35 protein-coding genes are annotated in these 42,364 nt (G+C 68.8%); 2 read left to right on the top strand and 33 right to left on the bottom strand.

Annotated features, from left to right (window positions below; genetic code table 11):
• Nucleotides 1-121: 121 nt before the first annotated feature.
• Together AAH991_RS36290 and AAH991_RS36285 are read right to left on the bottom strand one after the other, a co-directional pair.
• On the bottom strand, nucleotides 122-364 hold the full coding sequence (locus AAH991_RS36290) for a hypothetical protein (protein WP_346230475.1): 243 nt from the start codon (nucleotides 362-364) through the stop codon (nucleotides 122-124).
• A 410-nt stretch (nucleotides 365-774) separates the two neighbouring features.
• Nucleotides 775-933: a hypothetical protein gene (locus AAH991_RS36285; protein ID WP_346230474.1), complete on the bottom strand. Its 159-nt coding sequence runs from the start codon at nucleotides 931-933 to the stop codon at nucleotides 775-777.
• A gap of 404 nt (nucleotides 934-1,337) precedes the next feature.
• Between AAH991_RS36285 and AAH991_RS36280 the strand changes: the two genes are divergently transcribed.
• A complete protein-coding gene (locus AAH991_RS36280) occupies nucleotides 1,338-2,270 on the top strand; it encodes a hypothetical protein (protein WP_346230473.1) in 933 nt (310 codons plus the stop codon).
• Between the two features lie 150 nt (nucleotides 2,271-2,420).
• Here the strand turns inward: AAH991_RS36280 and AAH991_RS36275 are convergent, their stop codons facing one another.
• The 25 genes from AAH991_RS36275 to AAH991_RS40585 all read right to left on the bottom strand — a co-directional run bounded on the left by AAH991_RS36275 (nucleotide 2,421) and on the right by AAH991_RS40585 (nucleotide 32,555).
• Complete coding sequence (locus AAH991_RS36275; protein WP_346230472.1) at nucleotides 2,421-2,978, bottom strand: phosphate-starvation-inducible PsiE family protein; 558 nt, start codon at nucleotides 2,976-2,978, stop codon at nucleotides 2,421-2,423.
• Nucleotides 2,975-5,143, bottom strand: a complete 2,169-nt coding sequence (locus AAH991_RS36270; RefSeq protein ID WP_346230471.1) for an amylo-alpha-1,6-glucosidase — start codon at nucleotides 5,141-5,143, stop codon at nucleotides 2,975-2,977. The genes AAH991_RS36275 and AAH991_RS36270 overlap by 4 nt, the downstream gene beginning before the upstream one ends.
• A gap of 50 nt (nucleotides 5,144-5,193) precedes the next feature.
• On the bottom strand, nucleotides 5,194-7,194 hold the full coding sequence (locus AAH991_RS36265; RefSeq protein ID WP_346230470.1) for an erythromycin esterase family protein: 2,001 nt from the start codon (nucleotides 7,192-7,194) through the stop codon (nucleotides 5,194-5,196).
• A 69-nt stretch (nucleotides 7,195-7,263) separates the two neighbouring features.
• A complete protein-coding gene (locus AAH991_RS36260) occupies nucleotides 7,264-9,171 on the bottom strand; it encodes an APC family permease (protein WP_346230469.1) in 1,908 nt (635 codons plus the stop codon).
• Between the two features lie 16 nt (nucleotides 9,172-9,187).
• Complete coding sequence (locus tag AAH991_RS36255) at nucleotides 9,188-10,309, bottom strand: Gfo/Idh/MocA family protein (protein WP_346230468.1); 1,122 nt, start codon at nucleotides 10,307-10,309, stop codon at nucleotides 9,188-9,190.
• A 26-nt stretch (nucleotides 10,310-10,335) separates the two neighbouring features.
• On the bottom strand, nucleotides 10,336-10,542 hold the full coding sequence (locus AAH991_RS36250) for a DUF7167 family protein (RefSeq protein ID WP_346230467.1): 207 nt from the start codon (nucleotides 10,540-10,542) through the stop codon (nucleotides 10,336-10,338).
• A 3-nt stretch (nucleotides 10,543-10,545) separates the two neighbouring features.
• A complete protein-coding gene (locus tag AAH991_RS36245; RefSeq protein ID WP_346230466.1) occupies nucleotides 10,546-11,013 on the bottom strand; it encodes an ester cyclase in 468 nt (155 codons plus the stop codon).
• 61 nt (nucleotides 11,014-11,074) lie between these two features.
• The gene (locus tag AAH991_RS36240; RefSeq protein WP_346230465.1) at nucleotides 11,075-12,226 is read right to left on the bottom strand and encodes a glutathione-independent formaldehyde dehydrogenase; all 1,152 of its coding nucleotides are present in this window, start codon (nucleotides 12,224-12,226) and stop codon (nucleotides 11,075-11,077) included.
• Between the two features lie 13 nt (nucleotides 12,227-12,239).
• Nucleotides 12,240-12,692 carry a DUF1931 family protein gene (locus AAH991_RS36235; protein ID WP_346230464.1) on the bottom strand — a complete coding sequence of 151 codons (453 nt, stop codon included), beginning with the start codon at nucleotides 12,690-12,692 and terminating at the stop codon, nucleotides 12,240-12,242.
• A gap of 32 nt (nucleotides 12,693-12,724) precedes the next feature.
• Entirely contained in the window at nucleotides 12,725-14,395 is a 1,671-nt protein-coding gene (locus tag AAH991_RS36230; protein WP_346230463.1) for an FAD-dependent oxidoreductase, read from the bottom strand.
• Complete coding sequence (gene trxA / locus AAH991_RS36225) at nucleotides 14,379-14,822, bottom strand: thioredoxin (RefSeq protein WP_346230462.1); 444 nt, start codon at nucleotides 14,820-14,822, stop codon at nucleotides 14,379-14,381. Before trxA ends, AAH991_RS36230 begins: the two co-directional genes overlap by 17 nt.
• A gap of 3 nt (nucleotides 14,823-14,825) precedes the next feature.
• Nucleotides 14,826-17,444 (bottom strand): ATP-dependent chaperone ClpB, encoded by a 2,619-nt coding sequence (gene clpB / locus AAH991_RS36220; RefSeq protein ID WP_346230461.1) that lies wholly within the window; start codon nucleotides 17,442-17,444, stop codon nucleotides 14,826-14,828.
• Nucleotides 17,435-17,761, bottom strand: coding sequence for a chaperone modulator CbpM (locus AAH991_RS36215; RefSeq protein WP_346230460.1), 327 nt, complete (start codon nucleotides 17,759-17,761; stop codon nucleotides 17,435-17,437). The genes clpB and AAH991_RS36215 overlap by 10 nt, the downstream gene beginning before the upstream one ends.
• Entirely contained in the window at nucleotides 17,758-18,747 is a 990-nt protein-coding gene (locus AAH991_RS36210; protein WP_346230459.1) for a DnaJ C-terminal domain-containing protein, read from the bottom strand. Before AAH991_RS36210 ends, AAH991_RS36215 begins: the two co-directional genes overlap by 4 nt.
• Nucleotides 18,747-19,241 (bottom strand): nucleotide exchange factor GrpE, encoded by a 495-nt coding sequence (locus tag AAH991_RS36205; protein WP_346230458.1) that lies wholly within the window; start codon nucleotides 19,239-19,241, stop codon nucleotides 18,747-18,749. The genes AAH991_RS36210 and AAH991_RS36205 overlap by 1 nt, the downstream gene beginning before the upstream one ends.
• A gap of 13 nt (nucleotides 19,242-19,254) precedes the next feature.
• Nucleotides 19,255-21,165, bottom strand: a complete 1,911-nt coding sequence (dnaK, locus tag AAH991_RS36200; RefSeq protein ID WP_346230457.1) for a molecular chaperone DnaK — start codon at nucleotides 21,163-21,165, stop codon at nucleotides 19,255-19,257.
• A gap of 22 nt (nucleotides 21,166-21,187) precedes the next feature.
• Nucleotides 21,188-21,655, bottom strand: coding sequence for a general stress protein (locus AAH991_RS36195; protein WP_346230456.1), 468 nt, complete (start codon nucleotides 21,653-21,655; stop codon nucleotides 21,188-21,190).
• Nucleotides 21,656-21,991: 336 nt separating this feature from the next.
• A complete protein-coding gene (locus AAH991_RS36190) occupies nucleotides 21,992-23,194 on the bottom strand; it encodes a glycosyltransferase family 4 protein (RefSeq protein WP_346230455.1) in 1,203 nt (400 codons plus the stop codon).
• A gap of 1,126 nt (nucleotides 23,195-24,320) precedes the next feature.
• Complete coding sequence (locus AAH991_RS36185) at nucleotides 24,321-24,614, bottom strand: DUF2795 domain-containing protein (RefSeq protein ID WP_346230454.1); 294 nt, start codon at nucleotides 24,612-24,614, stop codon at nucleotides 24,321-24,323.
• A gap of 103 nt (nucleotides 24,615-24,717) precedes the next feature.
• On the bottom strand, nucleotides 24,718-25,041 hold the full coding sequence (locus tag AAH991_RS40590; RefSeq protein WP_428834076.1) for an IS3 family transposase: 324 nt from the start codon (nucleotides 25,039-25,041) through the stop codon (nucleotides 24,718-24,720).
• A 556-nt stretch (nucleotides 25,042-25,597) separates the two neighbouring features.
• Complete coding sequence (locus AAH991_RS36175; protein WP_346230453.1) at nucleotides 25,598-27,859, bottom strand: DEAD/DEAH box helicase; 2,262 nt, start codon at nucleotides 27,857-27,859, stop codon at nucleotides 25,598-25,600.
• Entirely contained in the window at nucleotides 27,828-29,180 is a 1,353-nt protein-coding gene (locus AAH991_RS36170; RefSeq protein WP_346230452.1) for an ATP-binding protein, read from the bottom strand. Before AAH991_RS36170 ends, AAH991_RS36175 begins: the two co-directional genes overlap by 32 nt.
• A complete protein-coding gene (locus tag AAH991_RS36165; protein WP_346230451.1) occupies nucleotides 29,177-31,405 on the bottom strand; it encodes a tellurite resistance TerB family protein in 2,229 nt (742 codons plus the stop codon). The genes AAH991_RS36170 and AAH991_RS36165 overlap by 4 nt, the downstream gene beginning before the upstream one ends.
• Nucleotides 31,406-31,765: 360 nt before the next feature.
• A complete protein-coding gene (locus AAH991_RS36160) occupies nucleotides 31,766-32,242 on the bottom strand; it encodes a DUF6461 domain-containing protein (RefSeq protein WP_346230450.1) in 477 nt (158 codons plus the stop codon).
• Nucleotides 32,187-32,555 (bottom strand): Lsr2 family DNA-binding protein, encoded by a 369-nt coding sequence (locus AAH991_RS40585; protein WP_428834075.1) that lies wholly within the window; start codon nucleotides 32,553-32,555, stop codon nucleotides 32,187-32,189. The genes AAH991_RS36160 and AAH991_RS40585 overlap by 56 nt, the downstream gene beginning before the upstream one ends.
• Before the next feature lie 615 nt (nucleotides 32,556-33,170).
• Between AAH991_RS40585 and AAH991_RS36155 the strand changes: the two genes are divergently transcribed.
• Entirely contained in the window at nucleotides 33,171-34,502 is a 1,332-nt protein-coding gene (locus tag AAH991_RS36155; RefSeq protein WP_346230449.1) for a tyrosine-type recombinase/integrase, read from the top strand.
• A 347-nt stretch (nucleotides 34,503-34,849) separates the two neighbouring features.
• On the opposite strand, the gene AAH991_RS36150 is transcribed toward AAH991_RS36155, so the two are convergent.
• From AAH991_RS36150 to AAH991_RS36125, 6 genes are all read right to left on the bottom strand, one after another.
• Nucleotides 34,850-36,949 (bottom strand): alpha-amylase family glycosyl hydrolase, encoded by a 2,100-nt coding sequence (locus tag AAH991_RS36150; RefSeq protein ID WP_346230448.1) that lies wholly within the window; start codon nucleotides 36,947-36,949, stop codon nucleotides 34,850-34,852.
• Nucleotides 36,950-37,021: 72 nt separating this feature from the next.
• Complete coding sequence (locus AAH991_RS36145; RefSeq protein WP_346230447.1) at nucleotides 37,022-38,038, bottom strand: LacI family DNA-binding transcriptional regulator; 1,017 nt, start codon at nucleotides 38,036-38,038, stop codon at nucleotides 37,022-37,024.
• A 7-nt stretch (nucleotides 38,039-38,045) separates the two neighbouring features.
• Nucleotides 38,046-39,389, bottom strand: a complete 1,344-nt coding sequence (locus AAH991_RS36140) for a glycoside hydrolase family 13 protein (protein ID WP_346230446.1) — start codon at nucleotides 39,387-39,389, stop codon at nucleotides 38,046-38,048.
• A 3-nt stretch (nucleotides 39,390-39,392) separates the two neighbouring features.
• Complete coding sequence (locus AAH991_RS36135) at nucleotides 39,393-40,130, bottom strand: carbohydrate ABC transporter permease (RefSeq protein WP_346230445.1); 738 nt, start codon at nucleotides 40,128-40,130, stop codon at nucleotides 39,393-39,395.
• Nucleotides 40,131-40,231: 101 nt separating this feature from the next.
• Nucleotides 40,232-41,149 carry a carbohydrate ABC transporter permease gene (locus AAH991_RS36130; RefSeq protein ID WP_346230444.1) on the bottom strand — a complete coding sequence of 306 codons (918 nt, stop codon included), beginning with the start codon at nucleotides 41,147-41,149 and terminating at the stop codon, nucleotides 40,232-40,234.
• A partial coding sequence (locus tag AAH991_RS36125) for an ABC transporter substrate-binding protein (RefSeq protein ID WP_346230443.1) occupies nucleotides 41,146-42,364 on the bottom strand: 1,219 nt, incomplete at its 5' end. The genes AAH991_RS36125 and AAH991_RS36130, both read right to left, overlap by 4 nt.

Below are 42,364 nucleotides of genomic sequence, written 5' to 3'. Positions count from 1 at the left end.
TGAAGCCCAACGCCATTCAGACGCCCTGCCCACCGGTCGGCAAGTACAGCCTGGCGCAGTCAGGCGGCGCACCACGGGCGTAGCCGTCGGAGTTGGCGGCGTAGACGTCGTCGAGGTTGAGTCAGCAGGTGCCGTCCTTGGCCAGCACCCGCCGAGCCTCCGCGAACGTGCTGCGGAGGTTCTCCACATAGTCGTTCGGCGTGGGCTCCTGGCCGTACTCCTCCGGGCAGTGGTCGCGCAGCCCATAGCAGGGCGGGCTGGTCACCAGGCAGTCCACGGGACGGTCGGGCATCTCGGAGAGCACCTCGCATGCGTCGCCGAGGTGCAGGGTGGCGTGGTCGTCTCGCCAGTGCGGAACCCTCATTGCGCCTCCCCCTGCACGGAGAGAGCCCTCATGAAAGGGGGCCCGCCCGGCCGAGGCCGGCTGGCGGTGGACCTGAAGCCAGGTCGTGCTCGTTACTTCCATTTCTGTTCCGGGGCAAAACTCAGATACGCGCTTCGAGTGGAGCAGCGGCCTCCGGCACCGCTCCGGCGTGAGCTGTTACCCCTGGTTAGAGCGCCTCCGTACCTCTGGCGTCGCTCTGGCGCGCGCCTCTCGAAATGCCGCACCACCAAACGCCAGAGGCGCGCCAGAAGCAGTCGGAGATTGGCGCCGGAGCCGTGCCAGAGGCCTCTCCTACAACCGGGTTCGACGAAGCGAAATCCCTCTCGCCGTGGAGAACCCGATGAGCACGAATCCATCCGACAGTGCCGGCCAGGGCCGGCCAGGACCGGTCACCCCTGGACATCGCCGAGCGCGCCTTCCGAACGCTCGCCTGCGCGCCCAGCAGCCTCGCCGTCGACGGCAGGGAGGTCGGGCACGGCCTTCCCCGCCGGCCAATGTCGCTGATCGAGCTGCGGGATGTGCTGATCCACCCCCTTCAGCTCGACCACCGCCTGGGATGCGGTCCGTGCCTTCATCGAGGCGGCCCAGGCACTGGCGCCTTTCCCGCTCGTCGCTTGACCCTCGCAGCTAGTTATATTCGCTGAGCACAAGGCTGTGACGCCTGTTCCTGAGATATTTGCGAGTTTTTCTTTACATTGTAGATCATTTGCTATCAATCGTTGCGGCCAGCCGGTTTGAACACTTGGCGACCACACTGGCTCCGGAGCCTCGGAAAGGGCGGCAGCCTGCGGCAACGGGAGGCAGCGGGGTGTCGGCAACTGACGACTCCTCCGAGCAACAAACGAGAAACAGAAAAGCCGTGATCACTCTTTCGTGATCACGGCTTCGACCTGCCAGAACAGTGTCGGGACGGCGGGATTTGCGGTGGACCGTACGGAAAGGCTGGGGTGAAGTGGCTCCGCGCCGTGACGGCGGCGTTGAAGCACTGCTCGACGATCTTGCCCGTCGGCGTGCCGAGGCCCGGTGGGACGTCGCGATCTGCCTGACCGACCTGCCGCTGCACACCGAGCGGATGCCACTGGTGGCGCAGACGTCCACCCGGCGCCGAGTCGCGACGGTATCCTTGCCCGCGCTGGGGCTGCGCCAACTGCGAGCGCTTCGCGCGGCCGTTCCGGGTCTCGTGGGCCAGCTCATCGCTGACGCTTCCCAGGAGCGGGTGCCACCGCACGGCCGGGCACCGGCGGAGCTGACCGGCCAGGTTGCCGCCATTCACCGGGTGGTTGGCGAGGCCGATGCCGGGGAACTGGGCTACGTCGCCTCGGGGCTGATCGGCCGGATTCGGCTGCTGACTGGAATGGTCCGGGCCAACCGCCCGGGGCGCGCCCTGCTGGGCCTGTCCAAACTGCTGGCTGGCGCCTTTGGCACGGCCGCGTTCGCACTCACCACCAACACCATTTGGGAGATGGGCGATGCGCTCGGCGGACTCCGCCTCACCGTGATCATGCTTCTCGGGCTGGTGGCCTGGCTGATCGTTGGCCACGACCTGTGGGAGAAACCGGATCGGGAGACACCGGCTGAGCTGGCCCGGCTGTTCAACCTGGGCACGGTCCTCACCCTAACCCTGGCCGCCGCGGTGTCCTATCTGGTGCTGTTCGTCGGAACGATACTCGTCGCGGCGCTGCTGATCGACACATCCATGCTGGAACGGAACCTGCATCGGCCGGTCGATTTCACCGCCTATTTGAACCTGGCCTGGATCATCAGCTCGCTGGCCACCGTCGGTGGCACGATCGGTTCTGGGCTGGAGGACGAGGAGACGGTGCGGGCCGCCGCTTACGGCTACCATCCCGAACCCAGCGGCTGGCGGGACGAGCAGGACGCGTGATTGAGGCGGCCGAGTCCTGACCCCTGGCAAACCGGCCAAACCCTGATCCAGCGTAAGGAGCGCCATACCCCCCGGCGAAATCCGGACGGGCGGATGCCCCGCCTCACCGAGCAGGAAAAGCCGGCCCGCCCTGGCCGGCCCGGCGCACTCTTACCCGGCCTCATCGCCCTGAACAGGACCGAGCTTCGGATCAGGGTTCTGCTGAACCTTCCACTGTGACCACCGCGCCAGGGCCAGTGCGGTAGTGAGCAGGACAGCCACCCCCGCGTAGACCGCCATCTCGGTGAACTGCTCACGGCTCTCCGCCGCCGTCATCGACACGGTCAGCCGCACCACCACCGACATGATGTGCCGTACGACGGCGATGATGCCGACGATGATGAACGGCTCGAGCCGCAGCCGGCCGCCCTCCAGATGGGTCAGGACGGTGGCGAAGATCTCCAGGACGATGAGGACGAGGAGGAGGTCCTCGATGACGACGACGACCTTCTCCGTCCACCCCACGCCGCCGCGCACCACCATGGCGAACAACATGATGACGATGCCGCCCGCGATCGCCAGCAGCACTGCCGACACCACATAGAGAATCACGCGTTCGGCCGCGGCGAGCACCTTCAGCAGCCGCACGTCCAGATTGTTGCGCGCGTACCGGATGACCGATGGGTGGTCCCCGAACCGCGGGTCCCGCGCGGGCGGGTCGTCGTTCACGGCTCGCTCGAGAACTGGTCGTGGTGGCCGACGAGCGTGCTGACCGATGGGCGGGGCGCGCAGTGCACCTCGATCTCCGGGGGCAGTCCGCTCAACTTGGTCTCGCCGCTACCCCACACCACGAGGTTGACTCGGCCACCGGCCAGCGGTAACCCGGTGATCCTCAGCTCGCCGAACTCCTCCGGCAGCACCGGGGCCACCCACAGCCGGCCGTACGGGATCCAGGGGTCGAAGCGCAGCAGTGCTCGCGTGATCTGGACGGGGCTCGCCGCCGCCCACGCCTGGGGGGAGCACGACGTGGGATAGGGCACCGGGACGGGGAACTCCTTCCTGTCGAACCCGCAGAAGAGCTCAGGGAGCCGCCCGCCGAACGCCTCCGCCGCGTCCAGCAGGCCCATGGCCACCCGCTGTGCCTCGGCGACGAACCCGTAGCGCATCAGGCCCGACACGATCAGGGCGTTGTCGTGCGGCCACACCGATCCGTTGTGGTAGCTCATCGGGTTGTAGGCACCCATCGACGAGGCGATTGTGCGGACGCCGAACCCGGTGAACATCTCCTCCGACAGTAGGTGCCAGGCCACGTACTCGGCCTTGTCCTCGTCCGCGATGCCGGTCCACAGGCAGTGGCCCATGTTGGAGGCCACGCTGTCGATCGGCCTGCCCTCGCGGTCCAGTCCGACCGCGTAACAGCCCCGCTCCGGAAGCCAGAAGAGCTCGTTGAACATGCGGCGGAGGGAGCACGCCCGCTCGGTGTAGCAGCGCTCGGTCTCGTGGTCGCCCGCCTCGTGCGCGAAGTGGCTGCGCGCGATGTAGGCGGCGTAGACGTAGCCCTGCGCCTCTGCCAGGGCGATGGGCGCGCGGGCCAGGGTTCCGTCGGCGAAGTTCACCCCGTCGAAGGAGTCCTTCCAGCCCTGGTTGACCAGGCCCTTGTCGGTCTTGCGGCGGTACCAGAGCAACCCCTCGATCGGGCCCGCGCGCTCGCCGTACTCCCCGATCCACGACAGCGCCGCGTCGGCGTGCGGCATGAGCTCCTCCACGGCCTCGCGATGGATGCCCCAGCGGCGCAGCTCGGCGAGGAGGACGACGTACAGCGGGGTGGCGTCGACCGAGCCGTAGTAGCAGGCACCGCCGTGGGGGGAGACGCCCGACCGCGCGCCGAACCGCAGCTCGTGCGGGATCTTCCCGGGCTCCTCCTCCGACAGCGGGTCGACCTTCGTGCCCTGGAGCCTGGCCAGGCGGCGCAGCGTGCCGAGCGCCGGCGACTGGTCGAGCGGCAGCGCCATCCATGAGGTCAGCAGTGAGTCGCGGCCGAACAGCGTCATGAACCACGGCGCACCGGCGGCGATCGTGGGCGGCTCGTCCGGGGGCCCGGGCTCGTACAGTCGCAGCGACCCCAGGTCCTCCTTCGACCGCCGGAGCGTCCTGGCCAGCCCGGGATGGTCCGTGACCACGTACGGGCCGTGCCGCTGCCAGGCCGCCAGGCGCACCGCGGGCCCGGCGCGCTCGACGGGATGGCGCGTGGAGAACCACGCCTGCGACTCCTCACCGTCGATGATCGGATTCACCTGGAGGGTCGCCCTCCACTCCCCCCGGGCCGGCACGGCCACGCGGAAGCCGAGCAGCCCGGGAACGGCCAGCGCGTCGGCGGTCCTGATCATGGCGCCACGCGCGCGGCTCAGCGAGTAGACACGCAGGCTCGTCCCCTCGGGCACCAGGTCGACGTCGGGGACGTGCCGAACACGGTTGATCTTCACCTCGAACAGGTCGGCGATGTCGGAGCCGATGTGGACGTCCACCACGCAGCCGGCCGACTCGTCGGAAAGGTTGCGCAGCAGCAGGTCCTCACGCAGGCCGCCACCGACGTACCGGTCCCGCACCACCATCAGGGTGCTCTCCGCGCGCCCCGGCCTCGGCTGCGTCCGGCCGAGGAACGCGGCGTGGTACGGCTCGCCCGCCAGCACCTGGAGCGGCTCGATCGGCGCGTCGTCCACCCGCAGTTCCCAGCGGGACAGCAGCCGGGTGTCGGCGTGGTAGACGCCCTGGGGCCCGCCGGGCCGGATGTCGCCGTTCCAGGAGGAGACGCAGAACGAGCTCCCCTCGACGAGCGTTACGGTGCCGGCGCCCAGGGCGGCCGGCTGCCCCTCGAACGTCCATGCGTTCGCCATACGATCCATCCCCCGAACGGTGGGCCTGCTGGAACCCTGCTGTCCGGGTCTCAGACCGCCACCGGGTAGGTCTCCGGGACCTCTCCGCGCTCCCACCGGGCCATACGCTCCAGGGGCTCCAGCGCGCCGGTCTCGTCGATGTGGATCACCGCGTCGAACTGGTCGGACAGCCGGGTCTGGAAGTAGTGGCTCTGCCGTTCCGTGTCCGGGCGGTAGACGACGCCGATGGCGCGTTCAAGCAGCGCCCTGCGCAGCAGGTCCGCCGCCCGGACCGAGTGAACGAAGTCGAGCAGGAACTCCTTGTACCCGGCCTCGTGGAACAGCTCCTCGACCGAGCCGGGCAGCGCCGGGCGCACGTTCTTCCGCTCGGCCGGGCGGCCCCAGTCGCCGGCCGCCGTGACGGTGCCGGTGTAGGTGGTGAAGCCGACGAGCCGGCAGTCATCCGGATTGTGCTCGCGCACCAGCCGGCCGAGGTTGAGCTCGCCGCGCGCGCCCATCTCCGTCGCCCGCGCGTCGCCGAGGTGGGAGTTGTGCGCCCACACCACGATCCTCGCCGGCTCGCCGCGCTGCCAGCCGAGGTGCTCGGCCAGCGCGAACAGGGTGTCGGCCATGTGCCGGTCGCGCAGGTTCCACGACGACACCCGGCCGCCGAACATCGTGCGGTAGTACCGCTCGGCGGCGGCCACGACCGCCGCGTTCCGCTCGGCGTGGAAGAACTCGTCCTCGCCGAGCAGCCCCTGCGCCCGCTGGTAGCGCAGCGCGTTGCGCTGGAGGTCGACGAGCTGGTCGACCACCCGCCGCTCGCACGACTCCCCCGCGCCGAAGGCGGCGGCGAAGCCGTACGCCTGCCCGTCGTCGCCGTCGCTGTGGTCGAAGCAGGCGTACCGGTCGCGGGCCCGTTCCGCCGCGCCCGGGTCCACCTTCTCCAGGTAGGCGACGACCTCATCGGCCGAGCGGTGCAGGCTGTAGAGGTCGAGCCCGTAGAAACCGGCCCGCGCCCGCTCGTCCAGCCGCTCGTTGTGCTCGCGCAGCCACCCGAGGAAGTCGAGGACGTCCGCGTTGCGCCACATCCACGTGGGGAAACGCGCGAAGCCGCGCAGCGCCTCCTCCGCGGTCGCGTCGTCGCCGCGGCCGCGGACGTACCGGTTCACCCGGTACGCGTCGGGCCAGTCGGCCTCCACGGCCACGGCGACGAAGCCCTTCTCCTCAATCAGCCGCCGCGTCATGCGGGCGCGCGCCGCGTAGAACTCGTGGGTGCCGTGCGACGCCTCGCCGATCAGCACGAACCGCGCGTCGCCCACGATGTGGAACAACACCTCGTCCGGGGGCGCGCCGTCGCGCGTATGCACGAGCTCCGAGCGCAGGATCGCGAGGTCGGTGCGGGCGGGCGGGGCCCACGCCCGCGCCGAGGCCGCCGCGCGGAGCAACTCGCGCACCTCCTCGTCGGCGGTCTGCGCGAAGTTCCAGTACAACTCCCCCACCGAGAAGAACGGGGTCGGAGTGGTCGCGCAGACGACCTCGTCCACCAGGGCGGACAGGTCTTCGCAGGTGGACTCCGGCACGGCGGGCACGGCGACCACGATCTCGGCCGGCTCCCGCTGCCGCACCGCTCGGATCGCCGCACGCATGCTCGCCCCGGTCGCCAGCCCGTCGTCGACCAGAATCACGATCTTGCCGCGCAGTTCGGGTGTGGGGAGTTCTCCCCGGTAGGCGCGCTCCCATCTCGCCAGCTCGCGGGCCTCCCGCTGAGCGACCTCCCTGATCGTCTCGGACGGTATGGCGAGCGCGCGCGTGACGTCCTCATTGAGCACCACTACTCCGCCACCGGCGATCGCCCCCATGGCGAGCTCCTCGCGGCCGGGCGTGCCGAGCTTGCGCACCAGGAACACGTCGAGCGGATGACCCAGCGCCGTCGCCACCTCGTACGCCACGGGCACACCGCCGCGCGGCAGGCCCAGGACGACGACGTCGGGCAGCCCACGGTAGTGGCCGAGGAGTCCCGCGAGCACCCGGCCCGCGTCCCGGCGATCCGAAAACAGGCGATCCGTCATGAGCTTCGCCTCCCCGGTCGCGCAGCCGATACCCCCATCGGGGTGGCGCAAACGCGGAAGCCTGCCGGCCTATCCGACATGCACCCGGGGACGGCGCTCGGGATCCGGCTCGGCCTCCCGCAGGATCTCGCGGGTCATCGCCGGGACGTCGCCTACTCCGAACACCAGGTAACGAAGCATCGCGGCGACGGGATTCTCCTCTGCCCAGTGGAAGTAGATGTGCGGCAGCTTGCGGAAGCGGTTCCGGATGTAGAGCAGCAGGGCGGCCAGCGCGTTCGGGATCGAGGAGCTCTCCAGCCGGAGGATCCGGTGCCCGTATCGCTCCTCGCCCCGGACGCGCAGCTCCGTCAGGAACTCCGACGCGTCCGGGACGGTGGCCTCCACGAACAGCACCGGCGTGGCGGGATCCAGCCGGTGGTTGCGCCACTGCTCACGCAGCTTCTCCTCGTACTCCGCCCGGTCGCGCCGCTGCGGCTCGTTGGCGATCAGGTGGACCTCGTCGCCGGGCACCTCGTGGAGGAACCGCTCCGCCAGGGGGTCGAGGACCACGCGGGTGACCCGCAGTTCGGTGGACCGGGTCGCTCGGGAGATCAGCGAGGTGACCACGATGGCCGCGATGAAGAACGACGCAATCTTGACACCGTCCGGCCGCTCGATCACGTTCGCCACCAGCGTGTACGTCAAGACGAGGGCGATGGCCGCGTACGCCGCCGTCGCCGCGCGCCTGCGACGCCGGTGGACCGAGACCGTGACCGCGACGGCCGCCGAGAGGATCAGCACGAGGACTCCGGTGGCGTACGCTCCACCCTGCGCCGTCACGCTCGCCCGGAAGATCACGGTGATGGCGAACGCGACGGCCGTGAAGACCAGGACAAGCGGCCGGACCGCCCGCGTCCAGTCGGGGGCCATGCCGTACCGGGGAAGGTAGCGGGGAACCAGGTTGAGCAGGCCTGCCATCGCGGAAGCGCCCGCGAACCACAGGATCGCGATCGTGCTCGCGTCGTACAGCGTGCCGAACCCGTTTCCAAGATAGGCGTGAGCCAGGTACGCCAGGGCCCGACCGTTGGCCCTGCCGCCCTCCCGGAACTCCCGCAGCGGGATCAGCACGCTCGTGACGAAGCTGCTGGTGATCAGGAAGACGCTCATGACCAGGGCCACCGTCGTCAGCAGCCTTTTGGCTCCCCTGATCTGTCCCGCCAGGTCCCCCTTGATCAACGGCATGACGGCCACCCCGGTCTCGAACCCGGACAGGCCGAGGGCGAGCTTGGGCATGACGAGCAGGGACAGCAGCACCATCGACGCCGGCCCGCCGTGCGAAGACAGCAGGGCCTGCTTCCAGTCCACGACCAGGACGGGCCGGTCGCCGACATGGAGCAGGGCCACCGTCACCACCACAACGTTGAGTGACAGGTAGACGCCCACGATGACGACGGCGAGGCCGATCGCCTCGCTGAAGCCCAGCAGGAACACGGCGCCGAGCAGCGCCAGCAGGCCGAGCGTCACGGCCAGCTGGTGCCCCTGGAGGGCACGCGGTACGAAGGGGTTCTCCAGAATGTGCGCTGTCGCGTCGGCCGCCGACAGCGTCATCGTGATCACGAAATCGGTGGCCGCGAACCCGAGCAGCACCAGGACGAACAGCTTGCCCCACCACCTCGGGGCGAGCCGCTCCAGCATCGCGACCGAGCCCTGGCCGTGCGGGCTCTCCACCGCGACCCGCCGGTAGACCGGCAGCGCGCCGAACAGCGTCAACGCGACGAGGAACACCGTCGCGACGGGCGACAGCAGGCCCGCCGCCAGCGCGGCGATCCCCGGCTGGTAGCCCAGCGTGGAGAAGTAGTCGAGACCGGTGAGGCACATGACCCGCCACCAGGCATGCCGCCTGTGCGGCGCCTCCACCACGTGGGGCCCGGCGGGCATCACGTCCTCGTGCTGAAGCCCCTCCAGGAGCCAGGAGCGGACGCTGTCCCTGGTCGCCATACCGCCCACACTCGCCCTACTCCACGCATTCGCCGCCGACGGGGAGCCCCGTCTGCTCGGCGTGGCGGCGGATGATCCGCTGCGCGGTGACAATGTCCTTCAACGCCCCGTCGAGCCCGGTGAGCGGTGGTTCGTCCTGAGTGGCAAACCGGTGGAAGGCCACCAGTTGCCGCTCGTACGCCTCCGCGACGTCTCGGTAGGCGACCGTGCGCTCGGCCGTGCCGGTCCGCGACAGGACGGTGAGGCTCGTCGGGGCGTTCAGCAGGTAGTGGGTCGGGAAGCACAGTTCCAGCGAGCCGTGGTCGTGGTGCACGGCGATCGTCTCCCGGTAGACGGGGTAGTCCGGCAGGTGGTGCCAGCACAGGCCGTACCTGCCGCGCGCGGGGTCCGGCAGTCTCCCGCTCACCTCGACCGAGGGCGGGAAGACGTCGTCCGGCCAGACGGACACATGGTCCACGGTCGCGGGCGAGCCGACCAGCAGCCGCATGACGGACAGCTCGTGCCGGACGTCGCCGAGCAAGACCTGGGAGTAGAGGCGCCGCAGCCGTTCCGGGACCGTTCCCAGAGCCTGGGTGATCGCCTCGTTGTCGGCTTCCAGGTAGGGGGCGAGCCGCTCGGACGCCGGCCTCGACACCCGAGCTCTGGCGAACAGGAGCTGCGACTCCTCGGAGGGGTGCAGGACGGTGGCGTCCAGACGGCGCACGGCCCTGGCGCCGCCGGCCTCGCCGAGCGTCGACAGCAGGCGCTGCGTGGCCGGATCGTACTGCTTCACATAACCCACCATCAGCCGCGCGTCGCCGGGGATGCCGCGAAGCTCGGCCCGGCTGTAGGCGAGCGGCTTCTCGCACAGCACCCAGCAGCCGCAGGCGAGGGCCGCCTTCACGAGCGGCCCGTGAGAACCGGGCGTGAGGACGATCAGCGCGTCGAACCCGCCCGCCTCCACCATGGCCGTGGCGCGGTCGTAGGATCTGACGCCCAACTCCCGGCCGAGCGTCTCTGCGTGGTCGCCGTCCAGGTCGCACACGGCGGACACCTGGAAGATGTCCCGCCGCTTGGCGAGCAGCGGGAGGTACACGACCTGGGCCGCCACGCCCAACCCCACGAGAGCCACCTTCAGCGCGCCCACGCTCTCACCCACTCCCACGACGGGCCGTCGCCCGGCCGCTATCCCTCCTGGATCTCCCTCCAACCGGCGCTGGAGTTCGCGCACACGAGCGCGTCGACGCGGTCGGCCAGGTACGCGTCGCGCTGGCCCGCGCTCATCGCGTCCCAGTCGGCCCGCAGAACCCGGGTCTCCTCGCTGACGACGTCGTGCCTGCACTGGAAGAACAGCTCGACCGTCACCATGTCGCCCATGTCCTCTGACGGCACCGCTCAGTCCTCCGCTCGCCGCTCACACGGCGACAGCTGCTCGTCGAAGACGAGGCGCCCGCCGAGCTGGGTGTAGAGCTCCAGCTGGTCGAAATACATCCGGCGACTGATGATCTTGTCGTTGCCCACCGAACAGGTACTGGTGCCTCGGATGGCGACATGGCGGCCGGTTCGTTCCAGTACCTGGCCCCCGGGCAGTAGGAAGGGCCCGGTGTGGGTGCCGGTGAGCAGCCATTCGGTCACCGCCGGATCGGTGCCCAGGACGGTGTGCCAGACCGTCATGCGCATGTCGGGGAAGCCCCTGAACAGGTCTTCGTAGTAGCAGGCGATCTGCTCATGCCCCTCCGCGACGCCCGCCGGGGTCACCAGGACCGCGTCCTGACTGTGACACTGGATCACCTCGTCCAGATCGTGCCTGTTGAAGGCGTCGTGCAGCCTCTGCTTGAGCCAGCGGGCGTCCGGCATGCGCATGGCGCGTCCCCCTCACTGCCACAGCGGTCGGACCGCGAGGCCCGCGGCCGCCACGAGAGGGTCAGCCGATGCCGGCGGGATGCAGGACAACCTTGGTCCATCCGGCATCCCGCTGGTCGAAGTGCTCGTAGCCGCCGGGCGCGTCGTCCAGATCCAGCTCGTGTGAGACGACCCACGACGGCCGGGCCTTCCCCTCGTGGATGAGGGTGCAGAGCTGCCGGTTGTAGTTCTTGACGTTGCACTGACCGTTGCCCATGGTCTGGCCCTTGAACCAGAACATCCCGTAGTCGAAGGCGATCTCGCCCTGCTTGTAGAGGTCGTCGGGGCTGCCGGGATCCATAGGGATGAACACGCCCACGACCCCGATCGTCCCGGCGAACCTCACCGACTTGACGAGGTTGTTCAGCGTCATGTTGGGATGCTCGTGTCCCTGGGGGTCGTGTGCCTGGAAGCCCACGCACTCGCAGCCCCGGTCGGCGCCCCTGCCATGCGTGAGCTCCATGACCTGGTCGACCGGCGACGTCTTGGAGTCGTCGATCGGGATCGCCCCGATCTCCTCGGCCTTGGCCAGCCGGTCCGGGTGGCGGTCCACGACCATCACCATGCCCGCGCTCTTGAACGTCGCGGAGTAGGCGGCCATCAGGCCGACCGGCCCTGCCCCGTAGATCACGACCGAGTCGCCGGCCTGCACACAGGCGAGCTGGGTCGCGTGCCAGCCGGTGGGCCAGATGTCGGCCAGCATGACGTAGTCGGTCTGCCTCTCCCGCGCGTCGTCCGGCAGGACCAGGCAGTTGAAGTCGCCGAACGGCACGCGCAGCAGCTCGGCCTGGCCGCCGTTGTACGGGCCCATGTCCGCGAAGCCGTAAGCGGCCCCGTCCACCCCCGGCTCCGGGTTGGTGGTGAGGCAGAAGGCGGTCAGGCCTCTCTCGCAGTTGGCGCAGAAGCCGCACGCGACGTTGAACGGCACGCAGACCATGTCGCCGACGCGGACGCGTACTACTCCCGGCCCCACCTCGACCACCTCGCCGAGGTTCTCGTGGCCGAGGACACGGCCCGGCTCCAGGTCGGTCCGGCCTTCGTACATATGCAGGTCGGAGCCGCAGATGTTGGTCGTGGTGACACGGACCAGGACGTCGGTGGGCATCTCTATCCGCGCGTCCGGCACGTCCTTGACGCCCACCTGCCGGGGTCCCTCGTATACGACTGCCTTCATGATGTCCTCGCTTCTAGAGCAGCAGCTCGAAAAGGCGGATCACGCGTTCCCACTGCTCGGTCCTCGGATTCTTCAGGCCGGGATCGAGGATGGTGAACGTGCGCGCCAGCGCCAGCGACAGCCCGCCGACGATCTCGGGCAGCCGTTCCCTCACCTCCTCGCCGATGGACAGGTCGAGCGGAGGCAACGCCGCGAGCTGCTCCAGGATGGGCTTCAGCTCGATGTCCTCGTCGAGGTCGCGGAACCGGTGGATGCTCTCCTGGAGGCCCTTGGTGATGGGCAGGTCCCAGGGCTCGATGATGTCCCGGACGTTCGCCTTCGCGTGGGCCTCGCCGATCACCAGCAGGTCGTGCAGCTTCTGGTTCACGAAGTCGCTGTAGCGCCGGAGATCCTCCTTGTCGACGTCGAGGCCCGCCGCCGTCCTGAAGAACCGCTCGAACCTCGGCACCGCCATCACTTCTGCCATCGCCAGTCCCCTTCCTCCCCCGCGTGGGCGGCTCAGCCCCTCGGCTGAAGGTGTTCGTGCACGAGGCGCACGGCCATCGCGCCCTCGCCGACGGCCGACGCGACCCGTTTGATCGATCCGTTCCGCACGTCGCCGGCCGCGAACACCCCCGCCCTGCTGGTCTCCAGCGGGAACGGCCGGCCCGCGGAGTCCGGCACGCCCTTCCTGCCGGAACGAGCGGCGTCCAGCCCGGTGAAGATGTATCCCCGGGAGTCGAGTGCGACCTCGTCGGCCAGCCATCGGGTGTACGGCTCCGCACCGATGAAGACGAACATCGCGCGGGCCTCGACGGTGAACCGCTCCCCCGTGACGTTGTGCTCGACGACGACCGCATCGAGCGTCTCCCGCCCGACCAGCCGCCGGACCTCGGTGTTCGTCATCACCTGAATGCCGGGGTGCTGTTCGATCTCGACCGCCAGGTAGCGGGACATGTTCCTGGTCAGCTCGCCGTCGCGTACGAGCAGGCGGACGGAGGAGACGCGGTGGGCGAGGAACAGCGCGGCCTGGCCGGCCGAGTTGCCCCCGCCCACGACGACGACCGGGTCCCGGCTGCACATCTGCGCCTCGAACGCGGTGGCCGCGTAGTAGACGCTGGTCGCCTCGAACCTCTCCAGGTCCGGCACGTCAAGCCTCCGGTAGCGGACGCCTGTCACGATGAGCAGCGTGCGCGCGTGGACCGTCGTGCCCTCCTTCAGGGTGACGAGGTGATGGCCTTCGTGCTCTCGCAGCGTGCACGCCTCCGCCGGGACGCAGAGCTCCGCGCCGAACTTGCGGGCCTGGATCATCGCCCGCTCGGCCAGCTCGCCACCGGAGATCCCGGCGGGAAAGCCCAGATAGTTCTCGATCCGCGACGAGGTGCCCGCCTGGCCGCCCAGGGCGACGCTGTCGAGGACGACCGTGGCGAGCCCCTCGGAGGCGCCGTAGACCGCGGCGGCCAGGCCGGCCGGCCCGGCTCCGACGATGAGCAGGTCGCACACCGTCTCCCGCGCGCTGGGCGCCGGGAGGCCGATCGCCCTGGCCAGCTCCGCGTTGGTGGGGTTGCGCAGCACCAGCTCGCCGCGCCAGATCACGACCGGTGTCTCCGCCGGGGTGACGCCCATCCGCCGCAGGAAGCGCTCGACCTCGGCGTCCTGCTCCAGGTCGATCCACCGGTGCGGCAGCCGGTTGCGCGCCGCGAACTCCCGCAGCCGCCGGCAGTCCGGCGAGTAGCGGGAGCCCACGATCCGGAAACCGGCCCCCAGTCCGATGAGCATCGAGCGGCGGATCAGGTAGGCGCGCAGGACGAGGTCGCCCAGGATCTCGTCGCCGGCGACCAGCCGGCGGAGCTCGTCCACGGGCACGGCCAGCACCTCGCCGTCCTCCGCCACCACGGCGGTTATGAAGCTGGCCTGGCCGGTGAGCACGTTGAGCTCGCCCAGGAACCGGCCCGCGCCGTGGACCCTGATCACCTGATCGTCGACTCCGTACCCCTTCACGGTCGCCACCTTGCCGCTCAGTACGACGAAGAAGGCGGCGCACGGGTCGCCCTCCGCGAACAGCACGTCGTCCCGGTGAGCCGGGCGACGCTCGCCGTGGGCGGCCAGAGTCCGCATCTGCACATCGCTCAGCCGGGGGTAGGCGCCCTGCAGATCGGGCGACTCGGTGAGCTCATCCGGCCAGCGCATCGCCGACCCACTTCCGCAGCACGGGTGCGGGCGCCGCACCGGCCTGTTGGGCCACGACCCGTCCCAGCCGGAGGACGACGAGCGTCGGCACGGCCTGCACGTCGAAGCGCCGCGATGTCTCGGGCGCCTCGTCGATGTTCACCTTCACCAGCTTGATCCGCCCGGCCAGCTCGGTGGCGACCTGCTGGAGCGCCGGGCTCACCATGCGGCAGGGCCCACACCAGGACGCCCAGAAGTCGACGACGACCGGTATCCGCGCCGCCTCGGCGACCTGGGCGAAGTCCTCGTCTCCCGCGTCCACCACCCAGGGCAGCGACTCGCGGCACTCGCCACAGCGCGGCGCTCCCGCCCCCGTCTTGGGCAGGCGGTTGTTCCGGCCGCAGTGCGGGCACCGGACGACGCTCGACTCCACGACCTTCGGCGGCATCGGTCAGCCCTCCGGGTTCTCGTACGCGACCACGATCTCGCCGCCGGACAGTTCCACCCGGATGGTCGCGCCGTCGCGGACGTCGCCGGCGACCAGCGCCCGCGCGACCCGGGTCTCCACCTCGCGGGCGAGGTAACGCCGCAGCGGGCGGGCTCCGTAGATCGGGTCGAACCCGCGCTCGGCGATGTGGCGGACCGCCTCCGGGCTGATCTCGAGCGTCATCCTGCGCTCGGCGAGCCGCGCTCTGATGTCGTTGAACATCAGCGTGACGATCTGCTCGATCTCGGTCTCGGTGAGCGGCTTGAACAGCACGATGTCGTCGATGCGGTTGAGGAACTCGGGGCGGAAGCGGGCGCGCAGCTCCGCCATGACCATCTCGCGCACCTCCGGGTCGATCTCGCCCGACGGGGCCGCCTTCTCGCTGAGGTAGTGCGAGCCGATGTTGGACGTCATGATGATCACGGTGTTGCGGAAGTCGACCGTGCGCCCCTGGGCGTCGGTGAGCCGCCCGTCGTCCAGCACCTGCAGCAGGGTGTTGAACACGTCCGTGTGTGCCTTCTCGATCTCGTCGAAGAGCACCACGGAGTAGGGCTTGCGCCGCACGGCCTCGGTGAGCTGGCCGCCCTCCTCGTAGCCGACGTACCCGGGCGGGGCGCCGACGAGGCGGCTGACGGTGTGGCGCTCCTGGTATTCGCTCATGTCGACGCGGACGATGTTCTCCTCGGTGTCGAACAATGCCTCGGCCAGCGTCTTGGCCAGCTCGGTCTTGCCGACTCCGGTCGGCCCGAGGAAGATGAACGACCCGATCGGGCGGCGGGGGTCCTTGATCCCCGAGCGCGCCCGGATGATGGCGTCGGCGACCGCCCGCACGGCCTCGTCCTGGCCGATCACCCGCTGGTGCAGGATCTCGTCGAGCCGTAGCAGCTTCTCCCGCTCGCCCTCCTGCAGGCGGCTGATCGGGATGCCGGTCCACCGCGACACGATGCCGGCGATCTCCTCCTCGGTCACCACTTCGCGCAGCAGCCGGCGCCCGCCCTGCTTGCTCTCCAGCTGTTCCTCCGCGGCACGCAGCCTGCGCTCCAGTTCGGGAAGCCTGCCGTGTCGCAGCTCGGCCGCGCGGTTCAGGTCGTACATGCGCTCGGCCTGCTCGGCCTCCCGGCGTACGCTCTCGATTTCCTCGCGCAGCTGCTGCACCTTGCGCAGGGCGTGCCGCTCGGCCTCCCACTGGGCCCGCATGGCGTCGGCCTCGGCCCGCAGGTCGGCCAGCTCCTTGTGTAGCGTCTCCAGGCGCTCCCGGCTCGCCGGGTCGTCCTCCTTGGCGAGCGCCGCCTCCTCGATCTCCAGCCGCGTCACCCGGCGGGTCAGCTCGTCCAGCTCCGCGGGCATCGAGTCGATCTCCGTGCGGAGCATGGCGCACGCCTCGTCGACCAGGTCGATCGCCTTGTCGGGGAGGAAGCGGTCGGAGATGTAGCGGTGGCTCAGCACGACCGCGGCGACGATCGCGCCGTCCTGGATCTTCACGCCGTGGAAGACCTCGAGCCGCTCGCGCAGCCCGCGCAGGATGGAGATGGAATCCTCGACCGACGGCTCGTCGACGAAGACGGGCTGGAAGCGGCGCTCCAGCGCGGCGTCCTTCTCGATGTGCTTGCGATACTCCGTCACGGTCGTCGCGCCGATCATGTGCAGCTCGCCGCGGGCCAACATCGGCTTGAGCATGTTGCCGGCGTCCATCGCCCCCTCGGCGGCGCCCGCGCCGACCACCGTATGCACCTCGTCGACGAACAGCAGGATGTGCCCCTCGGACGCCGTCACCTCGGTGAGCACGGCCTTCAGACGCTCCTCGAACTCGCCGCGGTACTTCGCCCCCGCGACGAGTGCGCCCATGTCCAGGCTGAAGATCGTCTTGTCCTTCAGGCCCTCCGGCACGTCGCCGCGCGCGATGCGCTGCGCGAGGCCCTCCACGATTGCCGTCTTGCCCACGCCCGGGTCGCCGATCAGGACCGGGTTGTTCTTGCTCTTGCGAGACAGGATCTGGACGACCCGGCGGATTTCGCCGTCCCGCCCGATGACCGGGTCGAGCTTGTCCGCCCGCGCCGCGGCGACGAGGTCGCGCCCGTACTTCTCCAGCGCCTCGTAGGCGACCTCCGGATTGGCGGAGGTCACCCGCTGATTCCCGCGTGCCTGCGTCAGGACCTGCAGGAAGCGCTCACGGGTCAGCCCGTGTCCCTTGAGCAGCCGGCCCGCCGCGCTGTCGACGCCCTCGTCCAGCAGCGCCATCAGCAGGTGCTCGACCGACACGTACTCGTCCTTCAGCCGGCCGGCCTCCCGCTCGGCGGCGTCGAACAGCCGCGACAGCCGTTGGGTGACGTAGACCTGTCCAGGGGCGGCGCCGGGACCGGTGACGCGGGGCCGCCGCTCCAGCTCGTGCTCCAGTTCGAGCCGGAGCTTGTCCGGGTCGGCGCCGGCGGCGGACAGCAGGCGCGGGACGAGCCCGTCGGGCTGCCGGACCAGCGCCAGCAGCAGGTGCTCCCCGTCGACCTCGGTGTGTCCGAAGCGGATCGCCGCGGTCTGGGCGTCGTGCAGGGCCTCCTGCGACTTCTGCGTCAGGCGGTTCAGGTCCACGATCTGTCTCCGGTCCATCTCGTATTAGTGCGCAGAGCCGCCTCCAGCTCCGCGATGCGGTCCAGGAGGTCCGTCACGAGGCCGAGGGAGGCGTAGTTGACGGCGAGCCCCGCGTGCAGGCGCTGAAGGCGCCCCACGGCGGCGACCTGGGCGGGCGGGAAGCACAGGCCGCCCGAGAAGCCGGTCCAGGCGTCTATCAGCCCGAGCGCCACCAGGCGGCGCACCAGTTCCGGGTGCAGTCCCGTGGCCCGGGAGAAGGACTCCAGGTCCAGGTGCCCGACGTCCACCTGGGCGAGCCGGACGAGTGGATAGGTCATGACGGGCTCCTCGGGTTGAACGCCGAGATCCTGGCCAGTTGCTCGTACAGGCGGCGCTCCTCGTCGCCGAGCGTGGGCGGCACCATGATCCGGACCTCGGCCAGCAGGTCTCCGGGCCGGCCGCGCGCGTTCGGCATGCCCTGTCCGCGCAGGCGCAGGCGGCGCCCGGACGAGGTGCCCGGCGGCACCTTGACCTTCGCCTCCCCGCCGGGCGTGTCGACCGCGACGGTCGCCCCCAGCGCGGCTTCCGACGGCGTCAGCGGGAGGCGGACGTGGATGTCGCGCCCTTCCAGGCGGTAGCGGGGGTGGTCGGCGATCCGCGCGATCAGGTAGAGGTCACCCGCACTGGCGCCGTCGCTGCCCGCGCCGCCCTGGCCCGCGAGCCGGATCCGCTGGCCGTCGGTCACCCCGGGGGGGATGTTCACCTGGAGGGTTCGTCCGCCTCCCGGGCCGGGGATCGTGATGGTCCGTCGGCCGCCGCGGTAGGCCTCCTCCACCGTGAGCGGCAGCTCGGCCTCCTGGTCGGCGCCGGGCACCGGGCCCCAGCCGCGGCCGGTCGCGCCGCGCCTGCGCCTGCCGAAGACGCCACCGAGCAGGTCTTCGAGGTCGATGCCCTCGAAGCCCTCGCCGGTGGTGAAGTGGACTTCCTGCCCGCCGGGTCCGCGCGCCCAGGCGGGCCCCGGCCCCGCCCAGCCCGGCCCCGCGCCGGCTCCCGCTCCGGCGCGGGCGCGCGCGTACGCCGCCGGGTCGACGCCCTCGGGCACCCGGCGGAAGTCCGGCCCGAACGCGTCGTACCGCCGCCGCGTCCCGGGGTCCGACAGCACCTCGTACGCCTCCGAGACTTCCTTGAAGCGGTCCTCGGCGTCCGGGGCCTTGTTGACGTCGGGATGGTAGGTGCGGGCCAGCTTCCGGTAGGCCCGCTGGATCTCGTCCTGGTCCGCCGTTCTCGGCACGCCCAGGATCTCGTAGAAGTCGCGCTCCGCCATCACTCGTCGGCTTTCGTGGAGACGACGACGGAGGCCGGGCGTAGTTGCAGCGCGCCGTCGCCGTAGCCGGGCCGTACGACCTCGACGACGGTGCCGGGGTCGGCGTCCGGGACGGCGACCGTACTGACGGCCTCGTGCCTGGCGGGGTCGAATCGCGTCCCGACGTCGTCCCTGCGCGGGAAGCCGAGACGCGCGAGCACGCCGACCGCCTGGTCGCGGACGGCCCGGACCCCCTCGATCACCGCGTCGGCGTCGGCGCCCGCGTGCTTCAGCGCGAGCTCGAGGTTGTCGATCACCGGCAGCCACTCGGCCGCGACACGCGTACGCTCCTCGATCCGCTGCCGGTCCATGTCGCGCGCGACACGCTTACGGAGGTTGTCGAGGTCGGCGACGGCCCGCAGCCACCGGTCCTCCAGCTCGGCGAGCTTCTCCGCAACGGGTTCCTCGACGGCCTGCCGGGGCTCCGGAGGTGGTGTCTCATTCCGCTCGGTCATGTCATGTCACGGGCTATTCGGAGCTGGTGAACTCGGCGTCGATGACGTCCTCGTCCGAGGAGCCGGCGGCGGCCTGGCCGGGCCCGGCCTGAGACGGCCCCTGGGTCTGGGCCTGGCTCTGGGCCTGGGCGGCGGACGCCGTCATGCCGAGGCCGTGGTAGACCTGCTGCAGCTCCGCTGTCAGGCCGCGCAGCCGGTCGACGGGCACCTCCTCCTTGATCGCCTGACGCGCTTCCATGATCAGCTGCTCGGCCCGTGCCTTCTCGTGCACCGGGACCGCGTCGCCCAGCTCCGACAGCCGGCGCTCGACCTGGTAGGCGGCAGAGTCCAGCTCGTTACGGGCGTCGGTCGCGGCACGAAGCTGCGCGTCCTCGTTGCGGTGCCGCTCCGCATCGGCGATCATCCGGTCGATCTCGCTCTTGTCCAGGTTGGAGCTCTCGCTGATCGTGATGCGCTGCTCGGCGCCGGTGTCCTTGTCCTTGGCGGAGACGTTCAATATGCCGTTGGCGTCGATGTCGAAGGTGACCTCGATCTGCGGCACCCCGCGCGGGGCGGGCCGGATGTTCTCCAGCCGGAACCGGCCGAGCACCCGGTTGTCCGCGGCGCGCTCGCGCTCGCCCTGCAGGATGACGATGTCCACGGCCGACTGGTTGTCCTCCGCGGTGCTGAACGTCTCCGTGCGGCGGGCCGGGATCGTGGTGTTCCGCTCGATGATCTTCGTCATCAGGCCGCCGAGCGTCTCGACGCCGAGCGACAGCGGCGTGACGTCCAGCAGCACGACGTCCTTCAGCTCGCCCTTGATGATGGCCGCCTGGACGGCCGCGCCGACGGCCACGACCTCGTCCGGGTTGACCGTCATGTTCGGGTCCTTGCCCGTCAGCCGCCGCACGAGTTGCTGCACGGCCGGCATGCGGGTGGAGCCGCCGACGAGGATCACCTCGTCGAGGTCGTTCGTCGTCAGCTTCGCGTCGGCCATGGCCTGCTCCACCGGGCCCCGGCAGCGTTCGAGCAGGTCGTGGGTGATCTGCTCGAAGGTCGAGCGCATGAGCGTCGTGTTCAGGTGTTTGGGGCCGGTCGCGTCGGCCGTGATGAACGGCAGGCTGACCTGCGTCTGGGTGACCGCCGACAGCTCCACCTTGGCCTTCTCCGCGGCCTCGAACAGCCGCTGGAGGGCCTGCGGATCGCGCCGCAGGTCGATGCCCTGCTGCTTGTGGAACTCGTCGGCCAGGTGGTCGACGATGCGCCGGTCGAAGTCGTCGCCGCCCAGGTGAGTGTCGCCCGAGGTGGCGCGGACCTCGATGACCCCCTCGCCGATGTCGAGGACGCTGACGTCGAACGTGCCCCCGCCCAGGTCGAACACGAGAACGGTCTCGTTGCCCTTCTTGTCCAGGCCGTATGCCAGGGCCGCCGCGGTCGGCTCGTTGATGATCCGCAGGACCTCCAGGCCAGCGATCTTGCCGGCGTCCTTTGTGGCCTGCCGCTGCGCGTCGTTGAAGTACGCGGGCACCGTGACGACGGCCTCGCTGACCTTCTCCCCCAGGAACTTCCCGGCGTCCGAGGCCAGTTTGCGCAGCACGAAGGCGGAGATCTCCTCCGGCGCGTACAGCTTGTCGCGCACCTTGAACCGCACGGCGCCGTCCGGGCCCGGCACGACGTCGAACGAGACCGCCTTGATCTCGCTCTGCACCTCGTCGAACTTGCGCCCGATGAAGCGCTTGGCCGAATAGATCGTGCCCTTCGGGTTGAGGATCGCCTGGCGTCTGGCCATCTGGCCCACCAGCACCTCGCCCTGGTCCGTGAAGGCCACCACCGACGGAGTCGTGCGCGACCCCTCGGCGTTCGGGACGACCGTCGGATGCGCGTCCTCGGTGGTCGCGATGACCGAGTTCGTCGTGCCGAGGTCGATGCCCACCGCCTTGGCCATGTCCTCATCCCCCTCCTGGCGCTCACCTGAGCGCAGCGGCCTCACGAGCGTGCGTGAGCACGCGCCGGGCCTCGTCGGCGAACTCCGGGTCGACGAGGATGTCGTAGTGGTCGGCGACGACCGCAGGCATCGAGGCGAACGCCCGGTGCTGCACCACGTGACTGATCGCACCCCAGACGAGGCCGAAGATCAACCCGAGCACGATCGAGGAGCCGACGGCCCATCCGGCCCACGGGCTGAAGATCGCGAATATCAAGCCGATGAGAAGACCGATCCAGCCGCCGGTACCCGCGCCGCTGACGAGTGCTCTGCCGAGGCCCCATCGCCCGAGCACCTTCTCCTCCCACCGCAGATCGCAGCCCACGATGGTGACGTGTGCGATCGGGAAATCGTGGCGGGCCAGGACGTCCACGGCGTGCTGGGCCGCGTCGTAGCCGCTGTAGGTGGCCAGCACCACCTTGTGGGGCCCTGCTGTTCTCGGGACGCTCACGGGACCAACCCCCTCGGCTATTCCAGCTCGTGAAGACGATTCGCTACGCCGCTGATATGCATCGGCGGGAGCGGGAGAACCGGAATCCACGCACCTTCGACGTTGGCGGTAACAGGGCTCAACCAGCGAGAACAATCCCTATGACGCGTGTCCCCCCGTCGGCTTGTGGAACACCCGACGGCATTTTCGTCTCCCATGCCAGGATGTCGCCTCCCGTTCCCTGGCACCACCCTTCCCGCCCTTCATCTGCCTCTCATGAGAAGTAGCAAGTCGCCCAGTGGGAGCGCCGGGGGCGAAGCAATACTCACTCGGTCAGGCGTCGTGGCTCCCCGAAATTCACCCTTCCCGTCCCGCCGGACGGCCCGGGCCATGCATCCGCGCGAAGACCTGCTGGTACACGCGTTCGTAGGCCTCGGTCATCACCGGGACGTCGAAGCGTTGCAGCGCGTAGGCGCGCACGGCCGCCGGTTCCAGGCTCCCGGCCTCCTCGATGGCGAGCGGGAGCTGCCCGACCTCGTGACGGACACGGCCCGTCACCCCGTCCAGGACGACCTCGGGAACCGCACCCCTGCTCAGTCCCACCACCGGTGTGCCGCAGGCCATTGCCTCGATCATGACCATGCCGAACGGCTCCTCCCACTGCACCGGGAACACCAGGCAACGGGCTCGGGACAGCAGGTCACGCTTCAGCGCGGCGTCAGCCTCGCCTATGTACTGCGCCGCCTGGCCGAGCAGCGGCATGACGTACTCCCGGAAGTACGCCTGTTCGGCTCTTTCCGTCTGCTTGCCCGCGAGGACGATGGACCGGCCGGCCGCCCAGGCAGCCTCGATGGCCAGGTGGGCGCCCTTGTCGGGATGCAGTCGGCCCAACCACAGGACCCATTCCTCCTTGCTCGCGCGGAACGGGAACGTGGCGAAGTCTACGGAATTGTGCACCTGCGCGACCCAATTGAGGTCAGGTGCGCTCGCCCGCTGCGACCAGGAGATGGCGACGAGGTTGACGGCGGTGCCGAGGGCCCGGTAGTAGGCGCCGAGTTCGCCCCGGACGTTGCCATGACAGGTGACCACGGTGGGAGCCGTACGTGCCGGCGCGCACAACGGCCCGGCGAGCGAATGGTCGTGGACCACGTCGGGCGCCAGTCCGCACAGGAAGTGCTCCGCCCTGGCGGCGTGCACGACTTCCGGAAACGCCTCTCCGATCCTGGCCGACGGCGGCTCGTTGTAGGTGCGCCGATCGACTCCGTCGCCCGCGCCGATCACGGTCACCCGGTGTCCGCGGGCGAGCAGCCCGCGGACGAGATCCGCCGTCATCGACTCGATGCCGCCGTACCCCTTCGGCGGGATGTCGTACCACGGCGGGGCGACCATCGCGATGTGCAACGCCTGCCGCGCCCGTTCCGAAACGTTTCGCAGGTCCACGGAGACCTCCGGCAGCCTGCGGCCCAAGCGGTGCCGCAGGCGGCTGTGCCAGCATGCCGTCCCCCACACCTTCTCACCCCGGCCGGACTCCCTGCGTACGGAGGGCGGAGTCGTGGTCACGACGACCTGAGTCGATCGCCGTGACCGGACCCGGGCCTGTGACGTGTCAGAACCTCCGCGGAAGAGGCGACCTGCTACTCACGCGGTTCCGAGAACTGCCGGAGCTCATGGAACACGTGAGCGGCGAGTCCGCCCGCCCCCCGCTCACGGACGCGGAATCAGGGCCTGTACTGGTCCGGCAACTGGACGGCGATGTCGAAGAACTCCTTGTCCGCAATGGCCTCGCGCAACGTGGCGAACACGGCGGCATGTTCCCGCGCTGGTCGAGGGACACGCTGTCTCGTTCAGCCACCCGGCACAGAAACAACCAACGACGGCCCGGGCGGTCGGCGTCGATCTCGACGAACGCCCAGTCGTAGTAGCGGTACCCGTTGGCCCCCTGTCCGGCCGACAACCGCTGCCAGGACCGTGGCGCCACCGAAAAATCACCTGATTGGCCCGGCAGACACCCGCGCCGGTGGCCACCCGGTGGCTTGCGGCGACCGCGAGCACGTAGCCGACCCACCCGCAGACGATCTGGCCGAACCCCTGGCGCACACCGCCTGTGACTATGACGCGGCCAGGCCCGGCGCTGCTCCAGTTCCGCTCGCAGGTGCGGGATCGTCGACGGAGGCCCCCGATACTCCAACCGGAGATCGCGATCTTGTGCGCGGGCGGGTGTAGAGATGCGGACGGCCACCGCGATCATCGAGTGTTGTGCTGACGATCAAAGATCGTGCGGTGGCCGCAGGCGTCAGCGTAGCGGCCTCGCAGTGGCAGGTGATGTTCGATGAGCTCACCGACCGAATCGGCGGCAAATTTGCCCGGGTAGAGCCGCGGCGGCGGGTCTGGGCTCTGCTGCGCCGGGCACGGGTTCATCGATCGGGAGTTGTACCTGCCCCGGGCGTGGACGGACGATGTCGAGCGGTGCCGGCGAGCGGGTGTGTTGATGTCTGTCGTCACAAACGGATCATCGACACCCTTCGCCCGCTTCCGCAGTCCGGCCCACAACTCGCCGACCCCCACATGATCGGCTGCGAGTTACACCGCTCAGCGGGACATCACTTACGGCCCCCCGACGACCGCTACCTGACGCTCGCCGGTAAATGAAACACATCCGCTGACGTGCCCCGGCTGCCCTCGGTCGTCACGATTTGGGCTCCCGCAGGTGCTCGGCCACCCGTCCCCGGCCCTCGCCGGTGCGTTCTCGGGCCCTGCGCGCGAGTTCGGCCGGTGAGAGTCCCTCTTCCTCGTCGGGATCCCGGGGGACGGATCGCAGCACCTCCGCCTTGTTGGCGTATGTGCCGAGCGGTAATGCCCGCAGCAGCCGCAGCGCCTGTTCGGAAGCGCCGGCGTCGGCCGCCTGCTGGACGAGCGACTGTTTGTCCGCGGGGAAGTCCACGCTGGACAGGGCCTCGCGGATGATGTCGTCGACGGTCACGGGTCCTCCTAGGAGATCGGTGTGTTGGTGGCCACCACCTCCATCCGTCTCCCGCTACCCCGGCCATCACGGCACTACACGGTATTTCACCCCTAATGTCCGTTTACTGTGCCGAGGAAAAGCACGCGCGGGCACTCGAGGGCCCGAGCACCCGCGCTCTGGTCACTCGCCGACCGCGATGGCCGGCTGAAGCGCTCCGGGTCTGATGGAGGCTCTGATGTACCTCGGGTTCGGTGGAGTCGGCGTGGTTGGCCGTAATGCCAGCTGCATGTTTGCGTAGAGCATCTCGTATTCGACCGGGGTGCTGCATCCCCAGGGCGCTGTGACGTCGTTGGCCGTTGTGGAAGATCTCCAGATACTCGAAGATCGCGTTCGCCAACTCGATGCGGGTGTTCCACCGCCGCCGATTGAGCAGTTCGGTTTGCATCCGGCCCCAGAACCGGCGTGGTTGCGATGCTCCGGCAGCGCCACCGCGTACCCCGTCACGTCGCCGGGATTGCGCTGACTCATCCGCTGCCGCACCAGCACGCCTACGGCTTTGAACGACCGGAAGAATTCTTCTTCCGCCGCCGCTGTGGCAGCTGCGGTGACGACATACTGCCGCTGCCATCGCAACGCTCGGCCTGTCCCCGTCGCACACCGACAGGAATTGGTGGTCGTTGGCCGGACGACTGAAACCGGTGAAGCCGAGGTCGACCATAATCCTGCCATCTACGGGCTGCGTTCGGCTGGAGCGGTCACCAGGACATCGCTGCGGATCAGACCCAACATTCCAGCGTTTACCGATCTCGGCACCAACACCCCACGGGCGGGGCCTTCGACTGTTTGCACCTCTCAGCAACCAAGCCCACTGGCACCCCAGAAATCCCAGGATCTAAGTACGCTGGTGCCGGTGCCAGGCGACGGCCGCGGCAGCCTGGCCCTCTCGGTGTCGACGGCCCTACCGGGCGCCGCGTGCACCCGCCAACCAAGGCAGTTTGAAATCACGCGAAACGAGCGATGGCGGCCTGCTCAGCGAAACGACTGATCACGTTTCGGGCACCGGGAACATCAAGCCGACGGGCGGCGAAAGAGCGGGCTAAGAGTTCCTCGCCGATCGATTCGTCGTACTTGTCGATCCTCTTGTCAGGAATTAGCCGAGCGAGCTCGGTCGCTGCGGGTAGCTCGGATTCGCTCAGTTCTCTCAGTAGGTCGGCGGTGGTCTGCGGCGTTATTTCGGACAGCGCCAGTGCCAGACCCTGTCGTTCCACAGTGACTCCCCTGCTATGCAGGGTAAGCGCGATCGTCGTCATGATCGCGTCACCGCAGAACGGGAAGAGCAGGGTGTCGTTCCCGTAGCCCACGATCGGCCTGGCTTCCAGGCCGAAGCGGCGGTAGCCGGCGCGGCCCTGCTCTAAAAGGCGCTGAGCGGTCGCATCCAGATAGGTCGGAACAGCGGTGTCCTGGTAAACGCGCCGCATCTCGGTCCTAATGCGGTCGTGTACCTCCGGGCCTGCTCCCGTGAATCGTGGCGGGCGACCGCCTGATGCTCGCGCGACCTCGATGACCTTCGCCCGCGCGTCGACGGCGAGGACTCGCCAGCGCCGGCCCGCGAAGATCAGCAGAGCGCCTTCGGGGAGTGACTGTTCGATGGGCAGGCTTCCGAGAGTCCGTCCCCCATGCACGATGCGGTATTCGGTGGGCGCCGCGAAGGCGGCGTAGAAGGTGTAGTGGTTGACGAGCTTCTCCCCCGCGTCACCGTGGAGAAGGAGGCCGTCGGTCTCCTGCCGGATGATCGTCGCGTTACCGAGGTCGCGTAGCAGGGCGGCGAAGGTCGCCGCGTCGACCAGCCGGAACGGCCCCTGGACGCAGAGCGTTCGGTAGGCGTCGTTCGGGGTGATGCCGCCGTGTTGGGCGATCAGTGAGAGGGTCTGCTGCACCAGGGTGGACAGATGCAGCGCCGTTCCGTGTGGGGGTTCGTACCAGCGCTGTAGCAGAAGCTCGATCGTCGCGATGGTCTGCACGAGCTGAGCGCGAAGTTCCTCGGCTGGGTGCAGCGTTGGTGACAGCTCACGCTCGCGGATGTAGACCCGCAGGATCGCCGGCCCTCCTCGTCGCCCGGAACGTCCGAGGCGCTGACGCAGGGCGGCGACCCCGGGGGGCGCTCCGACCTGGGCGACCGACGAGACCGATCCGATGTCGATCCCCATTTCCAAGGTGGAGGTGCAGACGGCGGTGACCGGCCGGGCACGGTCCTTGAGGCGGGACTCGGCATGCTCGCGGATGTCCTTGGAGAGGTTTCCGTGGTGCGGGACGAACTCGTTCGGCACGCCCGCCTGGTCGCATCGACGGCTGAGCAGGTCGGTGTACTCTTCCACAGCGCCCCGGGAATTCGCGAAGATCAGGTTGTGGGAGCCGCGCAGGGTCGTGAACAGGTGATCGGCGATGGCGATCCGGTCCCCTGAGTCCTCCTCTCCCGTCTGTTGCTCCGCGTCCTCATCGGCGGTTCTGTCCAGGGCAGAGAGGTTGGGCTGCGTTTCGAGGTAGCCGCGCACCTGCAACTGAAGCTCTTGACCGTCGGCGTCCGACACGATCACGGTGACCTTGTCCCCGCTGCCGGGCCGGAGGAAATCCGCCGCCGCGCGCATGTCTCCGAGTGTGGCCGACAACCCGATCCGCGGAACGCGGCGGCGGGCGGCCAGGTCGAGCCGGTGCATGAGGGATTGCAGTTGTGCCCCACGCTCGGTTCCCATGAACGAGTGCATCTCGTCGATGATGACGTAGCGCAGGGCACCGGCCAGGTCGCGTATCTTCCACCCGCGCAGGACGAACATCGCCTCCAGCGATTCGGGGGTGATCAGGAGGATGCCCCGCGGCCGCTCGAGGAGCTTGCTTTTGCCACTGGCGCCGACGTCCCCGTGCCATCGGGCCACCGGGATGTCCAGGTGTTCGCACAGCTCATCGAGCCTGCCGTACTGGTCGTTGATCAACGCTTTGAGCGGGCTGATGTAGATCGCGGCGAACCCACCGGTCTGCGGTGGATCTGCGGTCAGCGCCGAGCAGATGGGCAGGAACGCGGCCTCGGTCTTCCCCGAGGCGGTTGCCGCGGCGATGAGCACGTCTGTCTCACCCGCGAGCACGGGAGCGGCCGCCGCCTCCTGGGCAGGGCGAAGCTCGGGCCAGTCCTGCTGCCAGATCCACCGTTGCACCTTGGGGTGCAGCAGTTGGAAAGCGTCAGAGCCGGAAGGAGGCGAGGTCGTCGTCATCGAAAGCTCCTGGCTGGGTCACCGATGCCCGCAGGGCGGGATCCTCGTCTTCTTCGAGCGGGCCCAGATCTGGGTTGCTCTCCTGGTCCAGCTCGACCGAGGGGAGAATCCGCCGCCAGTCCGCTCCGGGATTCTGCTCCAGTACGGCCAGCAGGTCGCAGAAGGCTTTGATCGTCGTTCGCGGCGTGCGGAAGTAGGCGTCACCGACGCGGCTGGAGCAGTGGTGCATGAACGCCGGCAGCGCGTCGTCCGCGACGAGATAACGGGACGGGTCGCCGAAGGCGTAGACGTGCCGGATTTTAGTGAGCAGGACGTAGAGGTCCTCCGGAGTCAGGGCGGTGAGACGGAGCACCGGCCCGGAGTAGTCCACCAGCCCGTCCCTGGCGAAAGAGTTCTCCGCCAGTCGCGACTGGAGTGCGGCATAGCTGTTGAGCCCGCGGCGGGAGTCGGTGAGGAACTCGGGGGTGCCGCCGAACACGAAGCCCAGGTGCGCGGCCGTGCCCTGCAGTGTGTCGTTGAGGATGCGCAGGATCTGCTCGTAGTTGGCGTTGCGGGCCTGCGTGGAGGCCAGCTTGTAGAGGTTGACCATCTCATCCAGGCACACCAGCATGCCGTCGTATCCAGCCAGGCGCACGAACCGGCTCATCAGCTTGAGGTGGTCGTGAAAGGTCGCGTCATCGATGATCGTCCGGACGCCGAGCGCGGACCTGGCCTCGGTCTTGGTGGAGTATTCGGCGCGCAGCCAGCGCACTGCGGCGGCCTTCAGCTGCTCGTCACCGGTGTCGTGCCCGCGCCAGTAGGCGCCGACAACCTCGGCGAAGTCGTACCCTCCGGTCATCTCCGCCAGGTGGGCCAGGCGCGTACGGATGACCTGCCCGGGGTTGGCGCCGACCTGCTGGGCCTCGGCCAGTGCCGTAGAGACGAACCTCTCGACGACCGCGGGAAGTGCCCCGCCGTCGGGCTTGGCTCTGGTGGCCATGTTGCGCATCAGCTCGGCATAGAGGCTGCGCGCCTGGCCGCCGGTGGAGTGCAGGCGGCGGTCGGGGTTGAGATCGGCGTGAAGGGTGACCAGTTTCTTCTCCAGGGCGATGGACCGCACCAGGTGCAGGAAGAAGGTCTTGCCCGCGCCGAAGTCGCCGATGACGAAACGCACGGCCGAACCACCACCGGCGATTCGATCGATGTCGGTCACCAGAGCCTGGACCTCGGGGGCGCGGCCCACCTGCACATGCCGCTGGCCGACCCGAGGGACTACGCCTGCTCGCAGCGACTGGAGGAGGGCATCACGCTCGCGGGGGCGGATCGGGGTCGTCGTGGTCACGTGAGCATCTCTCCCAGCAGATGTCGATTGACCCAGATCGGGTCGTCTCCTTCGAACAACGGCTCACCACCCATCTCGTAGGCGGCTTCGTTGATTCGATCGAGTGCTCCATCGGGGAGCAGGTTCCATTTCGCCGCGAGGTCCTCGAACTCCCCCCGAGACAACTGCTCCACATCAGGGAGGCTGCGTATGAGGCCGGAATGCGGGCCGTCCAGTCCGGCGACCGGATCGGCAGCCGGAGGCGGCGAGGGCACCTGCGCCGGTTCCTCTTCAACGAAGATCGAGCCCAGCAACGCTCCCACCCTGGCCGTCTCCTCAAGCTTGGCGGCGATGGCACCGTGGTCGAGGTGCACGGCGGCCGGGGCAGTTCGAACGTCGGCAGGGCGGGGAATTGCAAAGCCGGGTTCCGGCTCGGCCTGGCGGACGACCACTGGACCGGCCGCTGGAGTGGGGGGAGCGGTCGCCGGCAGGACAGACTTCACCGTGGCAGGGTCGAGCCCGAGCAGACGGTAGATACGGCTGAGGGTCTTGACCTCTTCAGAAGAAATATGACCGTCGGCCGCGGCCACCCCGGTGAGGAACTCCGCCACGTAGGCCCGCTGTTTGTCGTCGATGTCCGCCAGGCGCCGGGTCAGGCCGGTGAGTTTGACGTCGGTGGCGATGAGCCAGCGCAGGTGCGCGTGCAGGCGCCGGCGTTCGTCCTGCGTCAGGTGAAGAGCCCGTTCGAGATGATCGCTCAGATGACGCTGCTCCGCCTCCGAGGTCTCCCCGTCGGCGGCGCTCACGGCCGCCGCCAGATGGAGCAGGATCGTCGCGGCGCGGTAGGCGTCGGAGGACGCCGCGGTGGGACCGCCCGGAGCGGCGAAAAGCACCATGGGACCGCTCGACAGGACCGGACCCCCCATCCGCGGATCAGGCTCGACTCCGATCCCCACGCCGGCCAGCAGTTGTGCCAGAGCGACGACGTCTTTCTTCGCCGGCTTGGCCGTAGGCGCGCCCAGCAGTGCCGCGAACTCCTCCGCCGGCACGAGAGCGGTCTCCTGCATGCCCAGACGGTCCCGCGCCCACGTCACGGCGCGGCCCGCGCCTCCCGACTCGAGGTCCAGCAACTCCGCCGGGAGCAGTGCTTGCGCCTGCACACTCGCCTGCCGGTCCGGGAAGCGTCCGACGAAACGGCTGTAGGCATCCAAGTCGGTGGTGCACTCGTCGGCCAACGCCACGAGCTTGCGTGTCGGCGCGGCCAGCGTCAGCACGTCCGGGATGCCGTGGAGTGTCAGCCGGGGGTACCCGCCGAAGCCGGCACTGGCGGGCCGATAATCCAGGGAGACTTCCTTGCGTCCGGGCCGGACCATCAGCCCCGCTCGATGACGCGCGGCGTACCGCGACCGGAACAGCGCATCGAACTGAACGGCGCAGCGCGTCGCCGGAGTACGCGGGTAGTAGTCGGGGTGGGAGCGGATCCAGGCCAACGCCCATTCGGCGGGCACTGGTTGTCCCTCCGCTGCGAACTCCCCCAATCCCACCCTCAGCCGGAGCGGCGTCACCTCGCGAGAAGGCTCAGGGGGATGTCCGGCGCTGGGCCGCGTGTCCTGGCTCGCCAGGATCAGCAGGTCGAGGACTTGGTCGAACTCACCGGCATAGCTTCGGAAGGAGGAGTTCTCGCCGTAGATCCGGAGAAGCCGGCGGACCTCGGCCTGGATGATCGACAACTCGTGGCCCGCGCTGGAACGATCCAGACGCAAGTCATGCAGAGCCCGTCGTTCCAGGCCGTAAAAGTAGAGGAACACATAGCCGATGGGTACATGCGGATAGCGCCGTCCATCGGCGAGCCAGGACAGGTAGGCGGCACGCGAGTCCGGCGGAATCGACGTATACGAGGGCCAGTAGCGCAAGCCCTGCCCCGTCCAATCCGGACGGCGCAGGTCGACCGGCAGTCGGGGGTCGATCAACGCGGGTTCGACCGTCTGTCCCGACGCTGACGCTAGACGGGCGCCCACATACAGCAGGCCGCCGACGATGTTCAGCCCCGCAACGCTGACCCCGAAGCCTGGCGGTAGCCAAGGCCCAGCAGTAGGCGGCGGAGGCGACTGCTGCGGATATCCCGTTTGAGGAGGGACTGCGTGGCGGGGAGCTTGGGCCTGCCTACCGTCGGGCCCGGACGGGTGATGCGCCGCGGCCGCTCGACGCCGGCCCGGCTCACTTCGAAAACGGTCGAAGAATCCCACGCATTCACCTCTTCCGATCACATGCACGATCAGTAGACCGAGAAGCCGTGTGGATGCGATCAAGAAGCACCAGTGAACACTAGCCCCGAACGCCTTTGCCCCACTGTTCGAGCAATCACCTCGTTATCAACTTGAACCACAATTACGGACAGGACCAAAAACACAATAAGGAAGAATTCGATGCCTTCTGTACCCGTCCCCATGACCCCAGTGAAAGCACCTCCGACTATCGTCCGGCTTTAAGTCGGCCCGGAGAACTCGCAGTTGACCATCCAACCTCTGCGCCGGTTCGGACCAGCCGGTCCGCCACCGACGCACCTGATCTGGCTCGCACCGGGCACCGAGGCGGCAGAGCCGGCTTCAACGGGGGATCGCGGCACCGAGAACGGGACGCTCGGCGTGCGCGGGTGTGACCATGACCCGGGAGATTCGGCCGGCGAGCGCCAGAACGGCCTGGATGGCGTTGTCGATCCAGTCGTCGGAGGCTGGGTCGATGCCGAGCTCGCGAAGATGCCGGTTGAGCCAGTCGGGTGCAGTGCCCCACCGGGTTCCGGGCCGGCTCGGATCGAAACCGGTGACGAGCTCACCGCCGAGGGCGTAGGCGCAGTCGTGACGGGCGGCGTAATCGTGTCGCATCACCGCGACGGCCTCGCCGCCATCGCGGGACAGCTCACCGATGACCTCGCGTTGCACTCCGCGCCAGCCGCACTCCTCGATCACGATGGTCCAGTCCCCCACCCGCCGCGCCACGACGATCTCGGTACGGCTGGAATCGGGGTACTCATCCAGGCCGATCAGGCGGATGTGTTCCAGGGCGGCGCCCAGGCGCCGGAGCACCTCGTGCTCCTCCACCTCCCCTGACGAGCGTGATCGTGTAGATCGGTCCCAGCGGGCCCTCGTCCTGCCACGCATAGTCTTCCGGTGAGGCACCGGGCGTGCGGGCGGCGGCATGGACCGCCTCGGTCTTCTCAGCCCGCTCATACGCGTCAGGGTTGGCGGCGAAGAATGCCTCGATGAGCCCGTGCCCGACCCGGCCGCGCTCGCTGACCGGGTGTCCGTTGGCCCGTGCCCACTCCCGGATCGTCAAGTCGATGTCACGCCCGTACGCCAGGTGGGTGACACGCAGCGGAGCGAAGTCGACCTCGGACATGATCGGAATCTAGCGATGCTCGCCACAGGTGACAACGCACTGCTCCCCCAGCCGCGGCTCGCAGCTTTCCGCGCTACTCGGCGCCAGTGTGGCGAACGACGGTCACCAAGCCGTAGCCAGGAAGGTCGCCACGGCAGCCATGGGCGTCTGCGATGGCCCCGCAGAGGATGCGTTGTCGATCAAGGTGCACTGCTCAGAAGCGGCGTCCTTTACGGTGTAGATCTCCACTCCGTTTGAACACAAGGCGCTCCCGCGGCCAGAGGACCGGCGAATGCGGTGACACGCTGGACATACATCTGTCACCGGGCGGCACGGTCCGGGAGGGCGACTCTTGATGACACCTGGGTGACACAACAGAAAAGCCACAATCCCCGATCTTGGGAACTGTGGCTCTGACCTGCTACAACAGTGTCGGGACGGCGGGATTTGAACCCACGACCCCTTGACCCCCAGTCGCGTTCCGCCGTTCATTCATCACCTTGAGTAATCGAGCCGTCTGCGAGAAACTGCAGGTAGACGACGTGATCGCGATGCCATACCGTCCCGGCGGATGCCATCGGATCGCGCCCAGTCCACGGTCAAACGACGGTCAGACGATCTTGGGGGGGGGGCACGATGGGCTTCTCGCGGAAGCGCCTCGGCAAGAACGGCAAGCCGAGGTACACCGCGTACTACACCGACCTGCGCGGCCGGGAACTGTCCGCGGGCACCTTCGGCAGCAAGAAGGAGGCCGACAAGGCCTGGCAGCAGGCCGAGGCGAAGGTGGCGGAGGGCCGAGCCGGCGATCCGGCCCGGACCAAGCAGACCTTCCGGCGGTACGTCGAGAAGGAATGGCTACCGCACCACGTCATGGAGGCGACGACCCGCGAGGGCTACACGTACTCGATCTACGCCCACATCATGGACTGGTTCGGCCCAATGCGCATGATCGAGATCCTGCCCAGTGACGTACGCGCCTGGGTGAAGGACCAGCAGGACCGCGGCCTCTCCCCCGCCACCATCCGGCTCAACAAGTCGATCCTCAGCGGCATCTTCACAACGGCACTGAACGATCAGGTCACCGCGCTGCACCCGTGCAAGGGCGTGAAGACGCCAACCGTGCCGAAGAAGCCGCTACGCATCGTCTCCCCGGAGGAGTTCGACAAGCTCTACTTCTCGCTACCCACCGAGGACGCCCGACTCCTGGCCGAGACCGCCATCGAAAGCGGCATGCGCTGGGGCGAGCTCACCGAGCTCCGCGTCAAGGACCTCGACGTGCTCAGCCGGATCGTCACGGTGAGCCGGACGGTCATCGAGATCAACCCCAAGCACCATCCCGAGGGTAAGCGGTTCCTAATCAAGGAGTATCCCAAGGACCGGGAGTTTCGCCGCTTCAAGCTCAGCCCGCAGATCACGGCGAAGCTCAAGCAGCACATCGAAGACAGCAAGCTGGAGCGGGACGACCTGCTCTTCGTCTACCAGCCCGAGGAGTGCACGCCGCAGCCCAAGGTGGAGCCCGCAGAGCACCTGGGCCTGACCGAGCCGAACGCCGCCGGGCGGCGGTATCGGCACGGCACGCTCAGCGCCTACTCAGCGGGCAAGTGCCGATGCCAGCAGTGCAAGAACGCCTACGCGGTTTATCGCGCCGACCGCCGGTCCTCCGGCAAGGACAACCCCCGCCGACCACGCCGCTGGGACACCGACGGGCACATCCCCCGCCGCTGGTTCCGCGACCAGATCTGGCGACCGGCGCTGGCCGCCTCGGGCCTGGAGTTCAAGGTCAAGATGCACGACCTCCGTCACGCCCACGCCTCATGGCTGCTGGCCGGCGGCGCCGACCTTCAGGTGGTGAAGGAGCGCCTGGGCCACGGCAGCATCTCCACTACCGAGAAGTACCTCCACACCCTCCCCGACGCCGACGACACCGCCCTTGACGCCCTCGCCCGCACCCGCGCTCGGTCGCGTTGATATCAGACCGGGTCGTATTGACATACGCGGAGATTCGAGCCCTCTGCGAGGGACCCAGCAGAAGGGAACCCGGAGACATCCCACCTGTCCAGGTGATTCACGCTCGACAACTCACCATGGAGACGGTCCGGCCCCTGCCGAAGCAGTGAGTCCGTACCTTCCGAGCCGCGGCGTAGGGGTGAAGGCTATGCCGTTCTTCCCAAACGCTGACTCACTTTCTGGTTCAGAGGCCAGCCGCACGAGGCGACCGCGCTGACGGTGACCGAGCGGTCAACCAGGCCGGGAACGGGACAGGCCGGTGCCTGTCCCGTTCATCTGACGCTCCGAGGTCATGCCCCGGGAAGGGCTCAGAACGTGGGATAGATGTCCACGCTGGAGCCGCCCGTGGTCGTGTAGTTGGACCCCGTGGCCCAGGTGGTGTCGTTGATGAGGGGCTTGTAGTCGAAAGCGGTTCCGGAGGAGATCCCCGAGATCGTGCACACCCACAGGTCGGCGGCCTTGTTGGCGCAGTTTTGTCCGGCCGACCAGGACAACGGGGACACCGAACCGCGCAGCGTGATGCGGTTACCGTACCCGACGTCCTTGTGTACCCGGATGGTGGTCAGCGTCGGGAAGGTCGGGTAGATGTCGATCGTCGCACCGCCGGTCCCGGTGTAGTTGCTTCCCGTGGCGAAATAGGTGTCGTTGACTAGCGGCTTGAACTGGAAGGTCTGCCCGGCGGGGATGCGCTCGAATTCGTACTCCCAGACTCCGCTGGAGACTTCGCGGGCGGCCCGTCCGGCGGTCCAGCTGAACGGCGCGGTGTCGCCGCGGATGGACAGGGTGTTGCCGGAGGCGACACCCGAGTGGACGCGGATCTTCGTGATGTTCCTGGTGGGCGGGGTGTAGGAGGAGACGGGCGTTCCGGGCGTGTAGACCTTGGCGCCGTGCTCGCCCAGGGTCACCGTGATCTGCTTGCCGGTGACGCCTCCGGAGGCGACGGTGACGGTGTCGGAGGTGTCCATGAGGTTGGTGAGTACGGTGCCGACAGGGATGCTGCTCTCGGCGCGGAGCGGGATCGTGCGAGTCTGGGTGTTCCAGGACGAGCTCACGGCCGTGATGGCCTCGGCGCCCGTTGAGTCGACTCTGCGGGAGAAGGCGTAGACGGTGGTGTCCTTCCACATCTCCCGCTGGGTGCCGATGCGGAGGGCGGGATAGGCGGCCTTGACGGCGGTGAGGCGCTGGATGTGCTTGTAGATCGTTGACGTCACACTGAAGCTCGACATGTCCTTGCGGTTGTCCTTGTTGGCGATCGGCACCTCGTTGGGATTGCCGTTGCCGTCGTCGGCTTGCTCGGTGCCGTAGTAGATGACCGGGACGCCGCGCGCGGTCAGCAGCACCGTGAGCGCGGCGCGCAGCCGCTGATAGTTGTCGTTGGCTCTGGCCAGGAACCGCGCCCGGTCGTGGTTGTCGATGAACGTCTCGAGGCGGTTGGCATTGTTGTACTTGTAGTCTTGGGCGAAGAGGGCCCCGAGGTTGTTCATGTCGCCGTCGCCGGCCAGCGTGTCCCGGACGGAGAAGAAGTAAGGGAAGTCGAGCACACCCCACTCGTAGTCCTGGTACTCCGAGACGTAGTCGACGTCGCCGACGAACACCTCTCCGAAGGTGGGAACTCCCATGGTGGACTCGAAGGTCTGCAGCCAGCTCTTGGGCACCGACCGGGCGGCGTCGACGCGGATGCCGTCGAATCCCATGTCGACCCAGTCCTTGTAGGTGTCGAGCAGGAAGGCGGACACGGTCGAGTTGGACTGGTCGAGGTCGTCCAGGCCGCCGAGGTCGCAGTTCTCGATCTGGGTCTGGGTCTCGGTGCCGTTGAACAGGCAGTCGCCGTTGTGGTGATAGTAGGAGGGGTTGTCCAGCGGCGCGGCGGGCTTGTACGTCGACGGGCTATAGGTGGTGGAGGTGCCGGCGAGGTAGTCGGCGGTGTGGTTGGGGACCACGTCGAGGATCATCTTCATGCCCTTGGCGTGGGCGGTGTCGATGAGTGTCTGCAGTTCCGTCGCCGACCCGAAGTGCGTGTTGGGAGTGGCGAAGTTCTTGGTGAAGTAGCCGTGGTAGCTGGCCTCCTTGCCGTCCCGGCTGAGCGGTTCCTGTTCGGAGACGGGGGAGATCCAGATCGCGGTCGCACCGAGGTTCTTGATGTAGTCGAGCTTGGCGGTCAGTCCGGCCCAGTCGCCGCCGTGGTAGAAGCCGAGATCGCTCGGGTCGTACTCTCCGTGGCCGCTGTCGTCGTTGGCGGTGTTGCCGTTGGAGAATCGGTCGACCAACACCTGGTAGACGACGTCGCCCTCGGCGAGCGGCCCCGGTGAGGTTCCGGAGGTTCCGGCGGCGGCCGGTCCCCCGGACAGCCCGGTGAGCGAGGTGGCCGCCAGGGCGGCCACGGTGAGCAGGACGGGTAACCGTTTCATCTTCCGTATCCCTTTCTGGGCATGACGGCATCGGCCTGCGGCGGATGTGCCAAGGCCGGGGGAACGCGCAGATCAGGCGATGGGGCCGGTGGATTCGCGGACGATCAGAGCGGTGTGCAGGGTCTGGTGAGGATGCTGGGTCTCGCCGCGGATCGCGGAGACCAGGAAGTCCCCGGCGACGCGGCCCTTGGCCTGGATGGGCTGGCGGACGGTGGTCAGCCGGGGTCGAACCCAGACCGCCTCGGGTTGATCGTCGAAGCCGGTGACCGACACCTCGCCCGGGACGTCGACGTCGAGATCGCGCAGGGCGTCGAGCGCGCCGATGGCGAGGATGTCGGACAGGGCGACGATGGCGGTCGGCGCGGGGTCGAGCAGCATGAGATCCCTGGCGGCGCGGTAGCCGTCGAGCCGGGTGCAGGGCACCTCGACCAGCCGGACGTCGTCGAAGGCGAGTCCGACGGTGGCCAGTGCCTCGGCCACCCCGCTCATGCGGCGGGCGAGGGGGCCGCGGTAGCCGTAGACGGCCTTGTCGGGCCCGGGGTCGAAGGAGAGCACCGCGATGTGGCGGTGCCCGAGGTCGAGCAGGTGTCGCACGGCCTCGTACGCGCCCGCGTGGTCGTCCACGTCGACGCTGGGCGCGCCCTCCTGCGGGTCGCTGTCCACCAGCACGAACGGGATGCCGCGCCGGGTGAGCTCGGCCACCTCGCCGCGGTCGGTCTCCAGGCCACACACGACGAAGCCGTCCACCGCGGCGTACGGGATGGCCTTAAGCATGGAGTTGCGCAGCGGCGGGGTGAGCAGCAGGGTCAGGCCCTCGCGATGGCAGACCTGGCCGAGCCCGACCAGGAACTGGGCGTAGTAGGGGTTCTCCATCACCTGGGGCAGGTCCTGGGGCAACAGCACCCCCAGGGACCGGGTGCGCCCCTGCTGGAGCATCCGGGCGACCGGATTGGGCGTGTAGCCGAGCTCTCCGGCGACCTCCAGGATCCGCCGCCGGGTCGCGTCGGAGATCTTGGTCGGGTCGTTGAAGGCGAAGGACACCGCCGACCGCGACACACCGGCCGCGGCGGCGACGTCTTTGGATGTCACCCGAGGCTCAGTCGGGCCGGACAAAACGCACCTCCCATGGGCGTACGGAAACGGCGCCCAGGTTGACCTGTTCGCCGGTGATCAGGTCGCGGCCGGTGCCGGTGCCGGCCGGCAGCGTTTCGGCCGCGTTGCCCCGGTTGGCCAGGACGAGCACGGTCTCGTCCGGGTGGACGCGGGCCCGGACGATCACATTCTCCCCGGCCAGCACGGTGGATTCCGACCCCCGGCGCAGCGCCACGTGGTCGCGGCGAAGCCGGGCCAGCGTCTTCAGCCAGGCCAGCTGCTCGTGGTCCCAATCCTTCTCCGACCAGGTCATGCACCTGCGGCAGTCGGGGTCGTTGAAGCCGCGCATGCCGACCTCGTCCCCGTAGTAGATCATGGGCGCGCCCTCCGCGGCCATGAGCAGTCCGCACGCGAACCTCGTCGCCTCAGCTTCGCCGCCGCAGCGGGTCCGTACGCGTTCGGTGTCATGGCTGCCGAGCAGGTTCAGCATGAGGCCCTTCGCCTCCGGCCCGATCTCACGGTCGATCGCGCCGAGCTCGGCGGCCAGCCACTCGCCGCCGAGCCGGTGGTCGGTGACGAAGCCGAGGATCGCATCGCGCAGCCGGTAGTTCATCGCGCCGTCGGAGGTGTCGCCGCGGGTCCAGTCCGTGGCCGCCTCCCACACCTCGGCCACGATGTAGAGGTCCTCGTCGATGCCCTTCACGAGCCGCCGGAACTGCCGCCAGAACGGCAGGTTCTCCATCATGTACGGCACGTCGAGCCGCCACCCGTCGATGCCCGTGCGACTCCACTTCTCCACGGCGGCGAACAGATGCTCGCGCACCTCGGGATTGCACACGTTGAGCTTCGGCAGGTAGGCGCAGCCGCTGCAGGTGAGATAGTTCGGCTCCGGGTCCGCCTTCACCGGGAACTCCTGCACGGAGAACCAGTTCACGTACGGCGAGGCGGCGCCCTTGTCCACCACGTCCCTGAAGGCCGGATGCCGGTCGCCGCAGTGGTGGAACACCGCGTCTAGGACCACCCGGATGTCGTGGGCGTGCGCGTCTTCGACCAGACCGGCGAAGGTCTCCTCGTCGCCGAGGGCAGGATCGATGCTGAAGTAGTCGATGGTGTCGTAGCGGTGGTTCGTGCCCGCGGTGAAGATCGGGGTGAGGTAGAGCGCGGTCACGCCGAGGTCGCGCAGATGTCCGAGGCGGCTCCGCACGCCCGCCAGGTCGCCGCCGAAGAAGTTGGTCCGGGTCGGCGGCCCGTCCCAAGGTTCGACCCCGGGCGGGTCGAGGGACGGGTCGCCGTTGGCGAACCGGTCGGGAAAAATCTGGTAGAAAACCGCGTCGCGGACCCAGTCCACGGGCTACTCCTTCACTCCGGTCGCGGCCAGTCCGCGTACCAGTGCCTTCTGCAACACGAGGAACAGGCCGACGGCGGGGATCGCGGCGACCACCGTGCCGGCCATCAGCAGTTGGGGATAGGGGCTGTACTTGCCCGTGAAGACGGCCAGCCCGAGCTGGATCGTGCGGGCGTCGTCGTCGGACGTGACCAGCAGCGGCCACAGGAAGTCGTTCCAGCCGAACAGGAAGCTGAACACCGCGACCGTGGCGAGCGCGGGACGGCACAACGGCACGATCACCTGCCACAGGATGCGCAGCCGTCCCGCCCCGTCCACGCGGGCGGCCTGCTCCAGCTCGACGGGGATCGTCTGCATGTACGCCCGCAGGACGACGATGCCGAACGCGTCCGCCAGCCGGGGGACGATCAGGCCGGTCCAACTGTCGTACCAGCCGAGCCGTACGACGAGGTCGAAAGCCGGCAGCATGGTCAGGAAGGTCGGCACGAGCATCGTCGCGACCAGCGCCAGGAAGATCGCGTTGCGGCCCGGGAAGCGCAGCCGCGCCAGGGCGTACGCGGCCAAGGTGTCCAGCGCGAGGTGCCCGGCCACGATGCCCAGCGTCATCACGGCGGTGTTGAGGTAGTAGCGGGCGAAGGGCGCCGCGCTCATCGCCTCCGCGTAGTTGCCCCATTCGAACTCGGCCGGCCACAGGAACGGCGGCTGATTGACGTGCGGGAACTGTTTGAGTGAGGTCGTCACCATCCAGCAGAACGGCGCGACTACGACGACGGACGCGGCGAGCAGGATCGCGTGCCGGGGAACATCGCCGCGGCGGGGACGGCGCGGACGAACGTGCCGTGCGGTCAAGACCACTGCGACCGCCCTCCCAACCGCCACTGCAGCCAGCTCAGCCCGAAGACCAGAGCGAAACCGGCGTACGCAATGGTCGCGGCATATCCGAACTCGCCGGAGGAGAACGCCGTGCGGTAGACCAGGAACCCGAGGACTTCGGTGCCGCCCAGCGGGCCGCCCTGAGTGAGCGCGTAGACCAGGTCGAACCCCTGGAACGTCGCGATCAGGCCCTCGATGATCACGAAGAAGGTCATCGGCGCGAGCAGCGGGACGGTGATCCGCCGCAACCGCTGCCAGCCGCCGGCCCCGTCCAGCGCGGCGGCCTCGTACAACTGCGGTGGGATCGCCTGCAGCGCGGTCAGATAGAGCACGACGTTGAGGCCGAGCTGCTTCCACACGGTCAGCAGGGTCAGCGACAGCAGCGCCAAGTACGGATCGCCCAGCCAGTTCAGCCCGGTCAACCCGCCCATGGGTCCGTCCTGCCCGAACAGGTACTTCCATACCGTCGCCACCGCGATGGACGAGGTGACCACCGGAAGGAAGAAGATCCCTCGGTAGAGCGCCAGCCCCCGCAGCGGTGCGTTGAGCAGCACGGCCAGGCCCAGCCCGGAGACCACGCCGAGCACCGTGACCCCCAGTCCGTACAGAACGGTCACGACGAGCGAGTTGCGGAACTCGGGATCGCCGGCCATCCGCACGTAGTTGGCCAGCCCCGCGAACACCTGCTCGGGGCTGGCACCGTCCCAGGTCGTGAGGCTGAGCCGCCCCGTCGCGACGATCGGATAGACCACGAACAGGCCGATCACCGTCAGCGCGGGAGCCAGGCACAGCACCGCGGCCCAGCCGTCGCCTCCTCTCCGGGCTCTCTGGGCGAGGGACAGGCGCCCGCTCCGCGAAGCGGGCACCCGGACCTGCGGCATGCTCGTCATCCCGCCGCCAGGATCGCGTTGACCTCGCGCTCGGCGTCGGCCAGCGCCGCCTCGACCGTCTTCTTTCCGTGAACGGCCTGCTCGACCTCCTTGGCGAAGGCCATCGACACCTGCGGGTAGAGGGGGGTGGCCGGGCGGGCGCGGGCAGTGGGCAGCGCCTCCACGAACGGCTTCATCAGCGGATCCAGCGAACCGAGATAGTCGGCGCTGCCGGCCACAGACTGGCGGGTGGGCAGAAAACCGGTGGCCTTGCTCCAGCCCAGGCTCTGGCCGGAGAACCAGCCGAGGAAGGCGGCCGCGTCCTTGACGTGCTGTGAGGTGGAGAAGACGACCGCCTGCTCGCCGCCCATGTTCGTGGCCGGTTTGCCGTCCGCGGGGTACGGGATGGGGGCGGCGGCGAACGGGAACGGCGGCTTGTCCTTCCAGATGCCGACCATCCATGAGCCCTCCTGGGCTGAGGCGGCGGCCCCCTTCTCGAACGCGCCCCACGGCCCGAGCGGGCTGGCGTCCTCGCGGATCAGGTCGACCCAGAAGCCGAGTGCCTTGCGGCCCGCCTCGGAGTTGAAGGCCGCCTTGGTGTTGTCGGGGGTCAGGAACTCGCCGCCGGCCTGCCAGAGGTTGACCTGGAAGTTCCAGGTCACGCCTTCGCCGCTGTCACCCGGCTGGGTGTACAGCTCGAACCCGGGCTTGCCTGTTTTGTCCTTGATGGCGGCAGCCGCCGCCGACAGCTCCTCCCACGTCTTCGGCGGTTTGGCGGGGTCGAGCCCGGCCTTCGCGTAGAGGTCAGTATTGATCATCATCGCCAGCGTGTTGGCGGAGACGGGGATGGACAGCTGCTTGCCGCCCGACGAGCCGAACTTCAGCATCTCCGGATAGATGTCGTTCCAGGTGGAGGCCGGGATGTGCGGCTTGAGATCGGCGAGCCGGCCCGTCCCGGCCAGGCGCGGGACCCACACCAGGTCGCCGATCGCGATGTCGGGAAGGGTGCGGCTGGCGGCGGCGGTCTGCAGCTTGGTGAGCAGATCAGCGCCGGGGACGGTCACGACCTTGAGCGCGAACTGGGGGTGGGTCCGCTCGTAGTCCTTGGCCAGCCGTTCGAATGCCTGGGCGTTGTTTCCGTCCCAGTAGTGCCAGACGGTCAGCTCCGTGGTGTTCCCGGTCGGGGTGCTCGTGCCGCTGGATCCGCAGGCGGTGATCGCCATGAGGGCGGTCAGG

The sequence above is a fragment of the Microbispora sp. ZYX-F-249 genome, from assembly GCF_039649665.1.
In the GTDB taxonomy this organism is placed as follows: domain Bacteria; phylum Actinomycetota; class Actinomycetes; order Streptosporangiales; family Streptosporangiaceae; genus Microbispora; species Microbispora maris.
The sequence above is the reverse complement of the archived record's forward strand: the minus strand, read 5'-3'. Positions and strand labels throughout refer to the sequence as shown.

Excerpts from the sequence above, each read along its gene's own strand:
- AAH991_RS36290 (WP_346230475.1), bottom strand. The coding sequence starts at position 364 with ATGAGGGTTCCGCACTGGCGAGACGACCACGCCACCCTGCACCTCGGC.
- trxA (WP_346230462.1), bottom strand. The coding sequence starts at position 14,822 with ATGCCGCCGAAGGTCGTGGAGTCGAGCGTCGTCCGGTGCCCGCACTGC.
- AAH991_RS36155 (WP_346230449.1), top strand. The coding sequence starts at position 33,171 with ATGGGCTTCTCGCGGAAGCGCCTCGGCAAGAACGGCAAGCCGAGGTAC.
- AAH991_RS36235 (WP_346230464.1), bottom strand. The coding sequence starts at position 12,692 with ATGGCAGAAGTGATGGCGGTGCCGAGGTTCGAGCGGTTCTTCAGGACG.
- AAH991_RS36215 (WP_346230460.1), bottom strand. The coding sequence starts at position 17,761 with ATGACCTATCCACTCGTCCGGCTCGCCCAGGTGGACGTCGGGCACCTG.
- AAH991_RS36175 (WP_346230453.1), bottom strand. The coding sequence starts at position 27,859 with ATGACGACGACCTCGCCTCCTTCCGGCTCTGACGCTTTCCAACTGCTG.
- AAH991_RS36135 (WP_346230445.1), bottom strand. The coding sequence starts at position 40,130 with ATGGTGACGACCTCACTCAAACAGTTCCCGCACGTCAATCAGCCGCCG.
- AAH991_RS40590 (WP_428834076.1), bottom strand. The coding sequence starts at position 25,041 with ATGCAAACCGAACTGCTCAATCGGCGGCGGTGGAACACCCGCATCGAG.
- dnaK (WP_346230457.1), bottom strand. The coding sequence starts at position 21,165 with ATGGCCAAGGCGGTGGGCATCGACCTCGGCACGACGAACTCGGTCATC.
- AAH991_RS36205 (WP_346230458.1), bottom strand. The coding sequence starts at position 19,241 with ATGACCGAGCGGAATGAGACACCACCTCCGGAGCCCCGGCAGGCCGTC.
- AAH991_RS36260 (WP_346230469.1), bottom strand. The coding sequence starts at position 9,171 with ATGGCGACCAGGGACAGCGTCCGCTCCTGGCTCCTGGAGGGGCTTCAG.
- AAH991_RS36230 (WP_346230463.1), bottom strand. The coding sequence starts at position 14,395 with ATGCGCTGGCCGGATGAGCTCACCGAGTCGCCCGATCTGCAGGGCGCC.
- AAH991_RS36150 (WP_346230448.1), bottom strand. The coding sequence starts at position 36,949 with ATGAAACGGTTACCCGTCCTGCTCACCGTGGCCGCCCTGGCGGCCACC.
- AAH991_RS36240 (WP_346230465.1), bottom strand. The coding sequence starts at position 12,226 with ATGAAGGCAGTCGTATACGAGGGACCCCGGCAGGTGGGCGTCAAGGAC.
- AAH991_RS36245 (WP_346230466.1), bottom strand. The coding sequence starts at position 11,013 with ATGCGCATGCCGGACGCCCGCTGGCTCAAGCAGAGGCTGCACGACGCC.
- AAH991_RS36130 (WP_346230444.1), bottom strand. The coding sequence starts at position 41,149 with ATGACGAGCATGCCGCAGGTCCGGGTGCCCGCTTCGCGGAGCGGGCGC.
- AAH991_RS40585 (WP_428834075.1), bottom strand. The coding sequence starts at position 32,555 with ATGTCCGAGGTCGACTTCGCTCCGCTGCGTGTCACCCACCTGGCGTAC.
- AAH991_RS36270 (WP_346230471.1), bottom strand. The coding sequence starts at position 5,143 with ATGGCGAACGCATGGACGTTCGAGGGGCAGCCGGCCGCCCTGGGCGCC.
- AAH991_RS36210 (WP_346230459.1), bottom strand. The coding sequence starts at position 18,747 with ATGGCGGAGCGCGACTTCTACGAGATCCTGGGCGTGCCGAGAACGGCG.
- AAH991_RS36265 (WP_346230470.1), bottom strand. The coding sequence starts at position 7,194 with ATGACGGATCGCCTGTTTTCGGATCGCCGGGACGCGGGCCGGGTGCTC.